The organism is Thermomonas sp., assembly GCF_029945965.1.
Taxonomy (GTDB): Bacteria; Pseudomonadota; Gammaproteobacteria; order Xanthomonadales; family Xanthomonadaceae; genus Thermomonas.
In genome coordinates this window covers 218,024-275,694 of record NZ_JAQSDO010000008.1, presented here as the reverse complement: position 1 = coordinate 275,694, position 57,671 = coordinate 218,024, and the positions used below count along the sequence as shown (strand labels likewise).

The window sequence follows — 57,671 nt, the reverse complement described above, 5'->3', positions numbered from 1 at the left end:
CGTCAATGACGGCCAGTACGCACGCCTGCAGGGCTATCTGGACGATGCGCGAGAGCGCGGCGCACAGGTGATTCCGCTGGGCGAGAGCGATCCGGCAACACGTCGCTTCGCCGCCACGCTGGTGCTGGATGCCGATGACGATACCAAGCTCATGCAGGAAGAAATCTTCGGTCCGATCCTGCCGATCCGCGGCTATCGCAACCTCGACGAAGCCATTGCCCACGTCAACGCCAACGACCGGCCACTGGCGCTGTATCCCTTCAGCCACGATCACGCGCAGGTTGAGCGCATCCTCGGCAAGACACTTTCCGGCGGCGTCACCGTCAACGACACCCTGCTGCACTTCGGCATCAATGCGCTGCCATTCGGTGGCATCGGTGCCAGCGGGATGGGTGCGTACCACGGGCGTGCCGGCTTCGACGCGTTCAGCAAGCAGTTGCCGATCGTCTGGCAAACGCGACTTGCAGGCAGCGATCTGCTCAAGCCGCCTTATTCGAAGGTCGACCGCTTCATCAAGCTGCTGCTGCGCTGAGTTTGCACACAGACAAAAGGCCGGCGAGTGCCGGCCTTCTGCATTGGGTCAAGCAACCTGCGACTTGATTACCAGCCCGTGCTTACCCGTCTGTGATTACCAGATGCGCACGCGCTGGTCCGGCGGCAAGTACATCTTGTCGCCCGGCTTGACGTTGAACGCGGCGTACCACGGGTCGAAATTGCGCACCGGTCCATTCGCGCGGAACATCGCCGGCGAATGCGGATCCGACTTGATCTGCGCCACCAGCGCCTGGTCGCGATACTTACCCTTCCAGACTTGGGCGAAGGCCATGAAAAAACGCTGGTCGCCGGTCAACCCGTCGATCACCGGCGCCGGCTTGCCCTTCAGGCTGAGGTGGTAGGCGGTATAGGCCATCGACAGACCACCGAGATCGCCGATGTTCTCGCCCATCGTCAGCGCGCCATTCACGCAGACCTTCTCGACCGGACAGTAGGCGTCGTACTGCGCGCCGAGCGCCTTGACCCGGGTTTCGAAGCGGGCACGGTCTTCATCGGTCCACCAGTTGCGCTGGATGCCTTCCCAGTCCGACTTGCTGCCCTGGTCGTCGAAACCGTGGCCCATTTCATGGCCGATCACCGCACCGATTGCGCCGTAGTTCACTGCCGGATCGGCGTTGATGTCAAAGAACGGCGGTTGCAGGATCGCGGCCGGGAACACGATTTCGTTGAAGCTTGAGTTGTAGTACGCATTGACTGTCTGCGGGGTCATGAACCACTCGTCGCGATCGGTCTTCTTGCCGATGCGCGCGTTCTGGTCATCGAGGTAATACTTGCGCATGGCCAGCACGTTGGCCATCAAGTTGTCCGGGGTAATCTTTACGCTGCTGTAATCCTTCCACTTGCTCGGGTAACCGATCTTCGGGCGGAACGAATCGAGCTTCTTGTAGGCCTCGGTCTTGGTCGCATCGCTCATCCAGTCGATCTTGCCCAGGTTCTCGCGCAGCGCAACGCGCAGGTTGGCAACCAGCTGGTCCATCGCCGCCTTCGCTTCCGGCTTGAAGAACTTGGCGACATAGATCTGGCCGACCGCATCGCCCAGGCCCTGGCCGCCGCCGACCAATCCAATAGCGCGTTTCCAGTCGTCGCGCTGGGCCTTCTGGCCAGACAGCACGGTGCCATTGAACGCGAACGCCGCGTCATCAATTTTCTTGCTCAGCAAGCCGGCGTTGTTGTCGATCGCACTGATGGTCAGGTAGTCGCGCCAGACATTCAGCGGCGTCTTGTTGACGATGGCGATGATCGGGCCAACCGCATTCGGCGTGCTGACGTTGACCTCGGCCGGGATCGGCAGGCCCTGCGCCTTGAGCTGCGCGTTCCAGTCATAGCCCGGATAGAGCTTCGACAGGTCGGCGAACTTGGTCAGGTTGTAAGTCTTGTCGCGGTTGCGCAGCTCGGCGCGATCCCAGGTGGCCTTGGCCAGCTCGGTTTCCAGCGCCATGACGGCCTCGGCGCGGGCCTTGCCGTCGGTCACGCCATCGAAGCCCAGCATCGTCTGCATGTGCTTGATATACGCGGCGCGGATCTCGACGAAACGTGGATCCTGGTTGACGTAATAATCCTTGTCCGGCAGGCCGAAACCGCCGACCCCAATACCGATCAGGTAGCGGTCGGGATTCATGCGGTCCAGGCTGACCCCGGCGCCGATCGGCGCATTGGTGCCGGTCACATCGGATTCGCCGAAGAGCTTGATCAGCGCCGGCATCGACGTGACTGCCGCGATCTTGTCCAGCACCGGCTTGAGCGGCGCGATGCCGGCAGCATTACGCGCATCGCGGTTCATGTAGCTGTTGTAGTAGTCGCGGACCTTCTGCTCATTGCTGCCCGGCTTGAGGTCGGTGCGCTTGGCGATGGCATCGAAGATCTGCCGGGTCTGGGCCTCGGAATCGTCGCGCAGGGCGCGGAACGAACCGAAGCTGGTCTCGTCGTCCTTCAGCTGGTAGCTGTCCAGCCACTGGCCGCTGGCATAGCGGTTGAAATCGTCGCCCGGCTTGACCGACAGGTCGCGCGAGCTGAGGTCGACGCCGAACGTGCCCAGCTTCGGGGTCGCCTTGTTGGTGGTGGCCGCGAAGGCGGTGGCGGTGAGCACGCCGGCCAGTGCCAGCGCAATCAGGGTGCGGTTCATGTCGAATCCTTCTGGATGTGAACTCCTAAGCGTACCCGGCATGCCGGGTAGTGGAAGTGCCAAAGGTCGGGTAGGCCGGCTTGTACACTGCCCTGCCCTGCCGTGCCATGGCCGCCAACCGATGAGACTCGCCAGATGAAGATTGCCAGCTGGAACGTCAATTCCCTCAATGTGCGCCTGCCGCACCTGCAGCAGTGGCTGGCCGATTTCGGCCCCGATGTGGTCGGCCTGCAGGAAACCAAGCTCGAGGATCACAAATTCCCGGAGGACGCGCTGCTGGCCGCCGGCTACCGCAACGTTTTTGTTGGCCAGAAGACCTACAACGGCGTGGCGATCCTGGCCCGGCACACAATCAGCGACGTACAGGCTGGCATCCCCGGCTTCGACGACGTGCAGGCGCGCGCGATTGCCGCGACAGTCAATGGCGTGCGCATCGTCAATCTGTATGTGGTCAACGGCCAGGATATCGGCACCGAGAAATACGCATACAAACTACGCTGGCTCGACGCAGTGCACGGCTGGTTGGCGGACGAACTGCGCTCGCACCCGCAGCTGGTTGTAATGGGCGACTTCAACATCGCTCCCGATGATCGCGACGTCAACGATCCGGCGGTCTGGAACGACGACCATATCCTGACTTCAACCGCCGAGCGCGCGGCGCTCAAGCGCCTGCTCGACCTCGGCCTGCACGACGCGTTCCGCCTGCACAACAACGAGGCCGGCATCTTCAGCTGGTGGGATTACCGGCAGGCCGCGTTCCGCCGCGATCTGGGCCTGCGCATCGACCTGACCCTGGTATCCGATGCGCTCAAGGAACAGACCGTCGATGCCGACATCGACCGCACGCCGCGCAGCTGGGAGCGTCCCAGCGACCACACGCCGGCGTGGGTGCAACTCGCCGCCGATTGAACCTGCACCAACGCAAAGGCCCGGCACATTGGCCGGGCCTTTGCATTCACATCCATGTGGATAAACTTCGCTTGTTGGCTTAGCGCACGCGACCGCGGCGGAACAGGTTGATGACCGCGAGCAAAATGATCGCGCCGATCAGCGCCGAAACATAACCCATGGCGCCGCCACCGCCAATCAGCGGGGCAATCAGCCAGCCGCCCAGGTAGGAACCGACGATGCCGACGACAACATTCAGGATGATGCCCTGCTGCCCGTCGGTCTTCATTACGATGCTGGCGAGCCAGCCGATGATGCCGCCAATAATCAACCAGATGATGAAACCCATGGCCTGCTCCTTCTTTGATGTAACTCCCCTCGCGCCATTGCGTGGAGGTACGGCTGTAGTGTCCAACTGCGGATGTGATGACGGCGTCGGGATTCCCCTGCATGCCGTGCCGAGCTCAGTAAAGTCACGATGAGATGAAGGAAACAACACGCCAGGATTTCACCATCGACGGCATCGCCTGTCGTTGGCAGGCGCAGCTTCCCGACACGTTCGGCAGTGCGCACAATTGGTTATCCGGTATCGCCGGCCATGCACTTGCAGGCCAGTTGCAACGCGATGTCCGCGGTCGTCCAAGGCTGCCGGCAGGAAGTGGCGACATCAGCTGGTCGCATAGCGGCGGTCGCATGTTGCTGGCCCATGTCGCGTCCGGAAGCATCGGCGTCGATGTCGAAATGCCGGCACGGCGCGTGGATGCCCTGCACATCGCACGGCGCTACTTCGCAGACACAGAAATCGCCATGCTCGAAGCACTCGAGGCCGAACCGCGTCATGCAGCATTCCTGCATCTGTGGTGCGCCAAGGAAGCCGTGCTCAAGGCACACGGTCATGGCATCGGGTTCGGGCTGTCGCGGGTGGCGTTCGATGTCACCAACGATGCATTGCGCATGCTCAATTGTGATCCGGCATTGGGCGATGTCGCCGACTGGCGGCTGCATGTGTTCGCGCCGGAACCCGGCTACCTGGCCGTGCTGGCCTTCTACGCCGGCATACTTCGCACATGAACGATGCCGTCGCCGCGCTGCGCCCCGAACTGGAATCCGGCCTGTCCGAATTAAGCCTGGAAGCCACGCTTGCAGAACCGCTACTGGCGTATTTGACCTTGCTGCAACGCTGGAACCAGACCTATAACCTGACCGCGATCCGCGACCCGCACGAAATGCTGGTCAAGCACCTGCTGGATTCGCTGGCGATGCACACGCACCTGGCCGGCATCGACACGCTGGCCGATCTCGGCACCGGCCCCGGCCTGCCCGGCATCCCGCTGGCGATTGCGTTGCCACAACTCCAGGTCACCCTGGTCGAAAGCAACGGCAAGAAGGCGCGTTTCCTGCGCGAGGCCGTGCGCCAGCTGCAACTGAACAACGTCAAGATCGCCGAATCGCGGATCGAGGCATTCGATGCGCCCGACCAGTTCGATGCGATCACCGCGCGCGCACTGGCCAGCTTGCCGCTGATCCTGGAACTCGGCGGCCACCTGTTGACGCACACCGGCCGCCTGCTGGCGATGAAGGGCGTGCTGCCGGTCGATGAGATCGCCGCGCTGCCGGCGGGCTGGCAGCTGCTGGCCACGCATGCGCTGCAGGTACCGGGGCTTGGCGCCGAGCGCCACCTGGTCGAAGTGGGCAAAACGCTACGCTGAGGCATAATCGGCAACCCGGTGTCGCGTCGATCCCGGATCTGCGAAGGAATCACACGCCGCATGGCTCGCATCATCGCCATTGCCAACCAGAAAGGCGGGGTCGGCAAGACCACAACCGCGGTCAATCTGGCCGCCGCGCTGGCGCGCACGCCCAAGCGCGTCCTGTTGATCGACCTGGATCCGCAGGGCAACGCGACCATGGGTAGTGGCATTGAAAAGCGCGAGCTGGAGATGTCGACCACGAATGTCTTGTTGGGCGAAGCCGACGCGCGCAGCACGATTGTTCGCAGCGAAGATGGCTTCGACCTGCTGCCGTGCAACATTGACCTGACGGCTGCCGAGATCCAGTTGATGGATCTGCCTAACCGCGAACAACGGCTCAAGCAGGCACTGGAGCCGGTGCGCGGCAATTACGATTTCATTCTGATCGATTGCCCGCCTTCACTGTCACTGCTGACCTTGAATGCATTGACCGTCGCTGATTCGGTGCTGGTGCCGATGCAATGTGAATACTACGCACTGGAAGGCCTGAGCTCATTGCTGAGCACGATTGATGCATTGAAGCGCCGGCTCAACCCGAAACTCGAGATTGAAGGCGTGCTGCGTACCATGTTCGACGTGCGCAACAACCTGGCCAATGCGGTGTCGGCCGAACTCACCAACCATTTCGGCGAACTCGTATTCCGTACGATTGTTCCGCGCAACGTGCGCCTGGCCGAAGCGCCCAGCCACGGCCAGAGCATCCTCGGCTACGACAAGGCCAGTCGCGGCGGCGTGGCGTATCTTGGCTTGGCCGGCGAAGTGTTGCGCCGGCAGCGCGAACGCGAATTGGCACAGAAGAACGAACTCGCCAAAACAAGGGAGAACGCCGCATGACAGGCGCCAAGGACGCGCCCAAAAGCGCACCAAAGAGTGCAGCCAAGAAGCGTGGCCTCGGTCGCGGACTGGAAGCATTGCTAGGCCCCAAGGCTGCGGACGTGCAGCCATTGCAGGCATTGCCGGGCGACCAGCTGCGCACCTTGCCGGTCGACGCGATGGTGCCGGGCAAGTTCCAGCCGCGACGTTCGATGGACGAGGCGAAGTTGGAAGAACTCGCCGCATCGATCCGCGCGCAGGGCGTGATCCAGCCAATCGTCGTTCGCGAGCAAACCGACGCCGATGGCCGTGGTGGCCGCACCTACGAGATCATTGCCGGCGAACGCCGCTGGCGTGCGTCGCAACGCGCCGGCCTGAAGGAAATCCCGGCCGTGGTGCGCGTGGTCGACGACCGCACCGTGGTGGCGATGGCGCTGATCGAGAACATCCAGCGCGAAGACCTCAATCCGCTCGAGGAAGCGCAGGCGCTGCAGCGGCTGATCGACGAATTCGACCTCACCCATGCCGCGGCCGCCGAGGCCGTCGGCCGTTCGCGTGCAGCGGTATCCAACCTGCTGCGCCTGCTGGAACTGCCGGCCGATATCCGCGTAATGGTGCAGACCGGCGCACTGGAAATGGGCCATGCGCGCGCGCTGCTGCCACTCGCGGCGCCGATGGCGATCTCACTGGCCAAGCAGGCCGCCGAACAGGGATGGTCAGTGCGCGAAGTCGAACATCGCGTGCAACAACTCGCCAGCGGCAAGGCGCCCACGCCGCGCGTCACCGGCAAGGCCAAAGCCAAGCCGCAGGCCGATATCGTTGCGCTCGAGCGCGAACTGTCGGAAACCCTGGGCAGCCGCGTCGACGTGGTCAATGGTCGTGGCAACAAAGGCCGACTGGTCATTCATTACGCCAATCTTGAAACTCTCGACGGCGTGCTGGAACGCCTGCGCAACAAGTCGTGAGCGCAGACCTCGTAAGCGCTGATCGCATGGGCGGACGAATGAGTGATATCCCGCAGCTGTCGGTCGTAGTGCCAGTGCACAACGAGGAAGACAACGTCGCGCCGCTGGTGGGCGAAATCGTTGCCGCATTGCGCGGACACGCATTGCTGAAAGGTGAGGCTTTCGAAATCGTCTACGTCGACGACACCTCGCGCGATGCCACCCTGCAACGCCTGCAGGCATTGCAAGCGACGACGCCCGAGTTGCGCGTCATCCGTCATCTGACCAACGCAGGCCAGAGCACCGCGATACGCAACGGGGTCAAGGCCGCGCGCGGCGCGTGGATCGCGACCCTCGACGGCGACGGCCAGAACGATCCGGCCGATATCCCCAAGCTGCTGGCGCAGCGCGATGCGGCAACAGCCGAGGTCAAGCTGTTCGCCGGCTGGCGGGTCAAGCGCCAGGATTCCGGCAGCAAGCGCTGGGCATCGAAGTTGGCCAATGCGATCCGCTCGCGCATGTTGCGCGACGACACTCCCGACACCGGATGCGGGACCAAATTGTTCGAGCGCGAGGCTTTCCTCGACCTGCCCTACTTCGACCACATGCACCGCTACCTGCCGGCGCTGATGCAGCGCGCCGGCTGGAAGACCATCAGCGTGCCGGTCAACCACCGCCATCGCACCGCCGGCGTGTCCAAGTACAACAACCTCAACCGCGCGCTGGTCGGTATCCGCGACCTGCGCGGGATGGCGTGGCTGATCCTGCGCAGTCGGTGCACCGCGGTGGAAGAACTGGAACGATTGAAACCATGATCCTGGCGCCCGCCACCGACGTGATGAATTCGCCGATCGCGTGGCTGGCGTGGACCGGCATCTACATGAGTCCGTGGAAGCTGATCGGGCTGGTCGGCGCGCTGATGTTCGGCGGCCGCTGGCTACTGCAGTTCATCGCCAGCAAACGCCATGGCAAGCCAGTGATTCCGCGTGCGTTCTGGTACATGAGTATTGTCGGCAGCCTGATGACGCTGAGCTATTTCGTGTTCGGCAAGAACGACTCGGTCGGCATACTGCAAAACCTGTTCCCCAGCTTCACCGCCTGCTACAGCCTGTACCTGGACATCAAGCATCGCGGCTGGCACCGCGACCGCGCCGGGCACTGACTGCGCACGCACTGACAGCTGCGACGCCGATGCTACGATCCGGCGACTTCGCTCCCGGATCCAAGTCCATGAAATCCCTGCTGCTTGCGCTCGCCATGTTGCTGCCGACGGTTTCGGTGGCGACGACTGTCGCCACGGCGGACCAACCGGAACCGGCAGTCGTCGAAAACGCCACCGACCAGGCCTTCAAGGCAATCTACGAAGCCGAATGGCAATGGCGCATCGCGCAGGCACCATCGTGGGACGAGGACAGCGACAATAGCGGGCGGCCACCTTCGGATCACCTGGCGGACGTCAGCCCGGAGGCGCAGGCCAAGCGCCTGGTGTATCTGGATGACGTGCTGAAAAAGCTCGACGGCATCAATGCTTTGAGCCTGTCGCCGACCAACCAGGTCAACTTCGCGGTGTATCACCCGCAGATCGAACACATGGCCGCGGAGATTCGCTTCCACGACTATGAAATGCCATTCAACTCCGACAGTTCGTTCTGGTCGGACCTGGGCTTCATGGCGCGCTCGCCGATGCGTGATGCCGCCGCGTATCGCGCCTATGCCGCGCGCCTGCGCGATGTGCCGCGTTACTTCGGCCAGCAGATCGTCAACATGCGTGCCGGGTTGGCACGCGGATTCAGCGTGCCGCGCGCGGTGCTGGATGGAAGGGACGTGTCGATTGCCGGCGTCGCCCAGCTCAAGGATCCGGAAGCGTCCAGTTTCTTCGATCCCTACCGGAAAATGCCGACCAGCATTCCGGTCGCCGAACAGACTGCGCTTCGCGCCGAAGGCCGCGCTGCAATTGCCGATGCGCTGATGCCCGCGTTCGCCAACCTGCTGACCTTCTTCCGCAACGAGTACGTGCCGCATGCGCGCACCACGCTGGCCGCTGAGGCAATGCCGAATGGACCGGTCTGGTACCGCGAACAGATCCGCAAATACACCACGCTGGACCTGTCGCCGGATGAGATCCACGCGATTGGCCTGACCGAAGTCGCCTCGATCCGCGCCGACATGGACGCGATCATCAAGCAGGTCGGCTTCAAGGGCAGCTTTGGCGAATTCCTCACCTTCCTGCGCATCGATCCGCAGTTCTACGCCAAGACACCGCAGGAATTGCTGGATCGCGCCGCATGGATTTCCAAGCGGGTCGATGGCGAGGTCGGCAAGTTGATCGGCACCCTGCCGCGCGGGCGCTTCACGATTGTCGAAGTGCCGCCGGACATCGCGCCGTTCTGGACTGCGGGCCGCGGCGGCGCCGATACCTATTGGCTCAATACCTTTGATCTGCCCTCACGCCCGCTGTACAACCTGCCAGCGCTGACCCTGCACGAGTCTTCACCCGGCCATTCGCTGCAGGGTTCACTGGTCCGCGAACAGGGCGAAGTGCCTGATTTCCGCAAGGAGTACATCAGCGCCTATGGCGAGGGCTGGGGCCTGTATTCGGAATGGCTGGGCAAGGAAATGGGGATCTACCAGACCCCGTACGAGGAATTCGGCCGGCTGACCTATGCGATGTGGCGTGCGTGCCGGCTGGTCATCGACACCGGCATGCATCACAAGGGCTGGAGCCGGGCGCAAGCGATCACCTACCTGCGCGACAACACCGCGCTGTCCGAGCATGAAGTCGTAACCGAGGTCGACCGCTACATCTCCTGGCCGGCGCAGGCACTGAGCTACAAACTGGGCGAGCTGACGATTGTCCGGCTGCGGCATGAGGCCGAGGCCGCATTGGGACCGAAGTTCGACGTGCGCGCCTTCCACGATGCGGTGCTGGCGCAGGGCTCGGTGCCGCTGCCGGTGCTGGAGACCCAGATCCGGGCGTATATCGCCAAAGCCAGGGCTGAAGTCGTGCCCTGAGCTCCTAAAATGGGGTCAGAGTGGAGTTTCCTGACCAAGGATGTCGCTAAAACCTATTAGCGCCGGCAGGAAATCCACTCTGACCCCATTTCCCGGTGGCGGGATTGGCGGGTATTTGCGCAGCGGCATTTCGAGCCGCGTAGCGAATACTCGCAAGTCTCGCTACCCGCGAGAGCCCATGGCCGCCCAAGTGCTTGCCTGCAATGGCATTTCCCCGCATAATGCGCGGCTCGCTGCGTCCGGTTGGCCCGATTCCCTGTGGATCGACGCCGTCACCGGGCAGGTCCAGGAAGCGCGATTCCGACCTGTCATTGGCCGCGAGACCCTGATTCCGTATCGCGCATGCGCGCCAACCGGTCACCGGATGGCGATGCATCGAAGCCGACGTCGTGCTGGCTAAGCACGTCATCAATCATCATCGAGGTGCGTAATGTCCCGCGTATGCCAAGTGTCCGGCAAGCGCGTGCAGACTGGTAACAACGTCTCGCACGCCAACAACAGAACCCGTCGTCGTTTCCTGCCCAACCTGCACGAGCGCCGCTTCTGGGTCGCCAGCGAAAATCGCTGGGTCAAGCTGAAGGTTTCCGCGCACGCATTGCGCACCATCGACAAGAACGGAATTGATTCGGTTCTGGCCGAACTCCGCTTCCGCGGCGAAAAGGTCTGAGGAGGACGACATGGCAAGCAAACGCGACAAGATTCGTCTGATTTCCTCGGCCGGTACCGGTCATTTCTACACCACCGACAAGAACAAGAAGAACACGCCAGCCAAGATGGAGGTCAGCAAGTACGACCCCGTCGTGCGCAAGCATGTGATGTACAAGGAAGGCAAGATCAAGTAAGCCTCCTTGTTGTCGGATGGATGAAGAAACCCGCCTCTCGGCGGGTTTCTTTTTTGCAGCACACCTATCCAAACTCGCACGCTTGCGGCGGACATGGTGCAATCGGGCATGGCTTTTGAATTGCAGACCGCCACCTGGATACTGATCGCTGACTGGACGATTCGTATCGCCGCGCTGTTCTGGATCCCGGTACGCAGCCCGCCCGCGGCGGCGCGCAGCTGGCTGTTGCTGGTGGGCTTCGTGCCCCTGCTTGGCCTGCCGCTGTACCTCGCGTTTGGACAACCATGGGTGTCCAAACAGCGACGCGAACGCCAGGCCAATGCCTCGCGCGTGATCGCCGAGCGCCAGCAACCGCTGGTCAAGCTGCGCTGGGTGCCGCATGACGATGCCATCGCCGACGACATCGCACGCCTTGGCGAGCGCATCGGGGATTTCATGCCGATGCCGGGCAATGCGGTGGCTCTGCTGGACGACTATGACGCCTCGCTCAAGTCATTGTTGGACGACATCGCCAGCGCGCGCTCCGAAGTGCACCTGCTGTACTACTTGATGTTCGACGATGCGATCGGCCATGCCGTCGCCGATGCACTACGCGCCGCCGCCGGACGCGGCGTGCATTGCCGGGTGCTGCTCGACGATGTCGGCGCGAAACGCGGCCTGCGTGCGTTCGCCAAGCCATTGCGCGCGGCTGGCGTGGAAGTCCAGGCGATGCTGGCCGGCGGCCTGGCCTGGCGACGCAGTGCGCGGATGGACCTGCGCAACCATCGCAAGCTCGCGGTAATCGACCGCCGCATCGGCTACACCGGCTCGCAGAACCTGGCAGAGGCGACGTTCGTGCCGGGCCATCCCAACCGCGAGGTCGTCATCCGCGTGCAGGGTCCGGTGGTGGCGCAGCTGGGCGCACTGTTCGCCAGCGACTGGTACATCGAAACCGGCATCACGCTGGCGATGCCGGAACATCCCCCGGAGATCGCCGGCGGTACGCCTGCACAATTGCTGCCGAGCGGCCCGGCGTATCCGTTCGCCAACGCGCGCAACATGGTCATTGCACTTGCCCAGCGCGCGCGCAAGCGGCTGGTACTGGCCACGCCCTATTTCGTGCCTGATGACGCCACCCTAGATGCGCTGGAAATCGCCGCGCTGTCCGGGATCGAGGTCCAGCTGATCCTCTCCAAAAGCAATAACCAGCACCTGACTGCGTGGGCGCAGGATTCCTATATCGACACCCTGCTTGCCGCCGGCGTGCGCATCGCGCTGTACCGTCCGCATTTCCTGCACGCAAAGCACTTGACTGTGGATGACGAGATCGCCCTGGTCGGTTCGATCAACCTCGACATCCGCTCCTTCGCACTCAATGCAGAACTAGGCCTGCTCTGCTACGACCACGAAGTTGTGGCGCAGCTGCGCAGGATCGAAGCGGACTACCTGGCCGATGCCGACATCATCGATATCGATCAGTGGCGCAAGCGGCCCGCGTGGGAACGCAGCCTGGCCGGCATCGCGCGGCTGGCGGACTCGTTCCTGTAGTGGAACGGCGCAAGGCCCGACCTGCCATTCCTCCAGGGCTTGGCTGAAGAGCTAAAAAAGAACCCCGGCACGAGGCCGGGGTCCGAAGTTGTATTACTTTTCAGCGGTAAGTCAGGGCGAAGTTGCCCCCGTCAAGGTAACGCCAGAGAACGACTGGTAGGCGCGGACGTTCATGTAGTACGTGCCAGCGCTCGTCACGGTGCAGCTCTCGCTGTTGCCGGACTTGTACGGACGGCAGTCGTAGCTGCTTGTCGTAGGGGCACTGCCCTTTTTCACATACAGGTCCGCATCACCGGTGCCGCCGGAGATGCTGATGACGCCGGTCTGGCCCGAGGCCACGGTCAGGGTATACGTCGCGGACGTATTGCCCCTGGACACTGTCGGCAGCAACACACTGCTGCTCCCGCCGCCGCCGCCGCCGCCCGCCGTGTAGTCACCGATCAGGCTTGCGCCCGTGAAGCTGGAATACGCCTTCAAGCGAACGTAGTAGGTACCCGTGGATGGAGATGCGAATGAGCAGCTTTCCGAATTTCCGGACTTGTACGGACGGCAATCGTAGGAAGTGTCGGTCGGTGTGCTGCCGAACTTGACGTACATGTCGGCATCGCCGGTACCACCGGACATGGTGAAGCTCAGAGCGGTGGCACCGGATGGCACCACCATGGTGTAGACCACATCGTTGCCGGTGCTCTGGCTGATGCCGCTCACCGCCGTGCCCTTGGTCAACGCACCACCGGTGCCACCGCCACCGCCACCGCCACAACTGCTGGTGCTGACACCGACGCTGGTGAATGCAGCTGCCACAGCCGATGTACTCAGTCCAAGGTCCGTAGCCGCCGTGATCACGCCGCAGGCACCGCTGGCGTAGGTGCTGCTCGAGGTCCAGTACTCGGCGTTGGCACGCGCCATGACCTTGAACGCCGTCGGGACACCCCAGCCGGAGGTCTTGGCCAATTTACAAAACATCTTGTTGTACACGCCCGAGGAGTAGTGCGGATCCATGCCGCTGGTGTAGTTGGAGGCATTGTCGATCGAACTGCCGTCCTGGGTCGGATTGCACATGTAGCGCAGCGCGCCATTGCCCTTGAAAATTTCCTGGCCAACCAGGTAGTCGTTGCTACCCTTCAGGTAGTACTCGGTCGCCTCGCCACCCATGTCCGAGAACGCCTCATTCATGCCACCGGACTGGCCGGAATAGGTCAGGTTGGAATGCTGCTCGGTGAAGCCGTGCGAGACCTCATGACCGGCCACGTCGGAGCTGACCAGCGGGTAGAACGTGTTCTTGCCGTCGCCGAAGCTCATGTTGGAGCCGTTCCAGAATGCGTTCTCGTACTGCGAGCTGTAGTGCACACGCATGATCAGCTGGAACGACAACGCGTTGTAGCCGGTGTAGGCCGGGTACATGTCGGTGATCACGCCGCCGAAATAGAACGCATCATTGATCGGCGAATAGCCGCCATTGATGGTCTTGTAGGTGTTGCGCGGGCAGGTGTATGTAAATGCGGTCGTGCTGCTGCCGGTTGAACCATTGAGGTTCACGGCACGCACATTGCTGTTGTTCATGGTGCAGGTGTTGCCGCTCTGCCCCACGTTCATGTAACCGAAGTCCGTGCCGAATTCGTACTGACCCGTCTTCTGGTTACCACCGGGACCGGTGCCATTGGCGGTCGTCAGCGCTTCCCACTGCTTCAGCACGCGACCGTTCTGGGCATCGACCAGCACGGTTGGGCGGGTCGGGCTACCACCAGCAACCGCATCGGCAAAGAAGGACACCGCATAGGCTAGGTGGCCACGGCCGGCATCGTCGATGAAGATCACCAGGTTGGAGGACTCGTTTTCGGTGAGCATGCCCGACAGGCGCTTGCCAAGACCGGCACGCTTGCCGGCAAGCAGGCCCTGGGCTTTGCTCAGGCTCGGCTTGACCGAAGTGATGTCCTGCTCCAGGCCACTGGCCATGTTGCCGAACAGCTTGCGCACGTTGCCGGCGGCGTCCTCGCTGACCACGATGCCTTCACCGAACACCGGGATACCTCGGAAAGTCTGGTCATAGCGATAATTACGCACGCCATGGCTTGCATGGTTGCGCTTCATCAGCAGACGCGAGTTTGCGTCCGTGCCGATGAACTGTTCATGGCGGGTATGCCTCATCGCGGCAATCCCATGGGTGGCGGCCACGGACTGATACTGCTGCTTGAGATGGGAAAGGTTCGTGCCATGCAGGTCGACGCGGTTTGCGGCGGCGGCGCCGCCGGCAAAGGCCACGCTCGCCAGGGCAAGTGCGGTGATTCGTATTGATCGATTCACGTGTTTCCTCCAACTGATTGGGTTGTGCCGCGGGGGCGGCGTGGGTCGTGCATTCACAGTGAAATCCAGCGCTTGGCGGCAGTCCCTGCCTCGTCCGTCTGAGCCTCCCCGGTTGCCGCGCCCTTCAGGAAAGAGATCGCGGCGCTCGTGGCCGATCGGCGGAAGCGCACTCCACGTGTAGGTGACAACTTGGCGACAGGGCTTCATGGCGGCATCAATTCCTCATCAATTGCGCATCAATTGGTGCTTTCAGGCCCTCAGACAGCACCGACACGGCACCACACGCAGGCGTACTGCATGCCGGTGACGGCTTACTGAATGCGGGTCGGTGGCGTTTCCCGGTTAGGATGCGGCGTCGGGTCGTACCCATGCACGAGCCCCAATGACGGAATCCAGATACCCGCCCTGGCCGGCGGCAACACAACGCCTGCGCATCGCCGAGCTGCAGATCGACCTGCGGTATCGGTTGCTTTTGGGTGACGGTGAGCCGCAAGTCGAGTTGCCGCAGCGGGTGTTCGACCTGCTGGTGCTGTTCCTGGCCGAACCTCATGTGTTGCATTCGCGTGCCGAACTGTTCGAACGCGTGTGGCAGGACGTCGTGGTCGAAGACGCCAACCTTTCGCAGACCGTCTGGTTGTTGCGCAAGGCGCTGGGACCGGATCGCAAGTCCTGGGTGCGCACCGTGGCCAAGGGCGGTTTTGTGTTCGAACCGCCGTCCGCGCCCGAGGTCCTTGATGAGACGGCCACGGTGCCAACCGAAGACCTACCCGCAACCGAAACGATAGCGACGACGTCATGCCCTCCGGCCACGGATAGTCTCGGCCAGATACCGGCCACTGCTGTTCGCCGACGACCTGTGCGCTGGTTGGCAGGCGCTTTGCTTGTCCTCGTCGTGGCCCTGGGAGTCGGTTCCTGGCTGCGCACGCACCAAACAGCCAGTCCGGAAACAGCACCTGTCAGGAAAGCGATTGCGGTGGCACTGGTCGATGTCAGGGATCCGGCCGCAGGCGGTGACGCACGCTGGCCGGGGCGGTTGCTGCACGCCTGGCTGGAATGGAAGCTGATGTCGTTGCCCGAGGTTGTGCTGCTGTCCGAGGCCGACCTGTCCAGCAAATTGATCGACGCATCTCCCGACATCGTGCTGATCAGTTCGGGCCAGTTGCCCGGACATCCGGACCAGGCCTATGTCCGTGCCCGCATCAGCGGCGGCGCCGACCAGTTGCAACTGTCCGGCCCACAAGCGCAGGTCCCGCAGATGGTCGACCAGCTCTCGGTGCAGCTCGTGCAGCGGCTGCTACCCGGACGCGCAGCCACGCAATGGCCGGAGTTGGCGCTGGATCCACAGGCCGCGCGCCGGTTCGTCGACGCATACGACGCACATCAGCGCCGCGACTGGGTCGCGTCCGTGCAGGCAGGCAAGGAGGTCGTGGCCCGCGCACCCGGTTTCGGCCTGGCCAGGCTGCAGATGGCGCAGGCGCTTTCCAAGCTCGGGCAGGCCGCACCCGCGCAGGCGCAGGTATCGATGGCGCGCAAGAACCTGAATCCGCTGCCGCCCGAGACCTCAGCCGTGCTTGCGGCATGGCAACTGGGACTGGACCCGCAACGGCCTGCCGATGCTGCCCGGGCCTATGCCCGGCTTGCGCAAAGGTATCCGCACAAGACCGAATTCGCGTTGCAGCAGGCCAACTTCCTCGCCAGGAGCGGCGAGCTTGAACAGGCACGCACCATCCTCACGCGCCCGGACTGGGAACAGCAGCCGATTGCAATGCGGATAGACCAGTTGCTGGCACTGGCGGATGTCGATGGCAACCTGGGCAATCGGCAGCGCGCACGCAATAGTGCGCAAGACGCCTACAACCTGGCCGAGGCTGCCGGCGACGGTTGGTCGCTGGAACGTGGCAACGCGCTGCTGGTGCTGGCGCAGATCGACGCGATGCAGCATCAGGACAAGGCCGACTTCACGCTTTATGAGCGCGCCGCCGAGGCCTTTGCATCCGGCGGCGACGAGTTCGATGCACTGCTCGCACGCGTACTCGGGGAGACGGCCCACCCCACCACTAATTCACGCGCCCACATGGACCAGCTGCTGGCAGAGGCCCGGGCGGGCGGGTATCGCAACCTTGAAATCGGACTGCTATTACGCGTTGGCATGCAGCAATTCGCTGCCGGCCACCATGCTGCCTATCGCGAACGGCTGCAGCAGGCGCTTGCGATCGCCATCGATTCGGGCAATACACTCAAGCAGGAAATCGTCGATCTGCACCTGCTCAACGACGACCTGCTGCGCGCGGATCTTGCAGGTGCCGCCCGCCGGATCACTCGCCTGCACAACTCGCACCTGCAGGGTACGAGCCTGGCCATGGTCGACCAGTACGAGGCCAGCGTCGACCAGATCCGTGGACGTTACGCGCATGCACTGGCAGTGATCGATCGCAGCCAGCGCGCCGCCGTCGAACGCGGGAGGCCCTTGCCTCCGTATGCACTCGCGGAGTTCGACTGCCAACGCGGCGAACTGTTGTTGCAGCAAGGCCGACTCGCGCAGGCGCGCGCCGCCTGGACCCAATGCGCTGACGCACAACAGGCCGACAACCAATGGCAGATGATTGTCGGACGTGCCAACAGCGATCTGGTTGCCGGTGACCGCGCCTCCGCGTTAAAGCCGTTGCAGGTATCCCTTGCACAGTTACGGCAGACGCCCGATGGCCCTGACCGCTGGATCATGTCGATCAACTTGGCGCCGCTGCTGGCGCGTGCCGGCGACCTGCACGCCGCCGCCAGTCTGTACCCGCCTGTCGTGCAAGGCGCCAATGCCGCCGGATACGATCTGCTGCTTGCGCTGGCCAAGACCGGCATGGCCGAAGTGGCGGCTGCGCGCGGACAGTGGGCAGCGAGCACCACGTTCGCCGCCGACGCACGCAAGCTGATACCGGCGGACGCCTGGATCCCGGACTATCGGTTGCGCGAAGTCGAAATGGTCGATGCGATGGCCCGTGGCGATCGCGTGGAAGCCAGCAATGTTCTCGAGCAACTGGATGCCATGGCACACCGGCTTGGCGACGTCCAGGTGCAAATGGAAGCCCACAGCCTGATGTCCGCAAATGCCGTCTTTGGCGACTGCACCCCCGCCGCCCGCTCGGCACTGGCCGCGCGCACCGGCTTGCGTGGCGCGAACCTGGCCTGGCTGACCGCATCGCTGCCGATCATGGCGAAGGCGCCACTCATGGCCGCCTCCGATCCCGCAACGCGCGATCTGTAAACCGGGTTTTGAGAGATCAGGCCTCGCGCCGTTCGCGTACCAGCAACTCGACCACCGAAGGATCCGCCAGCGTGCTGGTGTCGCCCAACTGATCCGGTGCGTTCTCGGCGATCTTGCGCAGGATGCGGCGCATGATCTTGCCGCTGCGCGTCTTCGGAAGTCCCGGCGCCCACTGGATGTGGTCGGGTGTCGCGGTCGGGCCAATCTCGTGCCGCACCTGCTGCACCAGCGCCTTGCGCAGGTCCTCGGTCGCTTCCACGCCTTGTTTCAAAGTGACGTAGGCATAGATGCCCTGGCCCTTGATGTCGTGCGGGAACCCAACCACCGCCGCTTCGGCCACATCCAGGTGGGAGACCAGCGCGCTTTCCACTTCAGCAGTGCCGATCCGATGGCCGCTTACGTTGATCACGTCGTCCACGCGGCCGGTGATCCAGTAATAACCATCGGTATCGCGTCGGCAACCGTCGCCAGTGAAATAGCTACCGGGGTATGTCTTGAAATAGGTGTCGATGAAACGTTGATGGTCGCCGTACATGCTGCGCATCTGCCCGGGCCATGAGTCGAGCAACACCAGGTTGCCTTCAGCTTCGCCTTCCAGGTGCTTGCCTTCGGCATCGACGATGGCCGGTTGCACGCCGAAGAATGGCAGCGTGGCCGAGCCGGGTTTGGTGTCAATCGCGCCCGGCAACGGTGAAATCAGGATGCCGCCAGTTTCGGTTTGCCACCAGGTATCAACGATCGGGCAACGACTGTCACCGACGATTTCGTGATACCAGCGCCAGGCTTCCGGATTGATCGGTTCGCCCACGCTGCCCAGCACGCGCAGTGATGCTCGCGATGTCGCTTTGACTGGCCCGTCGCCTTCTCGCATCAGTGAGCGGATCGCGGTCGGCGCCGTGTAGAACAGGCTGACCTGGTGCTTGTCGATCACCTGCCAGAAGCGCGAGGCATCCGGATAATTCGGCACACCTTCGAAAATGACTTCGGTCGTACCATTGGCCAGCGGGCCATACACGATGTAACTGTGGCCGGTGACCCAGCCGACATCGGCGGTGCACCAGAACACATCGTCGTCGCGCAGGTCGAACACGGCCTCATGGGTGTAGGCCGCCCACAGTAAATAGCCTCCGGTGGTGTGCAGTACGCCCTTCGGCTTGCCGGTGCTGCCCGACGTGTAAAGGATGAACAGCGGATCCTCCGCGTTCATGCGTTCGGGTTCGCACGTGGCCGGCTGTGCATCGACCACCGCGTCATACCAGCGGTCACGCGGCATCTGCATGTCCACCGCGGCGCCGGTATGGCGCACCACCAGCACCGTTTCCACGGAATTGGTGCCGGGCATCGCCAGCGCGGCATCGACATTGACCTTCAATGGCACATGCTTGCCGCCGCGCAGGCCTTCATCGGCGGTGATGATGAGCTTGCTGGTGCAATCGGCGATGCGGTCGGCGATCGAGTGCGGCGCGAATCCACCGAACACCACCATGTGCACCGCGCCGATCCGCGCGCAGGCCAGCATCGCCACCACCGCTTCGGGAATCATCGGCAGATAGATGGTGACGCGGTCGCCCTTGGCCACGCCGAGGTTGCGCAATGCGTTGGCCAGTTTGCAGACCCGCGCGTGCAACTCGCGATAGCTGATGCGCTGAACCTTTCCATCCGGTGAATCCGGCTCGAAGATCAATGCGATCTTGTCGCCACGCGTGTCCAGATGCCGGTCCAGGCAATTGACGCTCGCGTTCAGCTGCCCATCGGCAAACCAGCGGATGCGGAAATCGTGCGCGTCGAAGCTGACATCCTTGATTTGCGTCGGCACCCGCATCCAGTCCAGGCGCTTGGCGGCATCAGCCCAGAACGCTGCAGGATCTTGCAGCGAATGCGCATGCATCCGCTGGTAATCGTCTCGACAGATGCGTGCATTGGCGGCGAAATCCGCAGGTACCGGATACAACTCGGCGGTCATGGCGATGCGCTCCTTCGACGATGACCCGAGTGTAGACCCCTGACTTCCTGGAGATATTCCGTGCACTGAAAGTGCCCAAAGTCCGGCATGTCTGGTTGGCGCCGTGGATTGCGTTGACTCAGTGAACCGATGCGCTCTAGAACCCGCGTCTTCGATGGAGATTTCCATGCGTCATCTAGTTTTCAAGACCAGCCTCGCTATCTTGCTGCTTCAGCTGCCGTACCCGCACGCTGCGCAAGCAGCGCAGCGCACCGTGGTTCACAGCCAAGCCGAGCTGCCCCAGCACAGCTACAGGCTCAGCACACCGACCGCTTCCGAACTGCTGGACGGCGGCCCGGCGCTAGACGCCCTCGCCGCACAGCTGCGTACGGATACCGAGGCCACGCTGCGCGACTACGACATTCCCGACAAACGCACCTTGCGCTTGCTCTACTCCAAGTTGAGTTCGCTGGCCCTGCTGCGCGGCGATGTGCCCGCAGTGAGTCACTACAGCCAGAAAATCAGGGCGTTGTCGGACAATCCCGCGTCGCGCGTTCTCGTCGGTATCGAGGCGGAAGCCGCTGCGGCAACTTTGGCTGCCGGCACCGATACGACACGCGCGCACGAGCTTTATCGTGAACACTTGAGCAAGGCAATCCACGAACTCCCTTGGGACGTGGTGGGCGAAGAGTTGCTTCGACGCAAAGCGGGTCACCTGATGCCTGGCGCGAAGGTACAAACCATCGGCATGGTGCAATCCACCCTGGATCCACTTGTGGCGCGCGGCGAGCCAATCAGCCAGGACATGCTCGCGAGTTTGCTGAGTGCACGCTTGTCCGTATCGCTGCTTGCGCAGTTCAAACCGGACAATGTCTCGGTCTATCGCGCTTACATCCAGGCACATGAAAAGAGCAAGCCCGATATCTGGCCAGCAAGGATGCAGGCGCTGGAACCACCAGACACGCTGACGCCAGTCGTCGTGGCCGTGTGGGACGAAGGCGTGGACACCGCGCTATTCCCCGAACGCCTTTGGAGCAATCCTGGCGAACTTCTAGATGGCCGGGACGATGACGGCAACGGTTACATCGATGATATTCATGGCATTGGCTTCGATGAGAACGGCGCACCCGCCACCGAGCCGCTGGTGCCATTCGACCAGCACTACCCTGGCCGAGAGGACGAGTTGCGCGCGATCACCGTCGGCCAGGGAGATGCCGGAGCCGATCGCGATACTCCCGCCGCGGACGCGTTCCGCAAACGCATGGACGCCCTGTTGATCGAAGAGGTGGCGCCACTACGCGAAGCGGCGAACTTCTACTCGTTTTTCTCACACGGCACCAGGGTTGCAGCGATCGTGATGCAAGGCAATCCGGCTGCACGAATGATGGTGATTCGCGATGAATCAGCTTGGTACCGTACCCCGCCACCTGCGTATACGCCGCAGGTCGCCCGCCTCGAAGCGATTCGGGTGGGACGTATTGTCACTTACCTGAAGGCGCACGGAGCACGCGTCGTCAACATGAGTTTTGGCGCCTCGCTCGAGGAGATCGAAGCTACATTGGCGGCTAACGGCGTCGGTGAAACATCCGAGAAGCGCAAGGCCCTCGCGCTGGAGGCATTCAGCATCTATGCCGATGCATTCCGCACCGCAATGGCCAGCGCGCCGGGCATCCTGTTCTTGCCAGCCGCAGGCAACAGCAACAGCGATATTCGCTTCGCCCTCGACGCCCCGTCGGATATCGACTTGCCGAACGTGCTGACAGTCGGTGCAGTCGACCAGGCAGGGGATGCGTGGAAATCTTCAAGTCATGGGGAACGGGTACGTATCTATGCGCCTGGCGTTGAGGTTGAAAGCACGCTGCCCGGCGGCAGCCGTGATCGGGTTTCCGGAACTTCGATCGCTGCTCCTGCGGTCACCAACCTGGCCGCAAAACTCCTCGCGATCAATCCATCGCTGACACCGGAACAGCTGGTAGCACTGATTCTGGAAGGTGCATCGACATCTGACGAGGGCAAGTACCGCTTGCTCAATCCGAGGCACTCGATCGCATTACTCAGGGCACGCGGGGCCACCGTACCGCAGGCCAACCGGCAAACCTCTACTGCACGGTAAGCGAGAAAACTTCACTGGGCACTCGGGCGGATGTGCGGCGGGAAGCGCAGCGCCCTGACTTCCTGCACATGTTCCTACGCAGGATCGGCCCACTATCGCGGGGTCTCTCATGCTCGAGGATCCCTCATGACTTCCATATCACTTCGCCGCGGCGCACTCGCGCTTGCGGTCCTGCTGGCCTTGTCGGGTTGCGATCGTAAGGTCGCGAACGCGGATTCGACAGGGCAAGCGGCGCCTGCGCAAGCTGAAGCACCGGCAGTAGCCCTGACCAGCGGCGTCGACCTGGCCGGCATCGACAAGGCAGTGCAGCCGGGCGACGACTTCAACGAATACGCGAACGGCGAGTGGCTCAAGACCGCGGAAATTCCTGCGGACCGTTCCAGCACCGGCGTGTTCCTGAAGGTGTTCGAGCTGTCCGAGCAACGCAACAAGGACTTGATCCAGTCGATCGTCGCGTCCAAGCCAGCTGCGGAAACCGACGCAGCCCGCATCGCCGATTACTACACCGCCTTCATGGACGCTGCGACGATCGAGAAACGCGGCCTGGAACCGCTGAAGCCGCGCCTGGACCAGATTGATGCCATCGCCGACAAGACCGGGTTGGCGCAGGCGATGGGCGAAAACCTGCGGGTCGACGTGGATCCGCTCAATGCAACCAACTACCAGACCGAACACCTGTTCGGCCTGTTCGTCAGCCAGGGCCTGGAAGATCCGCAGCACAGTTATCCCTATCTGCTGCAGGGTGGGCTGGGCATGCCCAACCGCGACTACTACCTGTCCAGCGACGTCAAGATGGTGGCGCTGCGTGGTCAGTACCGGGATTACGTGACGGCGCTGCTCGATACCGCCGGCATCAAGGATGCCAAGGCCAAGGCGCAGTCGATCCTCGAACTTGAAACAAAGATCGCCAAGGCGCAGGCAAGCATCGTGGATACCGAAAACATCCACAAGGCCAACAATCCGTGGACCATGGGCGACTTCACCAAGAAGGCGCCGGGCCTGGACTGGGCGACCTACTTCAAGGCCGGCGGCATCGGCGATGCGAAGACGATCTATGCCTGGCAGCCTGATGCGATCGCCCAGCTGTCTGCGTTGGTCGCCAGCCAGCCGCTGCAGACATGGAAAGACTTCCTGACCTTCCATGCCCTCAACGAGAACGCCAGCCTGCTGCCCAAGGCCTATGACAACCTCGCTTTCGGCTTCTATGGCACGGCGCTGTCGGGTACCCCGCAGCAAAGCGACCGCTGGAAGCGTGCCCTCGGTGGAACCAACAAAGCGTTGGGCGATGCCATCGGCAAGCTCTACGTCGACAAATATTTCCCGGCCTCGTCGCGCGAACAGGTGCAGCAACTCGTATCCAACCTGCTGGCGGTGTTCCCGGACCGCATCGACAAACTCGAATGGATGACTGCGGCAACCAAGGCCAAGGCCAAGGAAAAAGTCGCTGCGACCAAGGTCGGGGTCGGCTATCCGGACGCATGGCGTGATTACGCATCGCTGGAGATCAAGGCCGACGATGCGTTCGGCAATGCGGTGCGCGCCGAACAGGCCGAAACCCGCCACCAGTTGGCCAAGCTCAGCCAGCCGGTGGATCGCGGCGAATGGTGGATGACCCCGCAGACCGTCAATGCGGTCAACTTGCCGTTGCAGAATGCGCTCAATTTCCCCGCCGCAATTCTCGAGGCGCCGTTCTTCGATCCAAAGGCGGATGCCGCCGCCAACTACGGTGCAATCGGTGCGGTGATCGGCCACGAAATCAGCCACAGCTTCGACAACATGGGCGCGGAGTTCGACGCCACCGGCAAGCTGCAGAACTGGTGGACGCCGGAGGATTCGGCCCACTTCAAGCAAGCCGGCGAAAAGCTCATCAAGCAGTACGACGCCTACGAGCCGCTGCCGGGCCTGCACATCAATGGCGAACAAACCCTGGGCGAGAACATCGCCGACCTGGCCGGCCTGCAGGTCGCGCATGAGGCCTATCTGAAATCACTGGGTGGCAAACCCGCGCCGGTGATCGACGGGCTGACTGGCGACCAGCGCTTCTTCCTTGCCTTCGCGCAGGTCTGGCGCACCAAGATGCGCGATGAAGCGTTGCGAGCGCGGGTGATCGGCGATGGCCATTCACCCGGCAGCTTCCGCGCGCAAACCGTGCGCAATATCGATGCCTGGTACGACACCTTCGGTGCGAAGCCGGGCCAGAAGCTCTATCTGGAACCGAAGGATCGGGTCAGGATCTGGTAAGCAATCCCGCATCACGCGCAAACAAAAACGCCGGCTTCGCAGCCGGCGTTTTTCATGCGGCAAGTCTTCATCCAGCGAACGATGTCACTGCGGCGGCGCCGCCAACTCGCGTGCGCTCAGGAATCCATCGTGGTTGAGGTCCTGTTTGCGAAATCGCTCAGCGAGACGCGTGCGATGCTCGACACGACTCACCGGCTTGCCGCGACCGCCGGGTTGTTCGGCTGGTGCCAACACACCGTCGTGGTCACGATCCATCGCATCGAACGCGTAGCTCATCCAGTCCTGGTATTCGGCCAGCGATACCTTGCCATCACCATCAACATCCATCTTCGACAGGTATTCACTCGTACGCTGCACCTGCGCCGTCGCTGACAGCGAAGATGCGAAAAGCGTGCACGCGAACAACGCGGTGGTTACGCCAGGCCTCATGCCGGCTGCAGCGCGTAACCCTTGAGCCGCGCCGAATACTCCTGCAGCACGCGCACGCCGGAGGCTTCCGCCTCGGCGCACCAGGCCTGCAGGCGCTGCAGGCGCTCGGCGGTATCCTGGCCACGGCTTTCCAGCACTTCGGCAAGACGCGCGCGGTATTCGACCAGCGTGCGGATGCGCGGGTGCGCGGCCACGAAGTCATGCAACTGCTGGCGCGCATCGGGCTTGAGCCAGCGGCCGTCGTCGGCAATGCCCTTGCGCAAGCGACGCGGCAGCATCGAGCGCAGCTTGGCGCCAGCCGCCGCGGCTTCCTCGCGCAATGCCGGCTTGAGCACCTTGCGCTGGTAGTCGGTCATTGCCTGGAAACGATGCGCCACCAGCGCCCTCACGGTTTCCGCATCGGGCATTTTGATATTGGGGCGCAGATTCAAGCTGGGCGCCACGCGCAACACCTTGGCCAGGCGCACGGCAGCAAGCAGCTTGATCGCGGCCCAACCGATGTCGAACTCGAAGCGGCGCAGCGCGAACTTGGCCGAACTCGGGAATGCATGGTGGTTGTTATGCAGCTCTTCGCCGCCAACCCACACGCCCCATGGGGTCAGGTTGGTCGCGGTGTCGGTGGTCTCGAAGTTGCGATAGCCCCACCAGTGGCCGAGGCCATTGATGACGCCAGCCGCCCAGAACGGGATCCATGCCATCTGCAGCGCCCAGATCGCCACGCCGGCGAAGCCGAACAGCGCAAAGCTCACCAGCAGCAGCACGACCGGCCCCATCGTCGCGTACGGGGTATACAGATGACGCTCGATCCAGTCGTCCGGGCAACCTTTGCCGTACTGCTCGATGCTGGCACGATCCAGGCGCGACTCACGGTACATGTCGGCGCCGCGCCACAACACGTTGCCGATGCCCTTGTGCATCGGGCTATGCGGGTCTTCGGCGGTCTCGCACTTGGCGTGGTGCTTGCGATGGATCGCCGTCCACTCCCTGGTGATCATCGAGGTGGTCAACCAGATCCAGAGGCGGAACACGTGCGCGATGACGGGATGGAAATCCACGCCGCGATGCGCCTGGCTTCTATGCAGATACAAGGTCACCGCGAAGATCGTCAGCTGGGTCGCGGCCAGGAAATACAGCGCGAGCTCCCAGAAGGAAAATTGCAACAGGCCACCCGCCAGGAAGTCGATGACGGCGGCCAGTGAGGGAAAAGCGAGGGACGGGAAAGCGGGCATTGCAGACTCGGGAAAGGCGTCACACCGACGCCAGACCATCATGCCATGCGGGTAGCCAACGGGCGCGGAACAGGATGCGGAACTCCACGCAGGACCGTGCCGTGCGCCACAATCACGCCATATGCCCGAGCTTCCCGAAGTCGAGACCACCCGCCGCGGCCTGTTGCCGCATGTCGAAGGCCAGCTGGTCAGCGGCGTGCTGCTGCGCCGGCCGGACCTGCGCTGGCCGATTCCCCCCGAAGTCGCGGCGTTGCTGCCCGGACAACGCATCGACGGCATTCGGCGCCGCGCCAAGTACCTGTTGCTGGACACTACCGCTGGCAGCGCGCTGCTGCACTTGGGCATGTCCGGCAGCCTGCGGGTATTGCCGGCCGCCACGCAGGTGCGCACGCACGACCATGTGGATATCAGCCTCGGCAATCGGCGCGTGCTGCGTTTCAACGATCCGCGTCGATTCGGTTGCCTGCTGTGGCAGCCGCCAGGCGAAATCCATCCGCTGCTGGCCAGGCTTGGGCCGGAACCGTTGTCGGACGACTTCGATGGTGACGGCCTGTTCGCCCGCAGCCGCGACCGCAGTGCGCCGATCAAGGGCTTCCTGATGGACCAGGCGGTGGTGGTCGGCGTCGGCAACATCTATGCCGCCGAGGCGCTGTTCATTGCCGGCATCTCGCCCCTGCGCGCGGCGGGATCCATCAGCCGTCGCCGCTACCAGGCACTCGCCGATGCGGTGAAGGCGATCCTGGCGCATGCGATCAAGCGCGGCGGCACTACTTTGCGCGACTTCATCAGCCCAGATGGCGCGCCGGGTTATTTCGAGCAGGAGCTGCTGGTCTATGGCCGCGGTGGCCAGCCATGCAAACGCTGCGGGCGCGTGTTGAAGCAAACGGTGATCGGCCAGCGCGCCAGCGTCTGGTGCACGCATTGCCAGCGCTGAGGCTGACGCATCAAACCTGACCTGGTTCACGCCCCACTTCGCTCCGGCTATAGTGCCGATTCCCCCGATTCGCGCCTTGCCATGACCGAAGCCGGTGAAATCACCGTATTGCTGGATGCCGCCCACAAGGGCGACCGCGGTGCGATGGACCGCGTGCTGGCCACGCTGTACCAGGAACTGCACTCGATGGCGCGCCGCCAATTGGCCGGCCAACACGGGCATACGCTGGATGCGACCGCGTTGGTGCACGAGGCCTACCTGAAGTTGATCGGCCGCGGCAGCGGTGCGGCGCAGTTCGACGACCGCGCGCATTTCTTCGCGTATGCGGCATCGGCGATGCGCAGCGTGGTGGTGGACTACGCACGCCAGCGGCTGGCGCAGAAGCGCGGCGGCGACCAGCATCGGGTGACTGACTTGCCGGAAAACATGGAAGGCGGCGTGCGTCTGGACGAAGACATGCTCGGCCTGGACACCGCCCTGAACCGGCTCACCGCGGTCGACCCGCGCCTGACCAAGGTGGTGGAACTGCGATATTTTGCAGGCCTGTCCGAGTTGGAGATCGCCGCCTTGATGAAACGCTCGGAACGCAGCGTGCGCCGTGACTGGCAAAAGGCACGGATGTTCCTGCTGGCGTCCCTCAAAGACCCTGAGGTCAGCTGACCTCATGGTCGCGTGATTCAGCGCTGACCGATGGACGCCGAACGCTGGCAACGGCTGTCCCCACTGCTGGATGCGCTGCTTGAGCTGCCATCCGAACAACGCAGCGAACACCTGGCCGCGCTGCGCCGCGAGGACAGCGCGCTGGCCGATGAGCTGCAATACCTGCTGACGCTGGAAGAAGACGACGAGGCGTTCCTCGCCGAGCCCGTCGTGGAATTGCCGAATGGCGCGCGTCCCGGCGCACGCATCGGCCCGTACCGACTGGACCGGATGATCGGCGAAGGCGGCATGGGCCAGGTCTGGCTGGCGATGCGCGCCGACGGCCTGTATGAGCGCAAGGTCGCGCTCAAGCTGTTGCGCCCTGGCTTGGTCGATCCGCGCCTGCGCCAACGCTTCGACCGCGAACGCGAGATCCTGGCCCGCTTCGCGCATCCCTACATCGCGCGCCTGCTGGATGCCGGCATCGACCGCGACGGCCAGCCGTTCCTGGCCCTCGAATACGTCGACGGCGAGCCGATCACCACCTACTGCCAGTCGCGCCAGCTGGACCTGGCCGCGCGCATCGACCTGTTCCGCCAGGTCTGCGAAGCAGTCAGCCATGCGCACGCCAACCTGATCGTGCATCGCGACCTGAAGCCCTCGAACATCATGGTCACCCCGGCCGGGCACGTGCGCCTGCTCGATTTCGGCATCGCCAAGCTGCTTGACGTGGAACCGTTGCCGTTGGAGCAGACCCGCACCGGCGTGCGCACATTCACCCTGCACTATGCCGCGCCGGAACAGATCCGCGGCGAGCCGGTCACCACCATGACCGATGTCTATTCGCTCGGCGTGGTGCTCTACGAACTGTTCACCGGCAGCAAGCCCTACCGGCTCAAGCGCCAGACCGATGCCGAGTGGGAAGAGGCGATCCTCGATGGTGAGCCGTTGCGCGCCTCGCAGGCGGCGCTGCGTTGCGATGCGGATGCGAGCAAACCGTACTCGCCAAAACGGCTATCGCGCGAACTGGCAGGCGACCTCGACAACATCGTCAACAAGGCGCTGGGCAAACGCCCGGAACAGCGCTACGTCTCTGCCGAAGCGCTGTCGCAGGACCTGCTGTGCTACCTGCGCGGGCGGCCGATCCTGGCCCGTGGCGAACGCATGGGCTATCGCCTTCGCAAGTACCTGCGCCGCCATCGCTGGCCGATTGCCGCGGCGACAATGGTGCTGGCGGTAATGCTGACCGCACTGGCCGTGGTCGGCTGGCAGGCACGCCAGGCGTTGCGCGAAGCCGGTCGCGCGCAGGCCATGCAGAACTTCGTCGCCGGCCTGTTCGAAAGCGCCGGCTCGGCGCCGCAGGACACGCCGATGGACCTGCGCGCCCTGCTCGACATGGGCATCATGCGCGGCGAACGCAGCCTGGCCCGGCAACCGCAGGCGCGCGCGGAACTCTATGGCATGGTCGCCCGCTTGCGGCTGGGGCTAGGCGACTATCGCGAAGCCAACGCATTGCTCGACCAGCAGCTGCGCCTGCTCGGGCAACTGCCCGATGCACCCGCCAGCCTGCGCATTGAGGCCGCCACCCTGCGTGGTAGCGCGCGCAGGCAGATGAGCGATGCAAAGGGTTGCCTGGTGCAGATGCAACCATTCAACGACCTGGCCGCGCGCGAGCAAGAGCAGTTGCCTGCACAAGCCGCCGCTTTCTTCTCGCAGCTTGCGCGCTGCCACCGTGACCTGGGCGAACGCAACCTCGCCAGCCAGTTGTTGAACCGCTCGCTGGAACTGCGCCGCGACCACCATGACGATGTCGGCGTCGCCGAAAGCCTGCTCGATATCTCGTCGCTGCGGGCCGACGGCGGCGACCCGCAACAGGCTATTCGCATCCTGCGCGATGCGCTTGCGCAATTGCAGCAGAAAGTCGGCGATCGGCATCCGCTGGCGATCGACATGCTGCGCAACCTGTGTTCGCTGGAGCGCAGCACCGACGAGATCGCCGCCGCCTTACGAGATTGCCGCAGTTCGCTGGCGCTGGCGCGCGACCTGCACGGCAACGAGTACCGCGCCACGATTGATGCCCGCCGGCAACTGGCTGCGCTGTATGTCGACCTGGGGCGTTTCAGCGAGGCCGAAACCGAGTTCCTGGACACCTATAAATGGATGCGTACGCGCCTGGAGCCCAACCATCCGGACCTTGCACGTACGTACAACAGCTTGGCCATCGTGGCGTGGGAACGCGGTGATCTGAGCCAGGCCAAGATGTACCAGCAACGTGCGGTGACTGCATGGCGGAGTGGGCACAACGACAGTGTGCTCGGGGACGGGCTGTTCAACTTGGCGATGATCCTGCATAGCGCCGATGACGACCAGAAGGCATTGCCGCTGATCCGAGAAGCGCGCCAGCTGCGCATGCGCCATTTCGGGCCCGGCCATGAACTGGTCGGCGACAGCGACCGCCTGTTTGGCGAAATCCTGGCCGCGCTCGGCCAGACCGAGCCCGCGCACGCGGCCCTGCTCAGCGCAGTGCGACTGACCCGCAGCGGCTTTGGCCGAAGCCATTCGCATACCCACCGTGCGGAAATTTCACTGGCTCGATTTGAAGCGTCCGGCGGCGACCCGGGTGCCTACCAGCGGTTGCGCGCACTGGGTAGTTCCGACCAGGGTGACATCGAACAACGCAAGGCCTCGTGGTTGGCGCGCGCGTATGCCGCGCAACTGGATTGCGTCACCCTGCCAATGCAGGCATTGGCCGAGATCGATACTGTGCTGACGCAGATGCAACTGGCGCTGCCGGAAGGTGGCGCGATCCCGCGCGAGATCGAGCAAATTCGCGCTGGCTGTGCGGCGCGGCGTTGATGGGGCCGCAGCGGGTGGTTGATCGCGGCACGCAGCGGGTCAAGACCCGCTCTACAGGGGCAGCGGGGCTTGCATGGGTTCGATGCTGCCCTCGCCGCGCATGACCTTCTTGAACTCGGCGCGGCTGACTGACACGTAGCGTTCGTTGCCGCCGATCTCGACCTGCGGGCCGTCCTGCACCGCGCGCCCACCTTCGTCCACGCGCAAGTTCATGGTCGCCTTCTTGCCGCTATGGCAGATCGTCTTGATCTCCTGCAGTTCGTCGGCCCAGGCCAATAAATACTGGCTGCCCTCGAACAGCTCGCCGCGGAAATCCGTGCGCAGGCCATAACAAAGCACCGGAATTCGCAGCCGATCCACCACTTCGCTCAATTGCCAGACCTGGGACTTGCTGAGGAATTGCGCCTCGTCGACCAGCACGCAATGAAGAAGCCCATGCGCCGCGATATCAGCACGAATCATCGCTTCGAGGTCAGCATCCGGCCGGAACGCGATGCCATCCGCTTTCAATCCGATCCGCGAGGCGACCGTGCCGCTGCCCGCGCGGTAGTCCAGCCACGGGGTCAGGATCGCCACCCGCATGCCGCGCTCGCGGTAGTTGTGCGCCGATTGCAGCAGGGTCGTGGTCTTGCCGGCGTTCATCGCCGAAAAATAGAAATAAAGCTTGGCCATGCACGGATTCTACCGGCGCACAAGGCTGGCCAGTCGCGCCTGTAACTTCGACAATGCAACGCACATGCATGGCCACGCCCTCAACGGATTAAACCAACCACAGCGCGACGCCGTCCTGCACACCGAAGGCCCGTTGCTGGTGCTGGCCGGTGCAGGCAGCGGCAAGACCCGCGTCATCATCGAGAAGATCGCGCACCTGGTCGCCAGCAAGCGCTACCCGGCCAAGCGCATCGCCGCGATCACCTTCACCAACAAATCCGCGCGCGAGATGCGCGAACGCGTCGGCAAGCGACTCCGTGGCGATGACGCGCAGGAACTGACCGTCTCCACCTTCCATTCACTGGGCTTGCGCATCCTGCAGATCGAGCATGCGTGCATCGGCCTGCGTCGCGGGTTTTCGATCTTCGATTCGGACGACAGCTCCGGCCAGATCAAGGACCTGCTGCCGCCCGGCAGCAAACCGGATGTGGTCGAGGCGATGAAGCAACTTATCAGCCGCGCGAAGAACGCCGGACTGTCGCCGGAGCAAGCAGCGGCGGCGGCGCGCAGTGGTCGCGAACATGAAGCCGCTTCGTTGTATGCGCGCTACCAGAAACGATTGAACGCCTTCAATGCGGTGGATTTCGACGACCTGATCCGACTGCCAGTGGAATTGCTGGAAGCCGACACCGACTGCGTGGCCGGTTGGCGCGAGCGCATCGGCTATCTGCTGGTCGACGAATGCCAGGACACCAACGATTCGCAATATCGGCTGCTGCGCGCACTGGCGGGCGATGCCGGCCAGTTCACCTGCGTGGGCGACGACGACCAGAGCATCTACGCCTGGCGCGGCGCCAATCCGGACAACCTGCTGCAACTGGGCACTGATTATCCAGCGCTGCGCATCGTCAAGCTGGAACAGAACTACCGCTGTTCGAACCGCGTGCTGCGTGCGGCCAATGCACTGATCGCCAACAATCCGCACGAACACCCGAAAACGCTGTGGAGTGATGCCGCCGACGGCGAGCGCATCCGCGTGTGGGAATGCAAGGACGCCGCACACGAGGCCGAAAAAGTCGCCTCGGAAATCCAGTTCGTCGCACAAAAACACCAGGCGCCGTGGAGCGAGTTCTGCATCCTCTTCCGTGGCAACTTCCAAAGTCGCGCGCTGGAAAAAGCGATGCAGTTGTTGCGCATCCCGTATCACCTGAGCGGCGGTACCGCATTCCTGGATCGCGGTGAAGTGAAGGATGCGATGGCCTGGCTGCGCCTGCTGGCGAACCCTGAGGACGATGCCGCATTCCTGCGCGCTGTCGCATCGCCGCAACGCGGCGTTGGGGCGACCACGCTGGCGAAGCTGGCAGAACTTGCCGCGCAGTCGCACATGCCACTGTCACGTGCGGCGGAATCGGTCGCAGTCGGCAAGCAATTGCCGGCACGCGCGGCGAATGCGCTGCAGGGCTTTTCCGACATCGTCCGCAGCCTGCGCGGCGACGCGCATCACCTGCCGCCCGCGATGCTGGTACGCCAGCTCAATGAGCGTTCGGGACTACTGGCCGCGTTGCGCACGCTGTGCAAGAACGAGGCGCAGTTCCAGGCCCGTCGCCGCAACCTGGATGAGCTGGCCGACTGGTTCGATGGACCAAAGACATCTGGCCCGGGCGAGCTCGCCGCCGCACTGGCATTGCTCAGCCATGCCGACAAGGGTGATGCCGGCAATCAGGTGCGGATGATGACTTTGCACTCCGCGAAGGGCCTGGAATTCCGCTTCGTGTTCATCATCGGCGTGGAAGACGGCAACCTGCCGCACGAAGCCAGCATCGAGCAAGGCAGCCTGGATGAAGAACGGCGACTAATGTATGTCGGCATCACCCGCGCCAAGCAGCAGCTGTGGCTGTCGCATGCCAGCACCGCGCAGCGCTGGGGTGACAAGCTGCGGCTGTCGCCGAGCCGCTTCCTGGACGAACTGCCCGCCGCCGAACTGCAGCGCGATGGTGCCGATCCGGTCGCCGATGCCGCCCACAAGGCGGAACGCCGCGATGCCGGCCTGGCCAACATCCGCGCCATGCTGGCCGACTGAAGCGGGCTGCGCGGGCGGGTAAACTCGGCTTCATTCCTTCAAGGAGCGCGTGATGCGACGGACCGGCCCCATCCTGCTTGTACTTGCCCTGCTCACCGCGTGCGCAGGCACGCCCGTCGCGCATGCACCCGCGTCGCACGCACCCGAATCGCAAGTCACCGATATTCAGGACCTCGCCCAGATCGCTGCCGCACTGGCGGAAAACGGCAGGCGCCGGACGCTGCTGGTGATGGACATCGACGACACCCTGCTGACCTCGCAGGGCTTCTTCGGCAGCGACCGCTGGTACGAATGGCAGAAGCACCTGCAGGCCAATGATCCAGCCAAGGTGCCTTGCCTGTTCGACGTAATCTCGCTGAATTACGAAGCCGGCACCCAGCAACTGACCCAGCCCGACGGGCCTGCGCTTATCAACGCGTTTCCCGGCGACAAGTTGATGCTGACTTCGCGCAACCCGCTGTATCGCGGCGGCACCGTGCGCACCCTGCACGATGCCGGCTATGCGCTCCCGATGCCGTTGGCCGGGCAAACCGGAGGTAGCAGCTGGCGTTGGCGCAAGGCACCCGATGCACGGGAGTCAGAGGTCAGCTACGACCAGGGCATCTTCATGACTGCCGGCCAGGACAAGGGCCTGATGCTGCTGGACCTGCTTGGCCGCCTGAAATTGCACTACGACCGTGTGCTGCTGGTGGACGATGGCGATACCAACATCCGCAACATGCAATCCGTCCTGCGCGATGCCGGCATCGACTACCACGGCCTGCACTACACCCGCGTCGACAAAACCGTGTCCAAGTCCGATGCAAAAGCCGGGCTGCAGGGCTGGCAGACGTGGCAAGTCTTGCTCAGCGCTACCTATCCGGAACGGCTAGACGCCCTTAATGCCGGGCATTGCGCGTATTGAAATCAATTTGCAAGCAAGGACACTGCATCCAATGCGATCCGGGAAGCCCTTGATGCCGCATCACCCAACGGTCGCATTCCGCGCCTTTGCGCTGATGCTATGCCTGATGCTGTTGCCTGCCTGCCAGCCTGATCCCACGCCCGCCACCGACCCGGTCGGGATGGCCGCGCAGTCCAAGCCGATGCCGGCTATTCGCCCTGTGGACGCGATCAATGTGTTGGCCGCGCGCTTGCTGGCCCGCGACGGCGCCGGTTTCGCTAGGCTGGCAGTGCCGCCGGACCTGCATGCACGACTGGAAACCGGCTGGCGCGCAGGCAGTACCCGCTGGCCGCTGGACGAACTGCCGCTGGACGGGCGCTTGCCGGGGATGCTGGCGTCGCTGCAGGAAAAAGACGCGCTAGCCAAGTTCAAAGTGACCTTCCGCCGCCAGTTCGCGGGCGCCGACCGCGACATCCACATGGCGATCCGCACCCTGACCCAGTTCGGCGGCCAGTACGTGCAAAAGGAAGCCGCCTATACCAACGACGAACGCGACCATGTGGGGCAGGCGATCGCCGCGCTCAGCAACTGGGCGCTGGCCGCGCCGCTATCGGACACGCCCCGCGCCGACCGTTTCTTCACTGCCCTGACCGCCGCCGCGCAACGCAGCGGGATTGATGGCAAGGCAGGCAAGGCCGCGTTCGCCAAGCTGGGCATGCAGTCCAGCCTGAACCGGATGTCGCCCTTCATCGCCACCCTGCTGGCCCAGCTGCGGACCCAGTACGGGCTGGATATCGACGCCAGCCTGCGCGGGCTCAACGTGCAACTGCTGGAACAGACCGGCGACAGCGCGCGCCTGCGCCTGCGCTACCAGCTGGCTGGCAGCGATATCGATGCGATCGTGCCGGCCGTGCGCATCGACGGACACTGGTACCTGGCCGATTTCGTGACGCGTGCCGAAGCTTCGCTGGTGGCGAGCACAGGCGCGGGCAAGCCAGCTTCGCCATAATGGTGGGGATGCCGAACCGTTCCCCAACGCCGACCGAAGCCAGCCCAACCCTGGCCAGCCCGTCTCAAGCCAGCCTGTTCGAACCGGCGCCTGGTGCGGATGCCCTGGCCGATGGCGTGCCTATGGAGGGTGCTGCCGATCCAGGCCGGGCGTCCGACGGCGCTGCCGGGCTGCCGCCCTTGCCATTGCCGACATTCCTGGCCGAGACGGCATCGTCCGAATCCACTTCCGCTTCCGAACCAGCAGCGCAACCCGCAACGGAAATGCCCGCCGTCGCCAAGGCGAAACTCAAGCCACCGCTTTGGGCCCGGATCCTGGGCCGCCTGGCCGACCCGTGGCTCAGGCTCGACATCGAGCCCAACCAGCTCGACCAGCCCGACCAATTCGAGGCGCTCGATGATGGCCGCCCGGTCTGCTACGTGCTGGAGGACTACGGCCTGTCGAATGCGTTGATCCTGCAGCGTGCCTGCCGTGAAGCCGGCCTGCCGTCGCCGTTGCAGCCGATGGCCGGCGACCCGCTGGGTCGCAAGCGCGCGTATGTAGCGTTGTCGCGCCGCCATGCCAATGCGCTGGGGCTGTTGCCGGGGCCAGAACACAAGACCCATTCCGGTTCGCTGGCGCGCCTGCTGCAGGCGCACCGCAACAATCCGTCACTGGACGTGCAACTGGTGCCGGTGTCGATCTTCGTCGGCCAGGCGCCGAACCGCAGCAGCGGCTGGTTCTCGGTGCTGTTCTCGGAAAACTGGACGATTGTCGGGCGCTTCCGCAGATTGCTGGCGATCCTGCTCAACGGCCGCGACACCCTGGTCCAGTTCGCGGTGCCGGTGTCGCTGCGCGGGATCGTCAATGAAGACCTGCCGCCCGAACGCACCGTACGCAAGCTGTCGCGCGTGCTTCGCACGCACTTCCGGCGCCTGCGCGAGGTGGTGGTTGGCCCCGACCTGTCGACCCGGCGCATGCTGGTCGACTCGGTACTTGCCGCCGCGTCAGTGCGTGACGCGATCGCCGACCAGGCCCGGCGCGACAAGAGCACGCCCGAGGCCGCATGGCACAAGGCGCAGGGCTTCGCCTACGAAATCGCCGCCGATTATTCGCACCCGGTGGTGCGCTCGGCGAGCTACCTGCTGACCCCGATCTGGAACCGGATCTACCGCGGCGTGCTGGTCCACCACCTGGACGGCTTCAAGCAGGACGCGCCCGGGCACGAAGTCGTATACGTGCCGACCCACCGCAGCCACATGGATTACCTGCTGCTGAGCTATCTGCTCTACACCCATGGCATCGTGCCGCCGCACATCTTCGCCGGCATCAACCTCAACCTGCCGGTGGTCGGCACGCTGCTGCGCAAGGGCGGCGCCTTCTTTGCCCGCCGTAGCTTCCGCGGCAACGCGCTGTATTCGGCGGTGTTCCGCGAATACATGGCGCAGCTGGTCGCCGGCGGTTATTCGATCGAATATTTCATCGAGGGTGGGCGCTCGCGCACCGGCCGCCTGTTGCAGCCCAAGGGCGGCTCGCTGGCGATGACGGTGCGCGCCTACCTGCGCCAGCCGACCCGGCCGGTGCTGTTCCAGCCGGTCTACATCGGCTACGAAAAACTGATGGAAGGCAGCAGCTACCAGGATGAACTGACCGGCAAGACCAAGCCCAAGGAATCGATCTGGCAATTGCTGGGCGGTATTCCAAAAGTCCTGCGCAGCAATTACGGGCAGGTGGTGGTGAATTTCGGCGAACGCATCTACCTGGACGAAATGCTGGCCAAGCATGCACCCGACTGGGACGGCAAGGCGGTCGCCGAGGACGACAAGCCAGCCTGGCTGGGCACCACCGTGGACGCGCTGGCCAAGCGCATCCAGGTCAACTGCAACCGCGCCGCCGACGTCAACCCGATCAACTTGCTGGCGCTCGCCCTGCTGTCCACGCCCAAGCACGCGATGGGTGAAGCCGACCTGCTGGCGCAGATCGCCCTGAGCAAGGTGTTGCTCAGCGAACTGCCGTATTCCGACCTCGTCACGGTGACCCCGCATACGCCCCGCGAAATCGTGGCGCATGGCGAGGAAATCGGCACCCTGACCCGCATCGCGCATCCGCTGGGCGACGTGCTCAGCGTGGATGGCGAGAACGCGGTGCTGCTCAGTTATTTCCGCAACAACGTGCTGCACCTGTTCACCGCATCGGCATGGATCGCGGTGTGCTTCCTCAACAACCGGCGCATGGGCCGGCTGCAGTTGCAGCGCATCGGCCGCACGCTCTACCCGTTCCTGCAGGCCGAACTGTTCCTGCCGTGGGATGAAGACGGCTTCGCCGCACGCATCGACGCCACCATCGAGGTATTTATCCGTGAAGGCCTGCTGCAACAGGTCAGCACCGACGATGGCGGCATCCTCGCCCGCAGCGCTGGCCAGACCGACGAAGTATTCCGCCTGCGCGCGCTTGGCCATGCCTTGCAGCAGGCGTTCGAGCGTTACTACATCGCGATTTCGGTACTGGTGAAAAATGGCTCGGGTGCGCTCGGCGCTGGCGAACTGGAGACCCTCTGCCAGCAGGCGGCACAACGCCTGAGCCTGCTGTACGCGCCTGCCGCGCCGGAGTTCTTCGACAAAGGCCTGTTCCGCGGCTTCATCCTGAAACTGCGCGAACTGCGTCTGGTATGGCCGGACGAGAACGGCAAGCTCGCCTTCGACGACCGCCTGAACGCCTGGGCCAAGGATGCGCGAGTGGTGCTGGGCCGCGAACTGCGCCACACCATCGAAAAAATCAGCCCCGATACCAGTCGCGTCACCGGGGAGTTCGCGGCGATTGATGTGCGAGCGGATTCCGAAGAGGAAAAGGGGTCAGAGTGAAGTTTTGCGGTCAGCTTCGATCTGGGCACACATTCCAACGGGCGCAAAATTCACTCTGACCCCTTTTCCGCCCCTGGCGCTTTTTTCTCCGGCACTTTTCCGGCAGCACGCGCACTGTGCAGGCCGATGCCGGGCAAGCCGACCTGTTTCATCAAGGCGGCGAAACGCGGGTCGCTACGGATGTTGTCCAACAGCGGATCGAACGCCAGGTACATGAAGCTGGCATCGCGCAGTTGCGCCGAACGTTGCAGCCACAGGAAGGCCTTGTCGGGTTCACCGCGCCATGCGTAGACCTCGGCCAATTGGTACGGCGTGATGAAGCCGTAGCGGCTACCAAGCAATTGCAGCTCGCGCTCGGAACCAGCGTTGTCGCTCATGCTGTAGTGCGCCAGCGCGGCACCGGTCAGGCGGAACACATGGGCGCTGTCCTCGAAATGCTCCATCGCGATTTTAGGACGATCTTGCAACAGTTCCATCAGGCCCAGGTAGTAGTGCGCATGTTCGTCCAGCGGCTCTATTCGCACCGCCTGCTCCAGTACGTCTTGAGCCTCGGCGTAGCGCCCCAGTGACAGCAGGTGATAGCCACGCACGGTGAAGCCGGTACTCTTGGTCGGATCGAGCTGCACGGCACGCTGGGTCAGCGCCAGCGCATCTTCCATGCGGCCAGTGGCCGCGCGCAGGCGCGACAGCCGATACATGAAACCGGGATCGTCGCGCAGCCCCAGCCGGGCCGCCTCGGCAAAATCACGATCCGAGCCCTGCCAGTCCCACCAGTGCGCATAGCGCATGTCGGCACGCTGCAAGTACAAGTCGGCGCGGCCCGGCGCCAATCGGATGATCCGATCAAGGATCTCCAGCGCCTCGCGCTTGCCGGCCAAGGCTTCCTCGGCACTGTCCGCATACAGACCTATATTGCCAAGCACGCCCGATAACCCCAGCCACGCATCCACATAGCCAAGATCCAGCGCAACCGCACGACGATAAGCATTGAGCGTACGCCGCTCGCTGGTCTCGTCATTCTTGTAGACATGGTTGGCGAACAGGAATTGGGTGTAGGCCTCATGGTTGAGCGTGCCGTGCCGGCTCAATGCATGCGCTTGCTCCGGTAACAGTTCGATGCGCAACGCATCCAGCACCGCGCTGGTGATCTCGTCCTGCATCGCGAACAGTTCGGTGACCGGGCGGTCGTAGGTTTGCGACCACCGGTGGTAGCCATCGGCGGTGTCGATCAGCTGCAGGCTCACCCGCACCCGTCCCTCGGATTTGCGCACGCTGCCTTCCAGCACGCTGGCGACATTCAAGGCGCGGCCGATGCTGGGGATGTCGGCCTTGCTGTCGCGGAAGGCGAATGAGGACGTGCGTGCGGCGATCTTCAATTGCTGCAGTCGCGACAGGTTGTCCAGCAGTTCTTCCGCAAGTCCGTCGGCGAAATAGGCCTGGTCCTGCAGCGGACTGAGATCGACGAAGGGCAGTATCGCAATCGATGCCACGGTCGGCACGGTCGGCGTGGCAGAAGCCTCTGCGGAATCCGTGATCGGCAACAGGAACGCCGTCCCGATCGCCAACAGCACGAGGCAGGCGACCAGCGCATCCACCGCATTGGATCGCCAAGTGCGGGCTGGGCGCAGCGCCTGAATCGGGGCAGGTGCAGGCTGCGGCACTTGCAGCGCCGGCGACGGATCGGTGTATGCCTGAGTGTCTGGCTGGATCCGCTCCACCTGTGCGATCAAGCGGTAGCCATAGCCATGCACGACCCGCAGCAGGCTGCTGTCCTCGTCGTCCAGCGCATGCCGCAACCGGCTGATCGCCTTGGCCAGGGTGTTCTCGGCCACGATCCGTCCACTCCAACCGACTTCGAGCAGGGTGTCCTTGTGCACCACCTCGCCAGCGTGGCGCAGCAGATGGGACAGCAGGGCGCTACCGCTGCGTTCGAGCGCGACGTCGACGCCATGCACCGAAAGCTTCGCCTGCACCTCGTCGAAGCGAATGTGCGCGAAGCGCCAGCACGCTGGCGACCCCAATGAGTCCGCATCGATCGGCCGCTCCACCCGCCCCCCGTGGCCGCGTCGAGATGACGACCAGACAGATTCTGCGGACAGCATACGCGCGGATTCGGACGGACAACCACGAAAAGCGGGGGCAGTTGCCCACCCCCGCCCGACCTTGCGGTCTACTCCACCACTGGAGTGAGGCCCGATTACCAACTGAAGCCAGTACCGGCGGAGACGCTGGTGTCGCCACCGGAGAACGCGCCGGTCAGCGAGGCGCTCACGTTCGGGAGCAGCAGGCGCTGGTAGCTGATCGCCACTGCCGAACGCCCGCCCTGCACGCCCACGCCCACGCCGATCCGGTTGGTGCCGGGCAGGCCGGCGGTATTGATCGCCGCCGAAGTCATCGCGCTGCCCATCGCCCCGATCCGGTCGATGCGTGCATCGGTATGCGCAAAACGCAAGTCCACTGCCTGCTGGTATTGGGTAAAGCTGTCGCTCCAGGCGGCGAAGCGATTGTCGGTATATGCGTTGGCCGTGCTGACCGCAGCAGTGGACCGGGTGTCGGCATAGGCCTTGGCCGAAGTCAGGGTGCCCGCATCGCCGGTGGTGGCGAATGTGTTCGCCGAAGCCAGGGTCGTGGCATCACCGGCATCTGCATGCACGTTCGCTGTATTGAGGGTGGCGGCATCACCAGCATCGACATACGCCGGATCCGCACCATTGGCACCAGTAGGTCCTTGTGGGCCTACGGGACCCTGCGGGCCTGCCGGGCCAGTGCTGCCAACACTGCCTGTGGGTCCTTGCGGGCCGCCAGGACCCGTCGGACCCTGCGAACCGCCAGGACCTGCCGGACCTTGAGGGCCGGGCACGCCTGCCGTTGCGGCCAGGGACGTCAAGCTGGCATCGACTGCAGCGAATGCCGCGCCCACATTGTTGTAGTAGGTGCCCTGGATGGTGAAGGTAGGCGCGGTGAAGTTGCCGCCAGACCATGCTGCGCCGCCGCCCAACATGCTGGCCAGCGTGTTGCCCCAGAAATTGCCCACCCCGTTCAACTGCCGCAGGTTGACCGCATCGGTGTCCTGGGTGCCGTCCGCCAGGTGGATGATCTGGTGCTCGCCGCCGGTCCTGCCGACCGCTATCGCATAGTCGCGGTCGGCAATCGCGTTGAACCCGAGCGCCGTGCTGCCTACGTTGAGCGCACGGCTGGCGACACCGAATGCCGAACTTCCCTCACCCAGCGCCTCGGTGGATTCACCGGCTTCCGTGTAACCGTTGCCATTGAAATCCCACCAACTGCCGACTGCCACCGAACTTTTCTTTATCGCCGAGGTATTGGATCCCACCGCTACACTATTGATCGCTGCCGCATATACGACTACGCCAAGTGCCGCGGATTCCTGACCGTATGCTGCAGCCCCATAACCAACCGCTGCGGCAAACGGTGCGTTCGACCCAGTAAAGGTCTGATTTCCCATGGCCACCGACCGCTCGCCCTTGGCCTGGCTCCTAAGGCCAAAGACTACGCTGTTATCTCCCGTCGCCGTGGTGCGTTCGAATGCGTCCACCACGCCATTGTTGTTGAGGTCAAACCAACCGCCCACGGCTATTGAACCCACCCCGGTGGCGGTTACCGCATAGCCCATCGCCACCGAATGGCCGCCATCGGCGTGATTGTTCGCGCCTACCGCGGTCCCGCCGAACCCGGCCACGACATTGTTGTAGCCGAATGCGGAACCGTTGCCGGCGCCGGCAAGAATCTGATTGTAGAACCCGAACGCGGTGCCATTTGTGTCGTGCACTTCGTTGGCGTAGCCCACCGCGCTGGCACGATCGGCGCTGGCCTCATTGCCAAAACCTATCGCCGTCGAACTGCTCCCGGAAGCAATCGATGCCACGCCGAACGCGGAACTGCCGGCGCCAAAAGCCCTGGTGCCGTACCAGGTGCCGCCGAAATTCCATGCGCCCCCGACTGCAACCGAGTTGTCGTTCGTGGCCTCACTACCCACGCCCATGGCGACGCTTTGGTAGCCCGATGCCGTGTTGCCGACGGTGTAGTTGTTGTTCGAATTCAACGGGTCCACCACCACATAGCCGCTGCCAATCGCGACCGAATTGTTGCCGGTGGCGCGCTGCACGCGGCCGAACGCCACCGCTTCGCCGCCGGTGGCCCGGGTATCGATGCCGGTGGCAACCGACAGGTCGCCAGACGCCAGCACCGCAACGCCCAGCGCGACCGCCGGACCCGCTGCAGTCGCACGCGCAAGGTTGCCGAAGGCGACACTGGCGAACCCGTACGCCACCGTCATCTCGGTGGGTTCGATGATGTTGTTGCCATTGAGATCGAAGCCATTGCCGATCGCGATCGAAAGCACACCGCTTGCATTCACGTTGTGACCATAAGCGATGGCATTGGGATCGCACGTGGTCACATTGACGCCGCTCTCGAGTCCTTGGTCGGTGCTCGGTGCCGGCACCACATCGGTTCCGTCAGGGTTCTTGCAGGGATCATCCGCAGCAAACGCTGACATCGAGCCCAGCCCCAGCAACAGGGCCACGCTGAGGCGACTGAAGGTCAGCACGGGCCAACCGCGTACGTGTTGCAGGTTCATGGCGTACTCCTTGTGGTGGTGCCCTCATGGGCGCCCCGAGTACGCGCTCGCGTCGTGCGACAGGTCTTTCCCCATTGCTGACCAGTTGTGATCGTTTGTGATTGCCTGTGCGATCAAGTACTTGCAATGTGCCTGTGGCGATATCAGAAAGAAACATGGGGGTCTGGATCACTTCCGTTTCCGGGAAGTGATCCAGACCCCCTTGTTTGGCCGCGCGTGACCGCAAAATTACAAACCAAGTTGAGCAACGAGACCGCAATTTTATTAGTTACTGCGCTTCCATGGAAAGGTAGATCACTGCCCCCGTCGTATCGGAGAACACCTCTCTGTTGCCAATGCTTGACGCAGGAATCATGGCGGCGAGGTTCTGCATTGCACTGGCATCCCGATAAAGAAGATTCCAGCCCATGTACGCTTCCATGTAGCCGACGTCGACCGTGTTTGGCGTGTAATTACCAATCAATAAGCGCCCTCTTGGGCGCAGCATTCTGAAGAGTTTTCTTGTTAGACCCTGTGCCACGGGCTCATCTAAATAATCATAGAGTCCGGCGGTATAAATGTAGTCGAACGATTCGGCAGGAGAATCGTCGGTCAGCAAAGCTTTAACTGACTCCCGTTTGCATTCAACGCCTAGTTGACCCCATGTGTTCTGAACGAAGTTTACTGTCACGGGGTCCTGGTCTAGCCCGGCAAAACGACCAAATGCACGTGCTTGAACTGACGTTGACAACTCCAATTCCCGCATGTGCCCACAGGCCACGGACAGGATGTGCGAGGAGGCGAGGCGCGCACACTGCATATCAATCTGTGCAGCTAGAAAAGTGCGGCGTTCGCGCACCGCCGTAGGCGCTTGACAACGAATCGTATGGCTAAAAACGGCAGCGCCCAGCGCAGAGACCGGGTCAGCACTAAATCCTTTGTAATCTCCGCCGTAGATAATATCCAGAAGTTCAGCGTCGCCTTGGTATCCACGCGACATTGAAAATGCTCTAGCGGTTAGCGGATCCTGATGCAGGACTTGACGAAGTGGATGATCAAGGCAAAGGGTGACGATGTGTTGCCATTGCGGAGTCGCCAGCTTTCGCCGCTGCGTGCGCAGATACCACGAAAGTGCCGCGAGTGCGGCATCAAGCGTCTCGGGCCTCCTCATAAGATCCGCGTACACCTGATCCAGAAATTCGGCAGCCATCGTTGGTGAAAACAGGCCATCGGCACTGTCTGACATAGAAGACTCCTCTTTCTAAGTTGATGGCTGGGGGGATTGCCCCTCATGGGAGTCATGAGTACGCGCCACACCGTGCGACAGGTCTTTCCCCGTTGCTGACCAGTTGTGACAATTTGTGATCGCCTGCGCGATCAAGCACTTGCAATGTGCCTGTGGGCAAAAAGGGGCCCAAGCCCGCCTTATGCCGGTTCGTCCGGAATCAACGCACTCTCGATCCAGGTGATCTGGTCCTTGAGCTGCAACTTGCGTTTCTTCAGGCGTTTGAGCGCCAGTTCGTCGGCCTGGATGTCGGCGGCGAAACGTTCGATCACGGTGTCCAGGTCACGGTGCTCCTGGCGCAGTTCAACCATGCGCCGGGTCAGGCGTGCAAGCTCGGCGGGATCATGCGGCAGGCTCATGGCCGCAGCATAGCGCGCCGCCAACGCAGTGCCGACCAGTCACTGACAGGTAAAATGGCGGCCTGATGAATGCCGTCCTGCCAATTCCAAGCATCCTGCCCCTCTCCCCGAAGAACACGTTGGCAATCGCCGAACCGCTGCCGCACACGCGACATCCCGGCAATGCGCCGGCCAAGCGCGAAGCTGACAAGCTGGGCAAGCGCCTGCGCCACCAGGTTGGCCGCGCGATCGCCGATTTCGGCATGATCGAGGCTGGCGACAAGGTCATGGCCTGCCTGTCCGGTGGCAAGGACAGCTACACGATGCTGGACGTGCTGCTGCAACTGCAGAAGAAGGCACCCGTCGAGTTTTCGATCACCGCGGTCAACCTCGACCAAAAGCAGCCTGACTTCCCGGAACACGTGCTGCCCGATTACCTGCGTGGCCTTGGTGTCGACTTCCAGATCATCGAGCAGGACACCTATTCGGTGGTCAGCCGGGTGATTCCCGAAGGCAAGACCATGTGTTCGCTGTGCTCGCGGATGCGGCGCGGCGCGCTGTACAACCATGCCGCTGCCAATGGCTTCAGCAAGATCGCGCTTGGCCACCACCGCGATGACCTGGTCAACACGTTTTTCCTCAACATGTTTTTCCACGCCAAACTGTCCGGCATGCCACCCAAGCTGCTCAGCGATGACGGCAAACATGTCGTCATCCGCCCACTGGCCTATGTGCGCGAGGACGACATCGAAGCCTACGCCGCATACAAACAATTCCCGATCATTCCCTGCAACCTGTGTGGCTCGCAGGAAAACCTGCAGCGCAAGCAGGTATCGAGGATGCTGGCAGGCTGGGAGAAAGACTCACCGGGCCGCATCGAAACCCTGTCGCGCGCACTGGGCGACATCCGCCCGTCGCACCTGAGCGATCCGAACCTGTTTGATTTCGCCAGCCTCGGCAAACGCGGCGATGTCACGATGCCAAACACACTTGCACAGACGCATGCGTGGCTCGCAGGTGGCGAGACCGCCGGCAACTAGTCTTTCGCCCCTCCCCCTGAGTGCAGGGAGAGGATGGGAGGGGTTGCTCTTCCCACAACAACAACTGGATGACTGAATGTTCTTTAGAAACCTGACCCTGCTCCGCTTTCCCACTTCGCTCGACCTCACCGACCTCGACACCCAGTTGGCGACCTGCGCGCTCAAACCGGTCGGCCTGCTGGAACTGTCCAGCCGTGGTTTTGTCGCGCCGATGGGCCAGCACCATGAAGGCCTGGACCACGCAATCGATGGCACCCACTGGCTGACCGTGGGCGGCGAAGACAAGCTGCTGCCCGGCGCGGTGGTCAACGACCTGCTGCAGAAGAAACTGGCCGTCATCGAAGAAAAGGAAGGCCGCCGCCCCGGTGGTCGTACCCGCAAACGGCTGAAGGAAGACCTGGTAGCCGAGTTGCTGCCACGCGCGTTCGTGCGCCCGGTGCGCACCGACGCACTGCTGGACACCAAGCTGGGCGTGATCGTGGTGGATACCTCATCGCGCAAGAATGCAGAAGCGGTGGTATCGGAAGTGCGTCGCGCGCTGGGCAGCTTCCCGGCGCTTCCGGTGAATGCCGAAGTCGCGCCGCGCGCGATTCTTACCGGCTGGATCGCCGGCGATGCATTGCCGGAAGGCCTGTCGCTGGGCGATGAATGCGAACTGCGTGATCCCTCCGACAGCGGCGCGGTGGTCAAGGTCCAGCGCATGGAACTGTCTGGCGAAGAAATCGCCAAGCACCTGGAAGCCGGCAAGCAGGTGACGCGCCTGGCACTGGTGCTGGATGACCACGTCTCGTTCGTACTCGGCGAGGACCTGGTGATCCGCAAGTTCAAGCTGCTCGATGGCGCCGTCGATCAACTGGAGTCCAGCGAACGCGAGGACGTGCGTGCGGAACTCGAAGCCCGTTTCGCGCTGATGTCCGGGGAATTCAAGCGCCTGTTCCTGGTGCTGGAAACCGCGCTGAAGCTGAGCAAGGCGGATGCCTGAGTCAAGTAGCGGCATTGCATCGTAAGCTGCACGAATGCAATCCCTGTTCCGCCTGCTCTCGCCCGCACGCACCGCGCCGGTAACACCACGCATGCAGCGCGACACCATCACGTTTGTGCTCGATGACGGCCGCCCCATCGACGTGCTGCGCGTGCGCGATCCGCGTGCGCGGCGGGTCAAGCTGTCGGTGGACGAACGCGGCGCGCGACTGAGCCTGCCGCTGCGTGCAAGCACGTTGGCCGGCGAGCGTTTCCTGCACGAACATCGCGGCTGGCTGGCGGCGCAACTGGCCGTGCATGCGCAACCCACGGATGCAGGCCTGCAACGGGATATCACTGATGCGCTTCCCCTGCGCGGCGGGATGCATCCGTTGCATTGGAGCGCGGGTCGCGCGACCCGGCTCGACATCGAACCGGACGGCAGCCTGCTGTTCGCCGCGCCGGCGCGCGCGGGCGCTGCCGCGCTGCAACGTGGGCTACGGGATTTCTACGAAGCGCAGGCGCGCGCCGATGTCGGCCGCTGGTTGCCAAAGTACCTGCACGAGCTACCGCGCGTGCCGCGGCGGATCGTATTCCGGCGCACGTCTTCGCAATGGGGCTCGCTGGCGCCGGACGCCAGCCTGTCGCTGGACCTGGCACTGGTGCTGGCACGTCCGTCCGCGTTCGAATACGTGCTGGTGCATGAGCTGTGCCATCTGCTGCATGCCGACCATTCACGCCGCTTCTGGCGCGAGGTCGAGCTGCGTTTCCCGGACTGGTGCGCCGAGCGCGATTACTTCCGTGCCCATGGCCGGCAGCTGAAAGGCCAGCTACGGGGACTGCTGGCCGGTTGAAAGGCACTTGTCCGTTTGCCTAATCGATCACTACAGGGGAACCACCATGGCGACACGCTCCAACCCGGCCCGCTCCCACACGGTGCGCTTGCTGCTTCCAGTACTGGCCATCGGCCTGCTGCTGCCGTTGACCGCCTGCCAGAAGGCGGCCGAAAAGGCGGCCGAAGCGGCCATGGAACGAGCCACCGGCAACAAGGTCGACCTGGACAAGGATGGCGGCACCATGACCATCAAGTCGGACGAGGGCGAGATCAAGGTCGCCACCAGCCAGAATGGCCAAAGCGTGCCGTTGCCGGAGGATTTCCCCAAGGACGTGTTCCTGCCCGAGCACAGCGCGGTCAACAGCGCCATGGACATGGCCGGCATGAAGATGGTGAACATGGTCAGCGACGCCTCCTCAAACGATGTCTCCACCACCATCCAGAAATCCATGGAAGCGCAGGGCTGGAAACGCGAGATGGCGATGCAGGCCGCCGAGGGCAGCGCAACCTTGGTCTACAGCAAGGACAAGCGCCAGACCGTCTACCAGATGATGAAGGGTGACAACGGCGGCACCCAGATCGCGATCCGCACCGGCGGCGAAGGCTGACGGCCTGCCTCAGGCGCAGCTGGTCAGGCCTGCCGCAAGAAATCCCCAATGGCTGCAGCCACCGCGGCCGCTTGATCCATGTGCAGGTGATGGCCACCAAGCATCATTACCAGTTCGCTGTGTGGCAGCAGCGCCGCGCGCCGGCGCCGAAGATCGTCGGGCAGATAGGCTTGGGCGGGCACGCCGAAGATCACCATCGCGGGACAGTCGATGCCGGCCACCAGGTTTTCGACCTGCATTTCAGTCATTCGGGTCATGGTCGGCAAGGTCAGGCGCGGATCACTGCTCCAGGCGTAGCCGCCTTCGACCTCTGCCAGTCCGCGCTCGACCAGCAAGCGAACCAGCGGCTCGGTGAGCCCGCTTCCGGGCACCCGGGTAGCCTGCATGCGTGCGCGGATCGCGGTATCGATATCGGGAAACACACGGAGCCGCTTGTTGGGTAGTGCGCGATGCGCTGCGACCGCCTCGCGCATCCGCGCCACCGTGTGTTCGGGCGCTTCCGCCAGCGCGCCCAGTGCTTCGATCGCCACCAGCCGTTCGATCCGTTCGGGACATGCCGCGGCAATCAGGCTGCCGATGCCGGCGCCCATCGAATGCCCGAGCAGGGCAAACCGCTCCCAGCCCAGCGCGTCAGCCACATCCAGGATCGCGTTGATCGCACCGACGAAGGAATAGTCGGTGCCCGGCGGCAGATGCGCGCTGCGGCCGTGGCCGGGCTGGTCGATCGCAACCAGGTCAATGCCATGCAGATGCTGCGCCAGTGGAATGAAACTGGCCGCGTTGTCCAACCAACCATGCAGGGCCAGCACGCGCGGGCCGTCGCCACTGTTGCGCAGGCCGGCGACGCGACCCATCGGGATATCGACGAGGAACTCGCGCATCATCACCAACCCTCGTTGCCCATCGCCAAAGCAGCCAGTGCATCGGCATGCGCATCGCCGGCATTCAGGCACGGGATATAGCGCAGCGACTGTCCGCCGGCTTCGCGGAAGGCCTTGGCGTTTTCCATCGCGATTTCCTCCAGCGTTTCCAGGCAATCCACCGCGAATCCGGGACAGGCCACGTCAAGCGTACGCACGCCATCGCGTGCGAGTTGTTCCAGCGTGGCCTGCGTATACGGCTGCAGCCATTGCTCACGACCGAAGCGCGACTGGAAGGTCAGCAGGATCTCGTCGCGCGCGATGCCAAGCGCGCCTGCAATTGCCTGCGTGCTGCCCTCGCAGTGCGCTGCATACGGATCGCCGCCATCGACCAGCCGCTGTGGAATGCCGTGGAACGACAGCAACAAGCGCTCGCCGCGGCCGTTGGCATCCCAGTGGGCGCGGATCGAATCGGCCACCGCACGTGCCCAGCCGGCATCGCGGTGGTAATCGGCCAGCATCGCAACCTCCAGCCCCTTGCCATGTGCGTCGATGACATCGGCCACTGCGGCCGTCGTGGTGGTCGAATACTGCGGATACAGCGGCAAGACCCGCACCTCTCGCGCACCTTCGCTGCGTAGCCGGGCCAGCGCGGACGCCAACGATGGTTCGCCATAGCGCATCGCATGCGTCACTTGCCACTGGGGCAAGCGTGCCTGCACAGCCTTGGCCAGTGCGGCGGTATGCACCGCCAGCGGCGAGCCATCTGGCAGCCATACCGCCGCGTATTTGCGCGCGACCTTCGGGCTGCGCAGCGGCAGGATCACGAAATGCAGCAACGGGCACCACAGCCAGCGGGTCAGCTGGACCACGCGGTGGTCGTGCAGGAACTGCGCCAGGTAGCGACGCACGGCGCTTGCAGTGGGCGCAGCGGGCGTGCCCAGGTTGACCAGGAGGAGTGTGTTTTTTGGCGCGGCGCGGGGAGTGTCGTGCTTAAGCATCGGCATAGGATGGCAGCGTGGGCGCAGCGGCGATAGCACGGCTGATCGAAGGTGTGTCGTCCGGCCCATGCAATCCTGCGGCACCGGCTTATGATGGATTCATGCCGATGGCGCCAGCATGTTGCGTCGCCCACTCCGCCGGAGATCCCCATGAAGCGCACCCCCATGAAGCCTGCCCCACGCCGTCGCCTTGCGTTCGCCCTTGCCGGCCTGCTGGCCGCATCCGCCGCGATTGCCGGCGCCCGCGAAGACGTACGCGCGGAGGATGCCGTGCGCGTGGTCCGGGAGATCCAGTCGATCCCGGAATCCGGAATTCCCGACCGCCTGCTGGATGAAGCGCGCGGAATTGTCGTGGTGCCCAACACCATCAAGGCCGGGTTTTTCCTTGGCGGCCGCCGTGGCTTGGGCCTGATGTCGGTGAAGACCGCTAATGGCACCTGGTCGAACCCGGTGTTCGTGAAATTGGCCGGCGCCAGCTTCGGTTTCCAGGCCGGGGTGCAATCGGCTGACGTAATTATGGTGTTCCGCAGCGACCGTGGGCTGGAGTCGATCGTCAACGGAAAGTTCACCCTGGGCGCCGATGCCAGCGTGGCCGCCGGTCCGGTTGGGCGCAGTGCCGCCGCCGCCACCGATGGCGAGTTCAAGGCCGAGATCTGGTCATGGTCGCGCGCACGCGGGCTGTTTGCCGGCGTCGCCCTGGACGGTGCGGTGCTGTCGATCGACAACGGCGCCAACAGCAGCGCGTACGGCGAGGGCGTGACCCCGCGCATGGTGTTCGAGGGCCGCGCGACACAGCCGGCATCGTCGGCGATTGTCGGTTTCCGTGACGCGCTGGAGGAAGCCACCGCCGGTGCGCGCCAGACCCGCGCGCGCAAGCAGGCCAATGCCGCTGCGGCCAGTGCCCCGGCAAGCATGAGCGCGCCGACCAATCCCGGCACGACCGTGCAACCGGTCGACAACCACAATCCGGCGACCACAACGCCGCTGTCAGATGCGCCAGTAAAACCGACGCCGGCTGCGGCCAGCACCAGTCCGTAAGCGCGCAGGCGCTAGAATTGGGTTTCCTACTCTCGTAAAGGTGCGTCCATGGGCAGCTTCAGCATCTGGCACTGGCTGATCGTGCTGGTGATCGTCGTGCTGGTGTTCGGCACCAAGCGCTTGACCGGCGGTGCGCGCGACCTCGGCAAGGCGGTCGACGAGTTCAAGAAAGGCATGCGTGGCGACGATGACAAACCAGCCGCGCGCATCGGCGAGAACGCCGACAAGACCGACGACAGCGCGAAGACCGGAAGCGAACAACGCGACCGCGACGACGTCGCCCGCTGATCCGTCGCGGATAGGACGGGCGGGGCGGGCCTTTCAGGATGTTTGATTTCTCCTTCGGCGAGATGCTGGTCGTCGGGCTGGTCGCGCTGGTCGTGCTCGGCCCCGAGCGCCTGCCCAAGGCAGCCCGCTTCGTTGGCCTGTGGGTGCGGCGCGCGCGCGCGCAGTGGTATTCGGTGAAGAGCGAGCTTGAGCGCGAACTGGCCACTGAAGAACTACGCCGCAGCCTGGCCGACGGTCATCAGGTGATGCGCGAAACCGAAGCACATCTGCGCGCGACCGATCTGGAGATCCGCACCGCGGTGTCCGACACCGCCACCGAAGTGCGCGCGCCGATTGCTGAAGTGAATGCCGCTGCGGCCGAAATCCACATGGAACAACCCGCGGACGATGCTGCGGACGACGCCACGGATGCCACCGCAGGCACGCCCAAGCAGGACGCACATGGACAGTGATGTCGGCACCGGCGCCGAACGGCCACTGATTGCGCATTTGCTGGAGCTGCGCTCGCGCCTGTTGCGCGGGGTCGTGGGCCTGTTGCTGGTGCTGGCGGCGATGCTGCCGTTCGCCAACAAGCTCTACGCACTGTTGGCGCAACCGCTTCTGGACAAGCTGCCCAAGGGCGGCCAGCTGATCGCCACCCAGGTCGCATCACCCTTCTTCGCGCCGATGAAGCTGGCGTTCTTCGCCGCGCTGATGGTGTCGATGCCATGGCTGCTCTACCAAGTCTGGGCGTTCGTCGCGCCAGGTTTGTATCGGCGCGAGAAGAAACTCGCGCTGCCGCTGCTGGGGTCGGCGCTGGCGCTGTTCTACGCCGGCTGCGCGTTCGCATTTTTCCTGGTGCTGCCGATGGTGTTCGGCTTCCTGGCGCGGGTGACCCCGAGCGGGGTGGCGATGATGACCGACATCAGCGCCTACCTCGATTTCGTGCTGGTGTTGTTCCTCGCCTTTGGCCTGTCGTTCGAGCTGCCGGTGGCGCTGGTGATCCTTGCATTACTCGGCTGGGTGACCCCGAAGCAGCTGCGCGAAGGTCGCGGCTATGCGGTGGTTGGCGTCTTTGTCGTCGCTGCGGTGCTGACCCCGCCTGACGTGGTCTCGCAGTTGATGCTGGCGATCCCGATGTGCCTGCTTTACGAAGCCGGGATCATCGCCGCAACCATGGTTACACCGCGGACGGCAGCGGATGCAGACGCCCGCGACTGAGCAGGAGGCTGTTGCGCTGAAGTCTGCGGCCCTGAAGTCCGCGGCGATTGTTCGTGCAGGCCTGGATCCTGCCGACTTTGAGCTTGCAGCCCTGAAGCCGGCGAACCTCAAGGAACGCTACGTCGCCTGGTCGCTCGACGCCGCCTGCCTGCTGCCAGCGCTGCTCCTGCTTGCCAGCTCGCGTCTGCAACACGACATGGCCAGTGCGGGCGCGGCGATGGCTTCGCTCAAGCAAGCCCTGCCGCAGCTGATGGAAGGCATGCTGGCCAATCCGCAGCCGACCGTGCAGATGGCGCAGTCCTGGCTGGCCAATCCGCTACTGGCCGGTGACGTTGGCCGCCTCGAAGCTGCCATGAGCGACATGCTGATGACGCCGATGCTGCTCTATGTGTTGCTGGCACTGGTGTGGTCGGTGGGTTTCGAGTCGTCGCGCTGGCAGGCCACGCCCGGCAAGCGCGCGCTGGGTCTGGTGGTTGCGAGCGCCGATGGCAAAAAAATCACCACTGGCCATGCCTTGCAGCGCTTCCTGGCTTCATCGCTGTCGTGGCTCAGCCTCAACATCGGCCATGCGATGGTAGCGCTGCCGCCCAAGCACCTCGCCCTGCACGACCGCATCAGCGATACGCGGATCCTGCGCGAGCGCAGCAATGACAGCCTCCCGGCCTGGGCATGGGGATGGCTGATCTTGCAGGGCGGCGCCGCGCTCGCGGCATTCCTGTGGATTTTCATCCATGTGCAGACCGCGATGAGCGCGGCCATGCAACAGGTGATGGGCGGGCTTTAGTCCTGCCAGCCGCCGGTCAGAGTTCGAGCTGGTCCGCCCGCGCCAACGGCGGCGGCGCATCGGTGCAGATGTCGCGCCACATGAAGTACATGACGCCGAACATCACTACGTATATCAGCAGGATCATGCCGAAGTAGATCGGCACCAGCAGCACCAAGGCCAACACCTTGCTGATCATGCCGGCAATCAGCGTGATGATGCCTGCCACCAGCACCACCCCAAGGGTCAATACCAGCATCCCCAGCACCGACAACACCGCCAGCACAATGATCGGCAGCACGTTCTTGATGGCGCCGCGCAGGCCATCGACGAAGGCCTCGCCAACCCTCCGGCCACCCAATGCCACTTGCCCGAAGCCGACGGCATACACGCCGCCCATGAACATGGCGAACAGCGAACCGACGCTCATGATCCGGCCCAGGCCTTCCGGCATCTCCGCAAGATTCGGTGGCGGCGCCGTCCCGCCGGCTGCCTGCATCGCTTGTGCAGAGGTAATGAGTTCCCAGTACCAGCGCATGAAATCCTTGCCGAACAGGCTGATCACCGCGACGAACACGCCCAGATAGATCACCATCATCAGCACGCCAAAGCCGATCAGCCGACCACGCACCTGGCTTTCGCGGAAGGTATCGAAGATCGCGGTGGCATGCGTCGGCTGGCCATTCTCGGCAGCGTGAATGACCCGCAGCAGTCCACCAATCAACAGCGCGGTGACCACCATCGACACCACGGTCGTGATCGCCATGACCGCCACGATGGCGCTGGGGCTTTCCTTGAAAACATATTGCAGGACGATCTGCAACACGCTCGGGATCAGGGCCACGACCGCCATCAAGGCAGTTGCGCCAAAAATGGCCTTGGGATTGTTGCGACCCAGGTTGATCGCCTGTTGCAACCAGCCCCAGCCCCTGCCAGGTCCCACCGCACGTGTCGTCATTCCATATTCCCCGAGAATCGTCCGATTCCAGACCCGGTCAGCATACCCAAACCGGGACGGTGGCAGGCGTCAATTCGATGCGAGCGCCACGAACCGGCGCAATAGCTGGCGCGCCAGCGGCGTCGCCCGCACCGCATGTTCCATTGCTGCGGCATTGCTGCCTTCATTGGCCAGCGCCTCACGCCGCGCCTGGATATAACCGCGCATGTGGGTGGTGCTGAATTCGGGATGGAACTGCACGCCCCAGGCGCTCTGGCCCCAGCGGAATGCACAGGCCGCATCCTGCCTGGAGGTCGCCAACAGTTGCGCACCTTCTGGCAATGCCAGCACCGTCTACAGGTGGGTGGCCTGCGCCGTGAACCGCGCTTGCAGGCCAGCAAACAAGGGATCGTCACCCGCATCCGGCTGCAGATCGATGTCAACCGTGCCCATCTCGCGACCAGTCGGGTTGTAACCGACCTGTCCGCCCAACGCATGCGCAATTAGCTGGTGGCCATAGCAGATGCCAAACAGCGGCAGCCCGGCATGCGCGGCATCGCGCAGCCAGGCGGCGCTGGCCTCGCTCCACGGCAGCAGGTCGGTGACCATCGCCCCGGAACCGGTGACGATCACGCCGGCGAAACCCTCACGGGTCGGCAGCGGCTCACCGCCGCTCCCATCAGGGTCGGCGACATCAATCACCACCACGTCGTCATCGCGCAACCCGGCCGCAACCCGGATCCAGTGGGCGAAGCTGCCATATCGGCGCATCGATGTGATCGGACGACCGGTTTGCAGGATCAGGAATGGGTGAGCTGCACGCGTCATGCGGATGCCCTATCTGCATCGGCAGCAGGCACGAACGCCCGGCCATGGATGGCTGGGCAGGGCGACACGGAAGCGGTATGTAACGCCATGGATGGCAGCCTGAAAGGTGGCAGGACGAGGGCACACTTATACTAACGGGCTCGCCGCACACGATGATCCCATGTCCAGCACTCCGCTCTTCGAAGGCATTACGTTCCAGGACCTGATCCAACGCCTGAATGCCTACTGGGCCGCCCAGGGCTGCGTGCTGATCCAGCCGCTCGACCTCGAAGTCGGTGCAGGCACTTTCCATCCGGCCACCTTCCTGCGCGCGCTCGGCCCGGAGCCGTGGAATGCGGCCTATGTGCAGCCGTGTCGCCGGCCCACCGATGGCCGCTACGGCGAAAACCCCAATCGCCTGCAGCGCTACTACCAGTACCAGGTGGCGATGAAGCCGTCGCCGGACAACATCGTCGAGCTGTATTTCGATTCGCTCAAGTCGCTCGGCATCGATCCATTGGTGCACGACTTGCGGCTGGTCGAGGACAACTGGGAATCGCCGACGCTTGGCGCCTGGGGCCTGGGCTGGGAAGTCTGGCTCAACGGCATGGAAGTCACCCAGTTCACCTATTTCCAGCAGGCCGGCGGAATGGAATGCCGGCCTGTGCTCGGCGAGATTACCTACGGCCTCGAGCGCCTGTGCATGTACCTGCAGAATGTGGACAACGTATTCGACATCGTCTGGACGCATGGTCCCACGGACTCGGAAGGACGCCGCACGCCGGTGACTTATCGCGATGTCTATCACCAGAACGAAGTCGAACAGTCCATCTACAACTTCGAGCATGCCGATGTTGCAGAACTGTTCCATCGCTTCGATGCCTGCGAGGCCGAAGCCTTCAAGCTGATCGAACTCGGCCTGCCGCTGCCGGCGTATGACCAGGTGTGCAAGGCCTCGCACAGCTTCAACCTGCTGGATGCACGCCGCGCGATCTCGGTCACCGAACGCCAGCGCTACATCCTGCGCGTGCGCAAGTTGTCGCAGGCAGTGGCCGAGGCGTACTTCGCGCAACGCGAGAAGCTTGGTTTTCCGGGCCTGAAAAAAGATGCCCTCAAGAAAGATGACGCAAAGCAGGAAGCCGCGGCATGAACATGCAATCCCTCCTGATCGAACTCGGCACCGAAGAGTTGCCGGTCAAGGCGCTGCCCGGGCTGGCGCAGGCGTTTTTCGACGGCGTGATCGGCGCGCTGGGAAAACGTGGTGTCGCCATCGAACTTGGTGATTCAAAGGCGCTGTATTCACCGCGCCGGCTCGCGGTAGTGCTGCCGGGCGTGGCGAGCGAACAGCCCGAGCAACGCAGCGAAGTACTGGGCCCGTATCTCAATATCGCGCTGGATGCGAACGGCGCACCGACGCGCGCACTGGAAGGCTTCGCCGCCAAGGCCGGCGTTGCATGGGATTCGCTGGAAAAAACCAGCGACGCCAAGGGCGAGCGCTTCGTGCATCGCGCGGTCACGCCGGGTGCGAAGACCGCCGACCTGCTGCAGTCCGTGCTGGACGAAGCATTGGCCGGCATGCCGATCCCCAAGCCGATGCGCTGGGGCGACCACGACTACGGCTTCGCGCGTCCGCTGCACTGGCTGGTGGCCTTGCTCGGCGATGAAGTCGTTCCACTACACGCATTCGGCATCGACGCCGGTCGCAACAGCCGCGGGCATCGCTTCCATCACGACAAACCCGTGTGGGTGCAGGCCGCCGGCGACTACGTTGATGCACTGCGCGGTGCGCATGTGCTGGTCGATCCGGACGAGCGCCGCGCGCGCATCGTGGCCGAAGTCGAAGCCGCCGCACACGCTGCAGGTGGCAGCGCACGCATCGATGTCGACAACCTGGAGCAGGTGAACTGCCTCAACGAATGGCCGGTCGCAGTGACCTGTGCGTTCGAGCACGACTTCCTGGCAGTGCCGCAGGAAGCACTGATCACCACCATGGAAACCAACCAGAAATTCTTCCCGGTGCTGGACAGCCACGGCAAGCTCAGCGAGTACTTCATCGGCATTGCCAACATCGAGTCGAAAGACCCGAATCAAATCCGCAAGGGCTATGAGCGCGTGATCCGTCCGCGTTTCGCCGATGCGCGGTTCTTCTTCGACGAAGACCTGAAGCAGGGTCTCGAAGCGATGGGCGCGGGCCTCGCGAGCGTCACCTATCAGGCCAAGCTGGGCAGCGTGGCCGACAAGGTCCAGCGCGTGGCTGCACTGGCCGAATCCATCGCGAAAGAGGTCGGCGTGGATCCGGCACTGGCGCGACGTGCGGCGGAGCTGGCGAAGAACGACCTGCAATCGCGCATGGTCAACGAATTTCCGGAACTGCAGGGCATTGCCGGTCGTCACTACGCGACCGCCGCAGGCGAACCGTCAGAGGTCGCGCTGGCGATCGATGAGTCCTACCGACCACGTTTCGCGCGAGATGACATTGCGTTGTCGCCGGTCGGCAAGGTACTGGCGATTGCCGAACGTATCGACACGCTGGCGGGCGGATTCGCCGCAGGCCTCAAGCCGACCGGCAACAAGGATCCGTTTGCGTTGAGGCGCAATGCGTTGGGGTTGGCGCGGACGATTATCGAGAGTGGGTTTGATTTCACCCTCTCCGAATATGTCACGCAGTCACTTGAATCGCTGCCTATCGATTTCGGATCCGAACGCGCGCTTGATTTCACAATGTATGAAATCGTCGATTTCATCCACGAGCGACTGCGCGGCTATTACAGCGACAAGGGCGTTCCTACACCACACTTCAATGCTGTCGCAGCTGTCTCTCCCGGGTCACTGTACGACTTCGACCGCCGCATCGATGCCATCGGCACATTCGCGCAACTGCCTGAAGCAGCCGCACTGGCCGCGGCCAACAAGCGCATTGGCAACATCCTCAAGAAGTCGGACGTGACAGTCGCCGATACCATCGACCACGACCTGCTCACCGAGCCAGCCGAGCGCGCGCTGGCCGAAGCGGTAGAAGCGGTTTATGCCGAAACCGGGCATGCTCTGGCGCATGGTGATTACGTGGATGCACTGGCCCATCTGGCACGATTGCGGCCGCAGGTGGATGCGTTCTTCGACCAGGTGATGGTCAATGTCGAAGACGAGAAGATTCGCCACAACAGGTTGGCCCTGCTGCGCCGGCTGGCGGATCGCCTGGGCAGCGTGGCCGCGATCGAGCATCTGTCGACCTGAGCCATGCAACGGCACTTGGCGGCGGGTGTTTCGCTCCG

Annotated in this window: 47 protein-coding genes and 1 pseudogene (1 of these 48 cut by a window edge); 33 read left to right on the top strand and 15 right to left on the bottom strand. The window is 63.6% G+C overall.

The genetic code is table 11. The annotated features are described in order from the left end of the window. Positions 1-532, top strand: partial view of a coniferyl aldehyde dehydrogenase gene (locus PSV05_RS04305; protein WP_300062264.1) — the final stretch only. It extends 872 nt beyond the left edge of the window; only the last 532 of its 1,404 coding nucleotides appear in the window; its start codon lies beyond the left edge, outside the window; it ends in the stop codon at positions 530-532. A gap of 96 nt (positions 533-628) precedes the next feature. On the opposite strand, the gene PSV05_RS04300 is transcribed toward PSV05_RS04305, so the two are convergent. Then, entirely contained in the window at positions 629-2,677 is a 2,049-nt protein-coding gene (locus PSV05_RS04300; protein ID WP_300061965.1) for a M13 family metallopeptidase, read from the bottom strand. A 135-nt stretch (positions 2,678-2,812) separates the two neighbouring features. Between PSV05_RS04300 and xth the strand changes: the two genes are divergently transcribed. Then, a complete protein-coding gene (gene xth, locus PSV05_RS04295; RefSeq protein WP_300061963.1) occupies positions 2,813-3,586 on the top strand; it encodes an exodeoxyribonuclease III in 774 nt (257 codons plus the stop codon). Between the two features lie 79 nt (positions 3,587-3,665). Here the strand turns inward: xth and PSV05_RS04290 are convergent, their stop codons facing one another. Next, the gene (locus PSV05_RS04290) at positions 3,666-3,914 is read right to left on the bottom strand and encodes a GlsB/YeaQ/YmgE family stress response membrane protein (protein WP_300061961.1); all 249 of its coding nucleotides are present in this window, start codon (positions 3,912-3,914) and stop codon (positions 3,666-3,668) included. A 134-nt stretch (positions 3,915-4,048) separates the two neighbouring features. Between PSV05_RS04290 and PSV05_RS04285 the strand changes: the two genes are divergently transcribed. The 10 genes from PSV05_RS04285 (at position 4,049) to cls (ending at position 12,454) form a co-directional block, all read left to right on the top strand. Continuing rightward, entirely contained in the window at positions 4,049-4,636 is a 588-nt protein-coding gene (locus tag PSV05_RS04285; RefSeq protein ID WP_300061958.1) for a 4'-phosphopantetheinyl transferase superfamily protein, read from the top strand. After that, on the top strand, positions 4,633-5,274 hold the full coding sequence (gene rsmG, locus PSV05_RS04280) for a 16S rRNA (guanine(527)-N(7))-methyltransferase RsmG (RefSeq protein ID WP_300061955.1): 642 nt from the start codon (positions 4,633-4,635) through the stop codon (positions 5,272-5,274). The genes PSV05_RS04285 and rsmG overlap by 4 nt, the downstream gene beginning before the upstream one ends. A gap of 60 nt (positions 5,275-5,334) precedes the next feature. Continuing rightward, complete coding sequence (locus tag PSV05_RS04275) at positions 5,335-6,150, top strand: AAA family ATPase (RefSeq protein ID WP_300061952.1); 816 nt, start codon at positions 5,335-5,337, stop codon at positions 6,148-6,150. After that, positions 6,147-7,094 (top strand): ParB/RepB/Spo0J family partition protein, encoded by a 948-nt coding sequence (locus PSV05_RS04270; protein WP_300061949.1) that lies wholly within the window; start codon positions 6,147-6,149, stop codon positions 7,092-7,094. The genes PSV05_RS04275 and PSV05_RS04270 overlap by 4 nt, the downstream gene beginning before the upstream one ends. 38 nt (positions 7,095-7,132) lie before the next feature. Beyond that, on the top strand, positions 7,133-7,888 hold the full coding sequence (locus tag PSV05_RS04265; RefSeq protein WP_300061946.1) for a glycosyltransferase family 2 protein: 756 nt from the start codon (positions 7,133-7,135) through the stop codon (positions 7,886-7,888). Next, positions 7,885-8,235 carry a lipid-A-disaccharide synthase N-terminal domain-containing protein gene (locus PSV05_RS04260; RefSeq protein ID WP_300061943.1) on the top strand — a complete coding sequence of 117 codons (351 nt, stop codon included), beginning with the start codon at positions 7,885-7,887 and terminating at the stop codon, positions 8,233-8,235. Before PSV05_RS04265 ends, PSV05_RS04260 begins: the two co-directional genes overlap by 4 nt. A gap of 68 nt (positions 8,236-8,303) precedes the next feature. After that, positions 8,304-10,085: a DUF885 family protein gene (locus tag PSV05_RS04255; RefSeq protein ID WP_345782233.1), complete on the top strand. Its 1,782-nt coding sequence runs from the start codon at positions 8,304-8,306 to the stop codon at positions 10,083-10,085. A 430-nt stretch (positions 10,086-10,515) separates the two neighbouring features. After that, the gene (rpmB, locus tag PSV05_RS04250; RefSeq protein WP_300061940.1) at positions 10,516-10,752 is read left to right on the top strand and encodes a 50S ribosomal protein L28; all 237 of its coding nucleotides are present in this window, start codon (positions 10,516-10,518) and stop codon (positions 10,750-10,752) included. Positions 10,753-10,762: 10 nt separating this feature from the next. Next, a complete protein-coding gene (gene rpmG, locus PSV05_RS04245) occupies positions 10,763-10,927 on the top strand; it encodes a 50S ribosomal protein L33 (protein WP_300061937.1) in 165 nt (54 codons plus the stop codon). A gap of 108 nt (positions 10,928-11,035) precedes the next feature. Continuing rightward, complete coding sequence (cls, locus tag PSV05_RS04240) at positions 11,036-12,454, top strand: cardiolipin synthase (RefSeq protein ID WP_300061934.1); 1,419 nt, start codon at positions 11,036-11,038, stop codon at positions 12,452-12,454. A 111-nt stretch (positions 12,455-12,565) separates the two neighbouring features. On the opposite strand, the gene PSV05_RS04235 is transcribed toward cls, so the two are convergent. Further along, positions 12,566-14,758: a pre-peptidase C-terminal domain-containing protein gene (locus PSV05_RS04235; RefSeq protein WP_300061932.1), complete on the bottom strand. Its 2,193-nt coding sequence runs from the start codon at positions 14,756-14,758 to the stop codon at positions 12,566-12,568. 382 nt (positions 14,759-15,140) lie between these two features. On the opposite strand from PSV05_RS04235, the gene PSV05_RS04230 reads away from it, so the two are divergent. Beyond that, positions 15,141-18,014, top strand: a complete 2,874-nt coding sequence (locus PSV05_RS04230) for a winged helix-turn-helix domain-containing protein (RefSeq protein WP_300061930.1) — start codon at positions 15,141-15,143, stop codon at positions 18,012-18,014. Positions 18,015-18,030: 16 nt separating this feature from the next. Here the strand turns inward: PSV05_RS04230 and acs are convergent, their stop codons facing one another. Continuing rightward, entirely contained in the window at positions 18,031-19,977 is a 1,947-nt protein-coding gene (acs, locus tag PSV05_RS04225) for an acetate--CoA ligase (protein WP_300061928.1), read from the bottom strand. A 166-nt stretch (positions 19,978-20,143) separates the two neighbouring features. Here acs and PSV05_RS04220 point away from each other — a divergent pair, with 166 nt between their 5' ends. After that, complete coding sequence (locus tag PSV05_RS04220) at positions 20,144-22,069, top strand: S8 family serine peptidase (RefSeq protein WP_300061925.1); 1,926 nt, start codon at positions 20,144-20,146, stop codon at positions 22,067-22,069. A gap of 126 nt (positions 22,070-22,195) precedes the next feature. Next, positions 22,196-24,310 carry a M13 family metallopeptidase gene (locus tag PSV05_RS04215; RefSeq protein ID WP_300061922.1) on the top strand — a complete coding sequence of 705 codons (2,115 nt, stop codon included), beginning with the start codon at positions 22,196-22,198 and terminating at the stop codon, positions 24,308-24,310. 84 nt (positions 24,311-24,394) lie between these two features. Here PSV05_RS04215 and PSV05_RS04210 read toward each other — a convergent pair whose 3' ends face one another. Both PSV05_RS04210 and PSV05_RS04205 read right to left on the bottom strand, forming a co-directional pair. Next, the gene (locus PSV05_RS04210) at positions 24,395-24,739 is read right to left on the bottom strand and encodes a hypothetical protein (protein WP_300061919.1); all 345 of its coding nucleotides are present in this window, start codon (positions 24,737-24,739) and stop codon (positions 24,395-24,397) included. Continuing rightward, the gene (locus PSV05_RS04205; RefSeq protein ID WP_300061917.1) at positions 24,736-25,968 is read right to left on the bottom strand and encodes a fatty acid desaturase; all 1,233 of its coding nucleotides are present in this window, start codon (positions 25,966-25,968) and stop codon (positions 24,736-24,738) included. The genes PSV05_RS04210 and PSV05_RS04205 overlap by 4 nt, the downstream gene beginning before the upstream one ends. A gap of 121 nt (positions 25,969-26,089) precedes the next feature. On the opposite strand from PSV05_RS04205, the gene mutM reads away from it, so the two are divergent. The 3 genes from mutM to PSV05_RS04190 all read left to right on the top strand — a co-directional run bounded on the left by mutM (position 26,090) and on the right by PSV05_RS04190 (position 30,397). Next, on the top strand, positions 26,090-26,902 hold the full coding sequence (gene mutM / locus PSV05_RS04200) for a bifunctional DNA-formamidopyrimidine glycosylase/DNA-(apurinic or apyrimidinic site) lyase (RefSeq protein ID WP_300061914.1): 813 nt from the start codon (positions 26,090-26,092) through the stop codon (positions 26,900-26,902). An 81-nt stretch (positions 26,903-26,983) separates the two neighbouring features. Continuing rightward, a complete protein-coding gene (locus tag PSV05_RS04195; RefSeq protein ID WP_300061911.1) occupies positions 26,984-27,562 on the top strand; it encodes an ECF-type sigma factor in 579 nt (192 codons plus the stop codon). A 30-nt stretch (positions 27,563-27,592) separates the two neighbouring features. Next, the gene (locus tag PSV05_RS04190; RefSeq protein WP_300061908.1) at positions 27,593-30,397 is read left to right on the top strand and encodes a serine/threonine-protein kinase; all 2,805 of its coding nucleotides are present in this window, start codon (positions 27,593-27,595) and stop codon (positions 30,395-30,397) included. 51 nt (positions 30,398-30,448) lie between these two features. On the opposite strand, the gene PSV05_RS04185 is transcribed toward PSV05_RS04190, so the two are convergent. Then, on the bottom strand, positions 30,449-31,069 hold the full coding sequence (locus PSV05_RS04185) for a thymidine kinase (RefSeq protein ID WP_300061906.1): 621 nt from the start codon (positions 31,067-31,069) through the stop codon (positions 30,449-30,451). Positions 31,070-31,133: 64 nt separating this feature from the next. Between PSV05_RS04185 and PSV05_RS04180 the strand changes: the two genes are divergently transcribed. The 4 genes from PSV05_RS04180 (at position 31,134) to plsB (ending at position 37,860) form a co-directional block, all read left to right on the top strand. Beyond that, positions 31,134-33,128 (top strand): UvrD-helicase domain-containing protein, encoded by a 1,995-nt coding sequence (locus PSV05_RS04180; RefSeq protein ID WP_300061903.1) that lies wholly within the window; start codon positions 31,134-31,136, stop codon positions 33,126-33,128. Positions 33,129-33,180: 52 nt separating this feature from the next. Beyond that, positions 33,181-34,032 (top strand): DUF2608 domain-containing protein, encoded by an 852-nt coding sequence (locus PSV05_RS04175; protein ID WP_300061900.1) that lies wholly within the window; start codon positions 33,181-33,183, stop codon positions 34,030-34,032. A gap of 52 nt (positions 34,033-34,084) precedes the next feature. After that, the gene (locus PSV05_RS04170) at positions 34,085-35,020 is read left to right on the top strand and encodes a hypothetical protein (RefSeq protein ID WP_300061897.1); all 936 of its coding nucleotides are present in this window, start codon (positions 34,085-34,087) and stop codon (positions 35,018-35,020) included. Positions 35,021-35,283: 263 nt separating this feature from the next. Further along, a complete protein-coding gene (gene plsB / locus PSV05_RS04165; protein WP_300062261.1) occupies positions 35,284-37,860 on the top strand; it encodes a glycerol-3-phosphate 1-O-acyltransferase PlsB in 2,577 nt (858 codons plus the stop codon). Between the two features lie 50 nt (positions 37,861-37,910). On the opposite strand, the gene PSV05_RS04160 is transcribed toward plsB, so the two are convergent. The 4 genes from PSV05_RS04160 to PSV05_RS04145 form a co-directional block, all read right to left on the bottom strand. Then, the gene (locus tag PSV05_RS04160; protein WP_300061895.1) at positions 37,911-39,908 is read right to left on the bottom strand and encodes a winged helix-turn-helix domain-containing protein; all 1,998 of its coding nucleotides are present in this window, start codon (positions 39,906-39,908) and stop codon (positions 37,911-37,913) included. Between the two features lie 149 nt (positions 39,909-40,057). Continuing rightward, complete coding sequence (locus tag PSV05_RS04155) at positions 40,058-42,460, bottom strand: YadA-like family protein (protein ID WP_300061892.1); 2,403 nt, start codon at positions 42,458-42,460, stop codon at positions 40,058-40,060. A gap of 268 nt (positions 42,461-42,728) precedes the next feature. After that, positions 42,729-43,685, bottom strand: a complete 957-nt coding sequence (locus PSV05_RS04150) for a class I SAM-dependent methyltransferase (RefSeq protein ID WP_300061889.1) — start codon at positions 43,683-43,685, stop codon at positions 42,729-42,731. Positions 43,686-43,864: 179 nt separating this feature from the next. Further along, positions 43,865-44,083, bottom strand: a complete 219-nt coding sequence (locus PSV05_RS04145) for a YdcH family protein (protein ID WP_300061886.1) — start codon at positions 44,081-44,083, stop codon at positions 43,865-43,867. A gap of 65 nt (positions 44,084-44,148) precedes the next feature. On the opposite strand from PSV05_RS04145, the gene ttcA reads away from it, so the two are divergent. The 4 genes from ttcA to PSV05_RS04125 all read left to right on the top strand — a co-directional run bounded on the left by ttcA (position 44,149) and on the right by PSV05_RS04125 (position 47,505). After that, positions 44,149-45,102 (top strand): tRNA 2-thiocytidine(32) synthetase TtcA, encoded by a 954-nt coding sequence (ttcA, locus tag PSV05_RS04140; protein WP_300061885.1) that lies wholly within the window; start codon positions 44,149-44,151, stop codon positions 45,100-45,102. Between the two features lie 76 nt (positions 45,103-45,178). Next, positions 45,179-46,084 carry a recombination-associated protein RdgC gene (locus PSV05_RS04135; protein WP_300061882.1) on the top strand — a complete coding sequence of 302 codons (906 nt, stop codon included), beginning with the start codon at positions 45,179-45,181 and terminating at the stop codon, positions 46,082-46,084. A gap of 34 nt (positions 46,085-46,118) precedes the next feature. Further along, on the top strand, positions 46,119-46,916 hold the full coding sequence (locus PSV05_RS04130; RefSeq protein ID WP_300061879.1) for a SprT family zinc-dependent metalloprotease: 798 nt from the start codon (positions 46,119-46,121) through the stop codon (positions 46,914-46,916). A 46-nt stretch (positions 46,917-46,962) separates the two neighbouring features. After that, positions 46,963-47,505, top strand: a complete 543-nt coding sequence (locus PSV05_RS04125) for a hypothetical protein (RefSeq protein ID WP_300061876.1) — start codon at positions 46,963-46,965, stop codon at positions 47,503-47,505. A 23-nt stretch (positions 47,506-47,528) separates the two neighbouring features. Here PSV05_RS04125 and PSV05_RS04120 read toward each other — a convergent pair whose 3' ends face one another. Together PSV05_RS04120 and hemH are read right to left on the bottom strand one after the other, a co-directional pair. Next, positions 47,529-48,386: an alpha/beta hydrolase gene (locus PSV05_RS04120; protein ID WP_300061873.1), complete on the bottom strand. Its 858-nt coding sequence runs from the start codon at positions 48,384-48,386 to the stop codon at positions 47,529-47,531. A gap of 2 nt (positions 48,387-48,388) precedes the next feature. Continuing rightward, entirely contained in the window at positions 48,389-49,366 is a 978-nt protein-coding gene (gene hemH, locus PSV05_RS04115) for a ferrochelatase (RefSeq protein ID WP_300061870.1), read from the bottom strand. A gap of 150 nt (positions 49,367-49,516) precedes the next feature. On the opposite strand from hemH, the gene PSV05_RS04110 reads away from it, so the two are divergent. The 5 genes from PSV05_RS04110 to PSV05_RS04090 are packed head-to-tail and all read left to right on the top strand — an operon-like array spanning position 49,517 to position 52,676. Then, on the top strand, positions 49,517-50,404 hold the full coding sequence (locus PSV05_RS04110; protein WP_300061867.1) for a lipid-binding SYLF domain-containing protein: 888 nt from the start codon (positions 49,517-49,519) through the stop codon (positions 50,402-50,404). A 48-nt stretch (positions 50,405-50,452) separates the two neighbouring features. Continuing rightward, complete coding sequence (tatA, locus tag PSV05_RS04105; RefSeq protein ID WP_300061863.1) at positions 50,453-50,692, top strand: Sec-independent protein translocase subunit TatA; 240 nt, start codon at positions 50,453-50,455, stop codon at positions 50,690-50,692. A 38-nt stretch (positions 50,693-50,730) separates the two neighbouring features. Beyond that, on the top strand, positions 50,731-51,144 hold the full coding sequence (gene tatB, locus PSV05_RS04100; protein WP_300061860.1) for a Sec-independent protein translocase protein TatB: 414 nt from the start codon (positions 50,731-50,733) through the stop codon (positions 51,142-51,144). Further along, positions 51,134-51,892 carry a twin-arginine translocase subunit TatC gene (gene tatC / locus PSV05_RS04095; RefSeq protein WP_300061857.1) on the top strand — a complete coding sequence of 253 codons (759 nt, stop codon included), beginning with the start codon at positions 51,134-51,136 and terminating at the stop codon, positions 51,890-51,892. The genes tatB and tatC overlap by 11 nt, the downstream gene beginning before the upstream one ends. Further along, entirely contained in the window at positions 51,873-52,676 is an 804-nt protein-coding gene (locus PSV05_RS04090) for an RDD family protein (RefSeq protein ID WP_300061854.1), read from the top strand. Before tatC ends, PSV05_RS04090 begins: the two co-directional genes overlap by 20 nt. Before the next feature lie 16 nt (positions 52,677-52,692). On the opposite strand, the gene PSV05_RS04085 is transcribed toward PSV05_RS04090, so the two are convergent. Both PSV05_RS04085 and PSV05_RS04080 read right to left on the bottom strand, forming a co-directional pair. After that, complete coding sequence (locus PSV05_RS04085; RefSeq protein WP_300061851.1) at positions 52,693-53,613, bottom strand: hypothetical protein; 921 nt, start codon at positions 53,611-53,613, stop codon at positions 52,693-52,695. A 69-nt stretch (positions 53,614-53,682) separates the two neighbouring features. Continuing rightward, positions 53,683-54,420: pseudogene (locus tag PSV05_RS04080) on the bottom strand (glutamine amidotransferase). 160 nt (positions 54,421-54,580) lie between these two features. Between PSV05_RS04080 and glyQ the strand changes: the two are divergent. Together glyQ and glyS are read left to right on the top strand one after the other, a co-directional pair. Further along, on the top strand, positions 54,581-55,549 hold the full coding sequence (gene glyQ / locus PSV05_RS04075) for a glycine--tRNA ligase subunit alpha (RefSeq protein ID WP_300061848.1): 969 nt from the start codon (positions 54,581-54,583) through the stop codon (positions 55,547-55,549). After that, complete coding sequence (gene glyS / locus PSV05_RS04070) at positions 55,546-57,633, top strand: glycine--tRNA ligase subunit beta (protein ID WP_300061845.1); 2,088 nt, start codon at positions 55,546-55,548, stop codon at positions 57,631-57,633. The genes glyQ and glyS overlap by 4 nt, the downstream gene beginning before the upstream one ends. Positions 57,634-57,671 lie beyond the last annotated feature (38 nt).

What these genes read in the sequence shown, in the direction of transcription:
- PSV05_RS04300 (WP_300061965.1), bottom strand. Translation starts at nt 2,677, where the DNA reads ATGAACCGCACCCTGATTGCGCTGGCACTGGCCGGCGTGCTCACCGCC.
- xth (WP_300061963.1), top strand. Translation starts at nt 2,813, where the DNA reads ATGAAGATTGCCAGCTGGAACGTCAATTCCCTCAATGTGCGCCTGCCG.
- PSV05_RS04290 (WP_300061961.1), bottom strand. Translation starts at nt 3,914, where the DNA reads ATGGGTTTCATCATCTGGTTGATTATTGGCGGCATCATCGGCTGGCTC.
- PSV05_RS04285 (WP_300061958.1), top strand. Translation starts at nt 4,049, where the DNA reads ATGAAGGAAACAACACGCCAGGATTTCACCATCGACGGCATCGCCTGT.
- rsmG (WP_300061955.1), top strand. Translation starts at nt 4,633, where the DNA reads ATGAACGATGCCGTCGCCGCGCTGCGCCCCGAACTGGAATCCGGCCTG.
- PSV05_RS04275 (WP_300061952.1), top strand. Translation starts at nt 5,335, where the DNA reads ATGGCTCGCATCATCGCCATTGCCAACCAGAAAGGCGGGGTCGGCAAG.
- PSV05_RS04270 (WP_300061949.1), top strand. Translation starts at nt 6,147, where the DNA reads ATGACAGGCGCCAAGGACGCGCCCAAAAGCGCACCAAAGAGTGCAGCC.
- PSV05_RS04265 (WP_300061946.1), top strand. Translation starts at nt 7,133, where the DNA reads ATGAGTGATATCCCGCAGCTGTCGGTCGTAGTGCCAGTGCACAACGAG.
- PSV05_RS04260 (WP_300061943.1), top strand. Translation starts at nt 7,885, where the DNA reads ATGATCCTGGCGCCCGCCACCGACGTGATGAATTCGCCGATCGCGTGG.
- PSV05_RS04255 (WP_345782233.1), top strand. Translation starts at nt 8,304, where the DNA reads ATGAAATCCCTGCTGCTTGCGCTCGCCATGTTGCTGCCGACGGTTTCG.
- rpmB (WP_300061940.1), top strand. Translation starts at nt 10,516, where the DNA reads ATGTCCCGCGTATGCCAAGTGTCCGGCAAGCGCGTGCAGACTGGTAAC.
- rpmG (WP_300061937.1), top strand. Translation starts at nt 10,763, where the DNA reads ATGGCAAGCAAACGCGACAAGATTCGTCTGATTTCCTCGGCCGGTACC.
- cls (WP_300061934.1), top strand. Translation starts at nt 11,036, where the DNA reads ATGGCTTTTGAATTGCAGACCGCCACCTGGATACTGATCGCTGACTGG.
- PSV05_RS04230 (WP_300061930.1), top strand. Translation starts at nt 15,141, where the DNA reads ATGACGGAATCCAGATACCCGCCCTGGCCGGCGGCAACACAACGCCTG.
- acs (WP_300061928.1), bottom strand. Translation starts at nt 19,977, where the DNA reads ATGACCGCCGAGTTGTATCCGGTACCTGCGGATTTCGCCGCCAATGCA.
- PSV05_RS04220 (WP_300061925.1), top strand. Translation starts at nt 20,144, where the DNA reads ATGCGTCATCTAGTTTTCAAGACCAGCCTCGCTATCTTGCTGCTTCAG.
- PSV05_RS04215 (WP_300061922.1), top strand. Translation starts at nt 22,196, where the DNA reads ATGACTTCCATATCACTTCGCCGCGGCGCACTCGCGCTTGCGGTCCTG.
- PSV05_RS04210 (WP_300061919.1), bottom strand. Translation starts at nt 24,739, where the DNA reads ATGAGGCCTGGCGTAACCACCGCGTTGTTCGCGTGCACGCTTTTCGCA.
- PSV05_RS04205 (WP_300061917.1), bottom strand. Translation starts at nt 25,968, where the DNA reads ATGCCCGCTTTCCCGTCCCTCGCTTTTCCCTCACTGGCCGCCGTCATC.
- mutM (WP_300061914.1), top strand. Translation starts at nt 26,090, where the DNA reads ATGCCCGAGCTTCCCGAAGTCGAGACCACCCGCCGCGGCCTGTTGCCG.
- PSV05_RS04195 (WP_300061911.1), top strand. Translation starts at nt 26,984, where the DNA reads ATGACCGAAGCCGGTGAAATCACCGTATTGCTGGATGCCGCCCACAAG.
- PSV05_RS04190 (WP_300061908.1), top strand. Translation starts at nt 27,593, where the DNA reads ATGGACGCCGAACGCTGGCAACGGCTGTCCCCACTGCTGGATGCGCTG.
- PSV05_RS04185 (WP_300061906.1), bottom strand. Translation starts at nt 31,069, where the DNA reads ATGGCCAAGCTTTATTTCTATTTTTCGGCGATGAACGCCGGCAAGACC.
- PSV05_RS04180 (WP_300061903.1), top strand. Translation starts at nt 31,134, where the DNA reads ATGCATGGCCACGCCCTCAACGGATTAAACCAACCACAGCGCGACGCC.
- PSV05_RS04175 (WP_300061900.1), top strand. Translation starts at nt 33,181, where the DNA reads ATGCGACGGACCGGCCCCATCCTGCTTGTACTTGCCCTGCTCACCGCG.
- PSV05_RS04170 (WP_300061897.1), top strand. Translation starts at nt 34,085, where the DNA reads ATGCCGCATCACCCAACGGTCGCATTCCGCGCCTTTGCGCTGATGCTA.
- plsB (WP_300062261.1), top strand. Translation starts at nt 35,284, where the DNA reads ATGCCCGCCGTCGCCAAGGCGAAACTCAAGCCACCGCTTTGGGCCCGG.
- PSV05_RS04155 (WP_300061892.1), bottom strand. Translation starts at nt 42,460, where the DNA reads ATGAACCTGCAACACGTACGCGGTTGGCCCGTGCTGACCTTCAGTCGC.
- PSV05_RS04150 (WP_300061889.1), bottom strand. Translation starts at nt 43,685, where the DNA reads ATGTCAGACAGTGCCGATGGCCTGTTTTCACCAACGATGGCTGCCGAA.
- PSV05_RS04145 (WP_300061886.1), bottom strand. Translation starts at nt 44,083, where the DNA reads ATGAGCCTGCCGCATGATCCCGCCGAGCTTGCACGCCTGACCCGGCGC.
- ttcA (WP_300061885.1), top strand. Translation starts at nt 44,149, where the DNA reads ATGAATGCCGTCCTGCCAATTCCAAGCATCCTGCCCCTCTCCCCGAAG.
- PSV05_RS04135 (WP_300061882.1), top strand. Translation starts at nt 45,179, where the DNA reads ATGTTCTTTAGAAACCTGACCCTGCTCCGCTTTCCCACTTCGCTCGAC.
- PSV05_RS04130 (WP_300061879.1), top strand. Translation starts at nt 46,119, where the DNA reads ATGCAATCCCTGTTCCGCCTGCTCTCGCCCGCACGCACCGCGCCGGTA.
- PSV05_RS04125 (WP_300061876.1), top strand. Translation starts at nt 46,963, where the DNA reads ATGGCGACACGCTCCAACCCGGCCCGCTCCCACACGGTGCGCTTGCTG.
- PSV05_RS04120 (WP_300061873.1), bottom strand. Translation starts at nt 48,386, where the DNA reads ATGCGCGAGTTCCTCGTCGATATCCCGATGGGTCGCGTCGCCGGCCTG.
- hemH (WP_300061870.1), bottom strand. Translation starts at nt 49,366, where the DNA reads ATGCTTAAGCACGACACTCCCCGCGCCGCGCCAAAAAACACACTCCTC.
- PSV05_RS04110 (WP_300061867.1), top strand. Translation starts at nt 49,517, where the DNA reads ATGAAGCGCACCCCCATGAAGCCTGCCCCACGCCGTCGCCTTGCGTTC.
- tatA (WP_300061863.1), top strand. Translation starts at nt 50,453, where the DNA reads ATGGGCAGCTTCAGCATCTGGCACTGGCTGATCGTGCTGGTGATCGTC.
- tatB (WP_300061860.1), top strand. Translation starts at nt 50,731, where the DNA reads ATGTTTGATTTCTCCTTCGGCGAGATGCTGGTCGTCGGGCTGGTCGCG.
- tatC (WP_300061857.1), top strand. Translation starts at nt 51,134, where the DNA reads ATGGACAGTGATGTCGGCACCGGCGCCGAACGGCCACTGATTGCGCAT.
- PSV05_RS04090 (WP_300061854.1), top strand. Translation starts at nt 51,873, where the DNA reads ATGCAGACGCCCGCGACTGAGCAGGAGGCTGTTGCGCTGAAGTCTGCG.
- PSV05_RS04085 (WP_300061851.1), bottom strand. Translation starts at nt 53,613, where the DNA reads ATGACGACACGTGCGGTGGGACCTGGCAGGGGCTGGGGCTGGTTGCAA.
- glyQ (WP_300061848.1), top strand. Translation starts at nt 54,581, where the DNA reads ATGTCCAGCACTCCGCTCTTCGAAGGCATTACGTTCCAGGACCTGATC.
- glyS (WP_300061845.1), top strand. Translation starts at nt 55,546, where the DNA reads ATGAACATGCAATCCCTCCTGATCGAACTCGGCACCGAAGAGTTGCCG.